The following is a 57,671-nucleotide window of genomic DNA, read 5'->3' on the forward strand; positions in this document are numbered from 1 at the left end:
GATACTTTTGTTTAGCCTGCTTATTAAAACCAAACTTATATAGTTTATCAGAATGACAGCGTGGGCATTTTATATTAGTCTTGTTCATTGTTCTTCTCTCCTTTTCTAAGGGGGTATTATTTAGTTTTGAAAACCTATTGTATTTCCTTTGGTTGAGAAGAGCAATGTTCATATAACTTAACAGATCGAATCGTAAAAAAAGGGGGAAATTATGAAAAGTTTAACCAAACAAGAATTGAGCTGGGCCTTATATGATTGGGCTAACTCGGCTTACTCAATGACTATTACTTCATCAGTCCTTCCAATGTATTTTAAATCTGTAGCTGAGGCTGGAGGAATGTCTTCTTCTAACTCAACTGCACTATGGGGATATACTATATCTTTATCTACGCTGGTTGTATCAATGCTTGCACCAATATTAGGTACTATTGCTGATTATAAAGGTAATAAGAAAAAGTTCTTTAAAACTTTCTTTAGCATTGGTGTATTAGCTACTACAATGCTTGCCTTTGTTCCAGCTAATAATCCTATTTTATTACTTATATGTTATGGATTTGCCTTAATTGGATTTTCAGGTACGAACATATTTTATGATGCCTTTTTAGTAGATGTAACTACTAAAGAAAGAATGGACAAGGTATCTTCAGCAGGTTTTGCTCTTGGATATATAGGAAGTACCATACCTTTTATAATATCTATTGCAGTAGTTTTACTTTCTCAAATGGAGATAATACCTATTTCACTACCTTTAGCTTGTAAGATAACCTTCTTAATAACAGCTGTATGGTGGCTTTTATTTACTATTCCACTATTAAAAAATGTCAATCAAGTTTATTATATAGAACCTGAAAAAGAGCCTATTAAAAAGTCTTTTGAAAGATTATTAAAAACATTAAAGGCAATAAAAAGTCATAAGAATATATTTGTATTCTTAATAGCATACTTCTTCTATATAGATGGAGTTGATACTATCATCGGAATGGCTTCATCCTATGGAACTGACCTTGGAATATCAATGGTATCATTACTTATAATACTGTTATTAACTCAATTTGTTGCCTTCCCTTTTACAATTCTATATGGAAGGTTAGCTGAAAAAATTGGAGCTAAAAAACTCCTATATGTAGGAATAATTACTTATATCATAATTTGTATTTATGGATACTTTATTACAAATGCCCTTGGTTTCTGGATACTTGCAATGGCTGTAGGATCTGCACAAGGTGGAATACAAGCAATTTCAAGATCCTTCTTTGGTAAAATGGTACCTAAAGAAAATGCAAATGAATTCTTTGGATTCTACAATATCTTTGGAAAATTTGCAGCAATAATTGGACCTTTCCTAGTTGCAGTAATTACACAAGCAACAGGAGAAACAAGAAATGGAATTCTAAGTCTTATTGTACTATTTGTAATTGGATTCTTTGCTCTTGGTAAAGTTAAGGAAGAAGCTAAGTAAAAATTATTATGTTCCAATTTGCCTTAAAATAAAATTTATGAAAATAAAAAAAGAAAGTCAATTTATTTTTCATTGACTTTCTTTTTTCAATCTTTAAGTATTTAATTATATATATGTTTCAATAAATAATCTACATCTTGAATAATTGCTTTATCTTTAGTGAAAAATATTTTTTAATTAATAAATATTTTAATCTAACTTATGATGGTTATAAGAATAAACTGTCAAACTTAAAAATAATGGTATCTGTATTATAGCTACTATAATTACCGCATATGGAACCCATATAGAAAATGAGCCAATATTTAAATAATCAAATCCTGCAAAGTCATAAAGTATACTATTTTGAAGTGCCAACCCTCCAGATGGCCAAATACTATGAACCCAGCTTCCAATTGATCCAGGTAATATGGCTGGTAAAAATATTGGAAGTATACAAGTAACTAATGTACCTGTTAAAGATGCAACCTGTGTTTTACATATTGATGATAAGAATAATACAAAACTAAGCATTGCTGATAGTAATATTCCGCTCACAATAATAAGTATCCATTGCATTTGACCTACAGTCCATGGCACTAATATATTAATTGAAAAGAGCATCTGAATAGATGTCTGTAAACTCTCCCATCCAAAAAGACTATTTGTTACTAATATCCATATCAAAGCACAAATTGTAAATGCTACTCCAGAAATCAAAAAGGCTGATAAAATTTTGGTAACAGCTAGGCTATTACGTCCATATTTTGTGCAACGCAAAATACTGTCTGCCTCTGTCTGATAATCTGAAGAAAATATTGGTGCAGCAATAATACTGCAACAAAGCATAATAATGAATAATAAAAGGGGTTGGTAGTCCATGGCATCTGCTGTAATACCTGAATAATAGTAAAATGGCTTTGGCACATTACTGAATCTTTCTATAGCATCTTTTTGTGCCATATCTGAATTCGGTTGCTCCATCTCCATCAGAGAAATTAACTTTTCCAAAGAATCTTCATAAAAGTCTTTAGCCTTATCTGGATTTAAGTCCATAATTTCAGGTTCCATGCCTGTCACAGGGTTCACATTCACCTCTAAAACACTTTTAATTAATGGCGCATAGGGCAAATATTTTTCTTTATAAACATCACTAGGTAATTCATAAATATCTTTTACCCCATTTTCTCTCAATGTTTCCTGCACTGATTCTATTGCATATTGAATTTTTTCTGGTGTAACTTCTCCAGATATTTCTTCTCTAATTTCCTTGTAACGCCTGATTGCACTAACACCTTCAAATGTTTGACCATTATTATCCGTATAGTACATAAATGTAGTTGGTATATATGCAAACAATACAGAGCATATCACTGCCCCTAGAAGTAAAATCCATGTTGCTCTAGTTTTTAGTACACGCTTCAACTCTAAACCTAAAAGACGCATTTATTCCACCTCCTTATTAGTTTCCTGTGGGAAAAGCCATAGATATAAGTCTTCCAATCGAGGTTTCACTTTGAATGATTCTGATGAAAAAGGTTTTTCTGATAAATATCGTACAGTTACTTTTCCATCATCCTCATTTCTTAAGTTTACAATCTGTAATTTCTTCTCATATTCAGGTAATTGTTCCGTAGATACTTGGCACTCCCACACTTTCCCATTCATTTCTTGTACTAATTCGTCTGTGGTTCCTGTTGCAATTATTTGTCCATTTTTCATAATGGCATTCTTTGTAGCTATATACTCTATATCCGATACAATATGTGTAGAAATCAATACAATTCTATCTTTCGCAAATTCTGAAATCATCTTACGGAAACGTACACGTTCTCCTGGATCTAACCCACTAGTAGGTTCATCTAAAATCAATACCTCTGGATCATTTAAAAGTGCCTGGGCAATTCCTACACGTCGCTTCATCCCACCTGATAATTTATTAATTTTCTTATTTCTAACATCTTCAAGGGATAAATTCTCTAAAAGCTCATTAATTTTTTTCTTTGTATCTTTTTTTGTTAGCCCCTTTAACGTAGCAACATATTCTAGATAGTCCTTCACAGTAAACTCAGGATAGAACCCAAATTCTTGTGGAAGATATCCAAAGATATCACGGTATTTTTCCCTTAAGGTAGTAATAGGAATTCCATCGTATTCTATTTTCCCATCAGATGGCTCCATAATTCCAGCAATCATTCTCATCAATGTAGTTTTACCTGCACCATTAGCACCTAACAATCCCCATACACCTGATGTAATATGAAGGCTAACATCATTCACAGCATTTTTATCTTTAAACTGCTTTGATATATTATTAATAAATAATTCCATATCTTTCCCCTTTCTAATTTATACAATCTGCAACTCTATCACAGCAGATCGTAACATTATATAACGAACCTGACTAATACAAATTCCAATCAGGATGACACAAATTCCAATCCATCCTATATTAAACATTTCTCTAAAAATCCATGGACATTCTTTCCACATTACAACTACTCCACATAAAATAGATCCTCCTAAGGTAATACAAAGAAGCTTAAATCTTTTCATTGGAATATGACCTATTAAATATAGAACTACACTGCTCATCAGAAGAAATGGAATTAACAAATACAATACTGCATTAATGATACTAATTGATGTGTATAAAATAGTTATCAAAAGCAATCCTGCTATCATAACGCCATCTCCAATTCCAATCATCAAAAGTTTTGCCAGTATCAATCTACTTGTAGAAAATCTTGTTGCCGCTTCAATTTCATTCATATTATACCTTAAGGAGCGTTCCACAAAGGGAACTGATGTCATCATAATTAATATTGCACACCCACATAATAGTATGGCTATCTGCCATCCATTGTCTAAAGATAACTCTCCATATGCATATCCAAGTATGCCTACCAATATCAATAAGGCGAATCCTTGTACCAACCAAATAGAATATGAAAGGTATTTCACTTGCCTTATAAAAAATTCCCAGAAACTAATTCTACATCCTCCCTGCATTCTTAAAAATTCTCTATTTGTGTTTTTTAATACCCTCTGTAAATGAGTTTCATCTTTTATTTTTACTTGATTCTGCATTGCTTGTTTCAATTGCTTTTCAAATTTTGTGTTCAATTCCATTTCCTCCTTTCTTATATTCTGATTTCAACTGCTTAAGAGTCCGGCGTAAGCGGGACTGTACTGTACGTAATGGCAATTCTGTAATGCTTGCAATTTCCCGTAATGAAAGACCTTGACTAAATCTCAGTATTACAATTTCTCTTAAATCATCTGATAACGCCTTTGTCATCTGACGCAATTGAATATCAGCCTCTACTTCTAAAAATCCTTGCTCTGTGTACGAAAATTCCTCCTGCTGATTCTCAATAGAAACATCTTTTAGATATTTTTTCCTATGCATGTCCACGCATGTGTTAGCTGCAATTTTATATAAAAATGCTTTAAACTGCCCTTTATGAACATAATAATCAAAATAACGGATTGCTTTCAAAAAGGTCTCTTGTGTGGCATCTTCTGCACTTTCCCTACTTTGTGCATGCCAGAGACAATAACGTAAAATATCTGAGTAATAAAATTTAACTAATTCACTCAATGCATCACTGTCACCATTTTTTATTCTTTTTAATAATTCATTTTCGCGCGTCAATTTAATTCCTCCTAAGGGCGTCCCCTATATAATATAACGATTCAAACACACAAAATGATTTTAAAAATTTAATTTTTTAAAACTTTTTTATTTTTTGCGCTTAAGTCAACAATCACACAAAAAAGCAAATAAAAAATAAAAAAATAAATACCCTTAGGATTTTTCCCGAGGGTATTTATCTTTATATTATAAATACGCTTATTATTGCTATAAAAACATATAAATATGGTTCTAGTTTAATAATCTTACTTTCAAAATCTTTAGTATCTACTACTGTTTTTCTAGTTAACTTCTTAAATACTTTACTTAAAGAATTAAATATAATCCATCCAATAATTGTACCTAAAGTATTCATTATTAAATCATTAATATCTGTTGCCCTATTCTTAGTAAAAAGTTGTCCTATTTCTATTATAAAAGAAAATATTATTCCATATGATAATGTGTTTAAGAAACTTCTGTATTTCTTCCATAAAGTAGGTAATAAAAATCCAAAAGGCATAAAGAAAATTATATTTAATATACCTGAAATATCAAATCCATCATTAAAAGGTATTAAATTTATATTAGGATTAAATATAGCTTCATTAAGTCCAGATAGTCTTCTCCATTCACTTATTGATGGGAAACCAACAACTTCTGCTAATGCAATTATTAAATAAATCATAAACATATATCCAAATATGTTATGCTGCACTCTAATTTTTTCTTCTTCCTTATAACTAATTCTCATAACAATACTTATTAATATTGTAAGTAAAACTAATGCTAATATTAAACTTATTAACTCATTCATATATTATCCCCCTGAGACTGTCACACAAACAGTCAAAATTAAGAATTAATTTTTCATTATTCATTCTTAATTTTTAATTGTGCAACCAGCACTATATAAATCTATTTAAGTATGCTTTGTAAATACATTTCTCATACATAAATGATTATATAAATAACTTCTTAATATTTGCTTAACTCCTTCTTAAAATCATCTTAAATGTAAAATTAAAGTAAATATAAAAGCAGAAATCCAAATTAATGAATTTCTGCTTTTTATATAGAATAACAGACTTATTATATAGTGAATTAAAGAGAGGTTTACCCACTAATATTAATAAGTTTATTATTCATTCCAAGTAATTTGTAAGTAAGAAATTTATATTCTACTCTATATCAATAGTTGCCCTAAATCTGAGTACGGGGACTTAAGAAGCAGCTATTAATTATAAGCACATAATTTAATTTCAAATCTTACATTTCATTACCTAGTTTTCTTTCTTCTAATTTAGCAGTTATTTTTTCTCCAACATTCTTTAATAATACTGAAATAGTTAAGAATACTACTAGTATTATTCCAAGTACTAAGAAATCTTTTCCTATTATGCTGTAGTTAATTACATCTGCTGAAGCTACTTCTCTTAATGCTTCAACAGCATAAGTAAATGGCATAAATGGATTTAACACTTTAAAGAATTTTGGCACTACTTCTAGTGGGAATGTTCCAGCACATGCTGTTAATTGAAGTATTAATAATACTATTCCTAGAAGTCTTCCTGCATCTCCAAGTAGTGAGATTAAACATTGAATAACTGCAACGAATACTAGTGATAAGAATACATTAGTTAAAATGTAAACTGCTGTATTTGTAGGTTTTAATCCTAACATTAATACTACTACACTTACTAGTAACGCTTGTAATATACCAACAAATGCATAAGAAACATATTTTCCAAAAACTTTATCTGCCTTAGATAAATTTTCTTCATCCTTTATCTTTGAAGGTATTACGAAGAACATCATAATAGCTCCAATCCATAATGAAAGAGGTATAAAGTATGGTGCAAATCCTGTTCCATAGTTAGGAACTTTGTTAATAGCATCAAAATTCATATTAACAGCATGAGAAGCGAATTCACCCATATCCTTTGCTGAATTAACTAAGCCATCTTCTAACTTAGTTGCTCCTTCATCAAGTTTAGTACTTAATTCTTTTCCTCCATCATAAAGTTTAGTAACACCGTCAGTTAATTCTGGTACTTTAGATGTTAATTCTCCAATTCCACTATTTAAAGCAGATTGTCCATTTACTAATTCATTAGAACCACTTGCTAAAGCACTTGTTCCACTTGCAAGAGTTCCTGAACCATTGTAAAGATCAGTTATTCCTGTCTTTAAAGCTGGAATATTAGAATTTAAAGCTTGTGTTCCTTGATTTAATTGTTCTGCTCCTGCATTTATCTTGTTTAGTCCAAGATTTAAATTAGCATTATTGTCTGCTACTGATTTTAATCCTAATCCAAATTCGCTAGTTGTAGGGCTAATACCTTCATATAAATTATTTAATCCATCATTTAATTGTCCTACACCCTTTTGAACTTCTGAAACTTTTCCAATTAATGAAGTTGTTCCATTAGCTAATTCTTTAGATCCAGCAGTAAATTCATTAAGCTTTCCTTTGAAATAATCATTTCCTTGTGTTAACTTTGTTACATCTTTTGCACTATCTTGAGCTTTTTGATTAACTACTTGAGTTATTTGTAATGCCTTATTGATTAATGCATTTTTTGTATTAACATCATCTGTGCTAGCTGCTTGACTTAATAAAGCCATTACATTAGCATTTGCCTTAGCTGAATCTGATACTCCTGATACTAAAGTATTAACTCCATTATAAATATCATTATACCCTGTTGATAATGCATCTGAGTTATTAGCAATTAAATTTGCTCCTTCACTTAACCTAGCAATATCTTTTTGACTATTAGCATCAGTTAATCCGCTGTTTAATAAATTAGCTCCATCTTTCAACTGTCCAACTGAAGGATAAATAACTCCAGTATAGGCATTGTATAAAGATTTACTTCCATCTGCTAATTGCTTAGAACCTGCTACTGCTGAAGAAACTCCATCTTTTAAATCTGAAGTTCCTTGTGATAAAGCACTAACTCCATCACTTAATGTTGGAACTTTTTCATATAATTGAGCTAGTCCACCATTTATAGCTTCTGCTCCTTTGTTAACTTCACTAATTCCATTGTTTAATGCAACTTGTCCATTAACTAGCTGACCTGAACCATCTGCTAATGCATTTGCACCATCTGCTAATGCTGGAACATTGTCCTTTAATGTAGATAAACCATCATAAATTTGCTTACTTCCATCAGCAGCTTGTACTAATCCATCTTTAGCTTCATATAAGCTATCAAAAGCAACTTCTATATAATTAGCTGAAACTGTTTGGTTTATATTACCTTTTAGTTCAGCTTCAACCTTTGAGTTAATTTGTGCTGCTAAGAAGTTTTTCTTATCATTTGTCACAAATTCTATCTTTGCATATTCTGGTGAACCATCTTTAGCTGATATAACTTTTTCTGAAAAATCTTCAGGAATTACAACCTTGGCATAATAATCCTTACCTTCAAGACCTTCATTTGCATCTTCTTCAGTAGTTATCTTCCAACCAATTTCATTATTGGACCTAAGCTCTTCTTCTATATCTTTCCCGTAATTAACCTCCTTTCCATCCATAACTGTGCCATTGTCCTTATTAACAACTGCAACATGGAGGCTTTCTAACCTAGAGTAAGGATCCCAAAAGGCATATAAATACAGTAATGAATATAATAGTGGTACTACGATAATTGCAACGATAGATACACGAATAAACCTGTTTTTAAGTATCCCTTTTATATCTTCTTTCGCAATCCTCAGGAAATTCATAAAATCACCTTCCATTTAATTTTTTATACTGATTAGTCAGTCAATATAATTGTTATACTACTTTTGTACTGACTAGTCAATATTTTTGTTACATTTTTTTTCATTTTAATAAAAATTTCATAAGTGGGGTTTATATAACACAGAATTACTACACTATTATGTTCTAGTCTCCGTCGCTTCTCTCCAAGTCGACTCGCCACATAATAGTGTAGTAATTCTTTAGTATCTATAAAACCTTTAGATGAGGATACTAAAGGAAAAAACTAGACAGAGTCTAGTTTTGAATTAATATATATAACTTTATAATTTTCTATACAACTTGGCTCCAAGTCGACTTGCCACATAATTATTAATTAAATTAGTAGATATATAAACTTTGTAATTAGGGATACTAAAGGAAAAAACTAGACAGAGTCTAGTTTTGAAAAGGATATATATTCTATTGTTATTCATTATCGCAATCTCGAGCTCCAAGTCTTCTTTCCTCATAAATTATGAATCAAATTAGGATTTATTATAAAACTTGTAGATGCAAACTACTAGCTATTAAAGTATAAAAAAAGAAGCCAATCTTTTATGATTGACTCCTCTATAAATTGGAATTTAGTACATCATACCAATCTATGATTAGCACATACCTTCTCATATTGCACCTGTAATTTATATATATCGCACTCACTCAAATCCCTCAATATTTGTCCCAATTCATTTAATTTATTATCATCTAGCGGTAATTCAATGTTCGTAATCATCATCTTTGTTTGAGCATCAATTGAAGAATAATTACCTACATAAGCATAGATCCCAATTTTATCCATGAGTATATGGAGATTTCCTGTACTAGGATCCCTATCAAATGTTTGCAGTGAAATTAAAAAATTCACATCATTTCTTTTTACACAAACCCATTTCCAATTACTCAGATCATATTCTTCCATCAGCCTTCCACCAGATTTATATTTCTTTACGCCAGCTCTAGCAGCTATCTTTTCAGTTTCGAAGTCATCTTGCGTACGAAAAAAACGTGAAATTTTATTTCTTTCCTCTGTTCTTGCCTCATTATACATATTTTTTATCTCTAAAAAATCCAATTTATTTCACCCCAAATTCTAATTAAAATAGTATATAACTCATAATAACTCCTATTATTATTGTAACTAAAACTGCACCAATTGCTAATAAGAATTTTTGATATGCTCTCTTCTCATATTCTTGATTTTTCAACTCTTCATTCATGTTTTTTCTTTCTAAAAAGGAAAGAATTTCTCGATAAGTTTGGATAGATAAACGCTCTATATATTAATTAATAAAAAATCCTGAAATCCTATAATTTTTATTATTCGTATTTTTTACATTAAACTCATTGATTAAATCTGCACCATAGTAATCATTAAGTTGATAAATATATATTTTATAGTCATCTAAAATTATTAACTTATCTTCATAAATATCGAAATCTTCTACTCTATGATTAAAATTTAATACTTTTTTTATAGAATCATCTTCTAAATTCAAAATATTAATGCTATTTCCAGTTCTTTGTACAGGATTAAAATTAGATATAAATAAATTATTATCTTTTATTTTCAATTGGTTAGATCCATTTGATAACTTAATATCTGTTAAAATACCTGTTTGAATATTATATTTTGATAATGAATTGATTTCACTATCTGCTGTATCAAACCAATTTGTAAAATATATATTATCATTAACTTGCAAAGAATCTGCTTGAAAACTTCTATCCTTTAGTGGCATTGTTTTTAGTATCTCCATTGAATCAATATCAATAATATACAATACACTTGAATTCTTATCAGAAATTAATTGTGAGAAAGCATATAATTGTCCATTCACTATATTTATATGTGATGGAAAAGCTGGAATAGTAATTGAATTAACTATTTCCTTACTATTTATATCATATTTATTTATTGAAGAATTACTTGTTGTAAATATATAATTTTCATATTTATCTAATGATATAATAGCTGCACTTATCTTATGTGTTGAATATTTATTATTTCCCAAATTGTACTCAACAACTTCATCATTTCCACTCTTATAAGTTCCTTGTGAATTCAAATAAATATTATCTCCATCTCTTACTGGAAATAAAAAACCACTATTTATATCTGAAACTTTCATTTTAATAATACCATTTAGTTCACCGTCAAATGAATATAAATTAACATATGAGTTCTCATTCACTGCAGAGGTTTCTATTACTCCAATTGAATACTCAATGTTATTCTTAGTAGTTAATTTATCATTATATAATTTTATTATATATAATGAAACAATGCCTAATATAACAAGTAAAGTTATTCCATGATATTTTTTCATACCCCTTTTCATAAATGTCTATCCCCTTTTATTGGCTTGCAATATAATACTCTTTCATCGTATTATATTATTTTACTTATATGTAATTATATTCTATATATCTATTTATGTAAAAGCAATTCTTTCTATTACCTATTATAGGACTTCTTTATTTTATATAAGCTTTAATTAAAAACCTAAATCTATATTCTCATAAAACTATAATTAAAAATAGTAGCCACTCATGTAATTTGAAGGCTACTATTTTATTACTAAAACATCTTATTATACTAATATAAACATATACTTTACACACTATATTTAAATATAAAAAAGAAACTCAGATCTAGCCTGAGTTTCCACCTTAATAATTTTTTTATTTTACATTGTGCAATAACACCTAAACTTTTTCCCTAACTTTAATCCCATTTTCAAAATATCTCATAAACTTTTCTACTACTTCATCGTTGCTGTATTCTTCATCATTTAAAAGTTCAAATAATGCTGAGGAGACTAATACACCAAGTAGTCCATAACTTAGTAAAACTGGATCTTCGTCTTCTATGTATCCTGCATCCATAACTGCCTTGAATTTTTTTGAGTTTTGCTCTAAAATACTCTTTATTTCTTCTCTTAGCATATTATTTCTGTCACCAATTCCCCATATTTGACTAATTATAACCTTAAATAAATCTTTATTATCATAAACATATTTAAGCTGAACCTTTGCAGATTCTTTTATTATTTCATATGGATTATCAATGCCTCTAGTTGCTTTTTCAACTTCCTCATGTATAAGGTTTATACCTTCCTTAATAATAAACATGAAAAGTTCCTCTTTACTTTTAAAATGATAATATAAGCTTCCCTTTGCAACTCCAGCTCTTGCAACTACTTCATCCATAGTAGCACCTGAATAACCACAATTAGAAAAAACTTGTATGGCTGATTCAAATATAGCCCTTTTAGTTTTATTCATTTAATCACACCTTCTTAGAAATTATCCTTACGTATTCTATCATAATAATCTATAACATTTCTATCATACTCTTCATTGAATTTTTCAGAGCCTAAAATAAAATCTGCTGTTGATTTACTCATTGCAACTGCTACATCATATAAAACAGCTATTCTAAGTAAAGCTTTAACATCTGGGTCATGAGGTTGAGATGTTAATGGATCCCAGAAGAATATCATTAAATCAATATCTCCATTTACTATTGCAGCACCAATTTGTTGGTCACCACCCATAGGTCCACTTTTAAATCCTTCTACCTTTAATCCAGTTTTTTCACTTATTAGCTTAGATGTTGTTCCAGTTCCGCATAACTTATGCTTACTTAGTATTTCTTTATTTTCTTCTGCCCAAGCAATTAATGCTTCTTTTCTATTATCGTGAGCAACAAGAGCAATTCTTTTATTTTTACCCATTTTATAACCTGCCATAAAAATTCCCCCTATATTAAAACCGTAATTTGACTAACAGTACTAATAAAATTATACATAAGTAATTTTTAATTTACAATGGCAGGCTATTAATAGTTTTATCTAATATTGTAGTATAACTACAAATAAGATAATTAAATAGATTAATTTAACTTATTTTCTATTCAATCTTATAAAAATTACAGGTAAATTAAATGAATTTTATATAAGTAAAAATGTTTTAAATATAGCATCTATATTAATACCAATATTTCTAAGTTGCCTTTATTTCTAGGAATTATATTATCCTCTGTTTTTTCTCCATTAATCAATATTCCCTTTTCTTCATTACCTTCAGCTCTTTTAATCTTAATATTATAATTTTCATCTTTATTATTTATCTTTATTTCGTATTCTTTCCATGATTCTGGGATACATGGTTTAATTTCGTATCCTTTATCCTCTAACTTTTTAAGACCTAATATGTCTTCAAGTCCAACCTTATACATCCATCCAGAAGCTCCAGTATACCAGCTCCAGCCACCTCTTCCACCATGAGGTTCTTTAATATATACATCTGCAGCCATTACATAAGGCTCAACCTTATATCTTCTTGCTTCAAGCTCAGTATTTGAATGATTTATTGGATTTATCATATTATAATACTTCCATGCCTTATCTCCTAAGTTTAACTTAGTTAATGCAAGGATTACCCAAACTGCTGCATGGGTGTATTGGCCTCCATTTTCTCTAACTCCAGCTACATAGCCCTTTATATATCCTGGTTCTAGGGATGATTTATCAAAAGGTGGTGCTAAAAGTTTTATTAATCCATGATTTTTATCTACCAAATACTTATCTACTGCTTCCATAGCCTCAATAGTTCTAGCTTCTTTTCCAGCCTTAGAAATAATAGACCAGCTTTGTGCTAAAGAATCTATCTTACATTCATCATTTTCCCTTGAGCCTAAAGGTGTACCATTATCGAAGTAAGCTCTTCTATACCATCCTCCATCCCAAGCATTTTTCTCAAGATTTTCTCTTATAAATTCTTGCATCTTTATATAATCTTCTTCCTTGCTATTATCATTTTTAAACCTGCAGATTTCCTTAAAGTTATCAAGTATCTTATATAAGAACCAGCCAACCCAAATACTTTCGCCTTCACCTTTATTTCCAACGGTACTCATACCATCATTCCAGTCACCACTACCCATTAAAGGTATATTATGTCTACCAAACTTTAAGGCAATATCTATAGCTTTTAAGCAATGCTCATAAATACTTCCACTTTTACTTGATTGATTTACTATAGTATATCTTTCATCTTCCCCTTCTCTTAAAGGTTCATCCTCTAAATAAGGTGCTTCCTCTTCTAAAATACTATAATCTCCTGTTGAATTAATATACTCAGCTGTAACATATGGAAGCCATAATAAATCATCAGAAAATCTAGTTCTAATTCCTGAATTTATAACTGGATGCCACCAATGCTGAACATCTCCTTCTAAATACTGTCTTGATGCACTTCTAAGGATTTGTTCCCTAGTTATAGATGAATCTAAAATACCTATAGACATTGAATCTTGAAGCTGATCTCTAAATCCATAAGCGCCACCACTTTGATAAAAAGCAGTTCTTGATAAATATCTACAGCTAAGGGTTTGATACATAAGCCATCCGTTTAAAAGATAATCCATTGATGCATCTGGTGTCTTAACTTGTATATTTCCTAGGAAATTTGACCAATAAGCTTTTACATTATCAAGAGCAGAATAAACATTGTCTAAGTTTCTATAATTATTTATCTTTTCTTCTATTAATGATTCTTCCTCTTCTTCTCCTAGTAAAATAATTATTTCTCTTTCTTCATTAGCTTTCAAAGCAATATTTAACTGAGAAGCTAAACATGGATCGTAAATACTTCCAGAAATGTTATTTAAAGAATTCATTGATAATGCCTTAGGCTTCCCTAAATCACTATTAGCTCCTATAAAGCTTTTTCTATCACCTGTAAAACTTTGATGGCTTTCACCTTCATTCCTATTATCCACTATAGAAAGATATGCTTTTTGCTTTCCAAAGTACTTGGAATAAGGATTTTCTCCATAAATATAATTATCTTTTATTGAAGTAGTAATATACTTTGCACTTCCATAGTTATATACACCAAGAACTAATTGAGCATAGTAGAATAAGGATAAATCTCTATCCATATCTGAAAGATTTTTAATCTTTACCTTACATAACTTAACCTTCTCATCTTTTGGACAAAATACTTGCATTTCCCCCTTAATATTGTAAGCACTATGAGTAAAGGTAGAATAACCAAAGCTATGCTTAATAGTATATTCTCCACCATCTCTTATAGGCATTGGAGTAATTGTAAAGTATGTTCCAGACTTATTATCTCTAATATATAAGGCTTCCCCTGTAGGATCACTTACCCAGTCATTGCTCCAAGGTGTAATTTTATTTTCTCTACTATTTCCATACCAAGTATAGCTTGAGCCTACTTCAGAGACATGGAATCCAAAATCTTTATTTGAAATTACATTTATCCATGGAGCAGGTGTACTTTCATAATCTTTAAGTTTTATAACATAACTCTTATCATTCTTATCAAAACCACCATAACCATTGAAGAAATCTAAGTCTTCATTAGAATTATATTCTTTGTTCTCAACATTTTTAAGATTTTCTGAAATAATGCTATTTTTAATATCATCATCAGAAACACTTGCACTTCCATCTATTGAAACTTCATTATTATTATCAGTGCTATTATTAGAATCTACATTAATACCTACATTATTATTTAAAGCCATGTTAACATTGTTATTATTTGAAGACTCATTTATATCCATCTCATTTAAAATCATATTGTCATTTTTAGTATTCTTTAAAGTCTCATGATTATCTGCATGATTAATATTATTTGAATCCTCATTGATATTTTCTTCATGTAAAATATCTGTATTGTGCTTATGATTAATATGACTTCTTATATAATCAGCTTCGTTAATATTAACCTTAATTCTATTCATATAAGAATCATCTTTATAGCTAGACTTATTATAGTCATAACTTACAGCCTCAACTAATTGCTTAGATAAAGTACCTTCTTTAGCATTAATATAAATCTTTGAAATTCCAATAATAAAGTTTCTAATATTTTCATCCATAGTAGCCTTATTATGAATAAAGATTCCACCAGCCTTATTTAGGTTTTCTCTTTCTAGAGAATTTTTAACTGTTGAAATTATATCTTTTTGTAGTGGCTCTTCATAGGATACTTCTTCTTCATTGTAAATTATAAGGTCAGTTTTAATTCCCTTACTTCTAAAATAGTAATGCATATTAATAACTTGCCTTAATAAGTCTATATCCTCTTCACCATAAATAACTAAAAGTATAATTGGTAAATCTCCTGAAATACCATAAGACCAAAGGTTTTCTTGATTCATACTTATATTTTTAATATAATCTTCTCTATTTTTTCTACCACTATGAAGATATAAGATATATGATGCTAAGCTTTGGTACATATTTGCTTGAGCTGATCTTATTCCAATATGTTTAAGCTCTAATTGATTAGAATAATTATAAGCATCTTCAGTTTTTTCAATTACTGATACTTCCTTATACTTATAAGCTAGATTTAGAATTTCTTCTTTACTTTCAGCTACACCAGTTAAATAATAAATTACCTTTTCTTCTAAAGGCTTTAAAGTAACTCTGCTTCTTATACTCATAATTGGATCTAAAACTGTTCCAACTGTATTTTGAAGTGGTGCATCATTATCCATAACCTCTGGATCTTTTAAAGTTCTATTTCTACCTATAAAGTTAAGTCTTGATGTTTCGTAAGTTAAGTCACCATCTAATTCACTATTAGTAGCAACGCTATGGAAGATATAGTGAGTAACTGCTCCAGCTGCTCTAGGTCTTCTATTTCCAATTAAAGCTTTAGCATCTTCATTATATTCTGTACTTATAAATAGGTTTGAAAAACTTGGATGAACTGCATCTCCTTCAAAGGATTGCAATGTTACTTCAAGATAGCTTGTTATTTCTAATGTCCTTTGATTTTCTCCATTGTTTTTTAATATTAACTTTCTTACTTCTACATTATCTTCAGTTGCAATACTAACCTCATATCTAGTAGAAATATTGCCATCTTTTCTTTCAAATCTTGCCTTATCTAAAGTAAATTCAATAGCTACATCATCACCATAATCCTTGCATGGCTCGAAGCTCGCACTCCAGAAATCATTGCTATTTAAGTTCTTTATATAGAAGAACATTCCACTAGAATCTGCTGTAGAATCTCCCTTCCATCTATAAACTGTCATATCATCTTTTTTAGAGTAACCACTACCATTGTTTGCAATCATAGTTGAGTAGGTTCCATTTGATAATAACAAGACCTCTGGATTTTCTGTAGGAATATCAGTATATATTCTAGGAATAAACTCTTCCTTTTCTAATGGTTTCCTTGTAACTTTCTTAATATCTATATCCCTATCAAAGACTATATTTTCAGGAACTCTTTCCTTTAATAATATTTCAACAGCCTTTATCTCAGGTATATTATGAAATCTTTCTTGAAGAATATTATTATTTAAAGCATTATCTAAAGCTAAAAGTGACATTCCTAAATGGTGGACCATATAACACCTTACTTCTTTAGGTCCTTTTTCTGAATCACTATAATCTATAGCTTCTATAAAACCATATTTACCATAAGCCTTGTTTTCATAAATTCTCTTTAAATTATTAATTGAATCCTTTATAGCATAAGGTATAGTCATAATTGAGGAATAAGGTGATATAACTAATTCATCTTCTAACCCTCTCTTAAGTCCAACACCTGGAACTCCAAAAGCCTTGTATTGATAATTTTGGTTTATATCAAAAACATAATAAGCTGACTCTGAAATTCCCCAAGGAGTATTTTTTCTGCCTCCATAAGTTTTTTGAGCCTTAACTACTGAAGAATACGTTAAAGACCAAATAGTATTATCAAAGGATTTTAATACTTGGAAAGGCATAAAGTACTCAAACATAGTTCCACTCCAAGAAACTAATGTCTTTTCTCCAAAAGCCTTAGTCATATTTCTACTTAAGTTATACCAATGTTCCTTTGGAACTTCTCCTCTTGCAATAGCTAAAAGTGAAGATATTCTTGCTTCAGATGCCATTAAATCGTAATAAGAATTTCCAAGAGAATCTTCTTCAGCATTATATCCTATAGCAAATAATCCTCTTTCTTTACTAAATAAGAAGTCAAATTTCATATCCTCCATAATAGATGATATTTCTGAAGCTAAAATAGTAATTCTTTCATCAAATTCCTTTAGCTTAATAATTTTCTTATTTAATATTTCTTTAAATTCATCTCCTGAGGAAAGACTAATCTCTTCTAATCTATCTATTAAATCTTCTAAGGTAAAATCCTTATCCTCATTTAATTTATCTAAAACTAATTTTTCTACTCCACTAAAGATAAAATCATAGAAGTCTATTTTTCTTTCTGATTCAATCATTAACTTTTCAAGCCAATATTTCTCTTCACTTTCTTTATTATCTTCTTCTATTTTATCTATTCTTTCTTTGGCTCCTTCATATTCCCTATTAAGTATTTCTCTATAATCAACTAAATTAATTTCCTCTGGAATACTATCATAGAAATCCATATTAAAATCTTCTCTAGCTATAAAGAATGTGTCTCTTAAAGAATGAATTTCCTTATCTCTAATTATAGGTTTTTTTCTTAATGTCAACAGTTCTTCCTTAATTATCCACAGGTACCCTAGTAGATTTCCACTATCAACTGTGGATACATATCTTGGCCATAGAGCTTCTTTTGTCTTTGTATTATACCAATTTAAATAATGTCCCCTATATTTTTCAAGACCTCTCATTCCATCTAAAATAAGCTCAAGTCTATATATAAATTCACCAATAGACAAGTATCCTAAATCATAGGCAGTTAAGTTACTAATTAACCCCATACCAATATTAGTAGGAGATGTCCTATGAGCCACTCCTTTATAAGGCTTTTCTTGATAATTATCTGGGGCTAAATAATTATTTTCTTCATTAACAAAGTCCTCATAATAAGCCCAAATCCTTCTACTTATCTTGCTTAAGAACTTCTTATCATCTATATCTAAAGCTTCCTTTTCAATTATTTCTTCCTTAGATATCTTACATGCAATAATAGGAGCTAAAATCCACAATATTGCTATTGGAATAGTTGTAACTATTACTTCTAAGGAATTGGTAAGACTTAATAATAGAACAATAACTCCAAAACCACCAGATATCCACATTTTATTGTAGTACCATATATAATTATCCTTTACTGAAGAATCAACATTTTCAGCAGTTCTCCATTGCAGTAGTTTTTTCTTAGATATTGTTAACCTATAAATAGTTCTTGCTATCGCATCTATCATTAAATATGCTTGATATGGTATAAAGCTTAGTATAAGAAGTATTTGCCTTAAGTTCTTAAAGGTTCCCATTAGCTTCTTTTTAGGTGTTACAACAAAGTCTGTAACTGTAAACATTAAAGGTATTATTAAAGCTAAAAATAGCAATATAGATACCTGAACAGCACCTTTTAATACTGTTAAAGTAAATATAAAGCCTATTAGTAAGCTTGGAGCAAGTAAACTTCTTCTTAAGTTATCAATTATCTTCCATTTAGATATTAAGGATAACTTATCTGAAAATACAAAACTAGCAATTTGCCAATCTCCTCTAACCCATCTATGTAATCTTAAAGCGCTAGAAAGATAACTTGAAGGATAACTATCTACTACTTCTACATCTGTAAGCAGTGCACATCTTGTTAAAACTCCTTCAATTAAATCATGAGATAAAACCTTATTTTCCTTTATTTCCTCTTTTAGAATATTATAAAAACTATTTATTTCTATAATCCCTTTTCCAGTGAAGCTTCCCTCTGAAAATAGGTCTTGGTATGTATCTGATGAAGCTGTTGAGTAGGCATCTACCCCTGCATCTCCAGCAAAAACCGTAGAAAAATAAGTTCTATGCTTATCTTCCAAATTAACACTAACCTTTGGCTGCATTATACTATAGCCTCTAACTACTCTTCCATCTTCAACCTTAGGTCTATTTAATACATGACTCATAGCTGAAATTAACTTTTTAGCACTACCAATAGGTAAGAAGGTATCACTATCTAAGGTTATTAAGTACTTTATATCTTCTAAAGCCTTAATATCATCACTTATAATGTTATAGCTAGTTTCTTTATCCCCTCTTAATAGAGCCATAAACTCCATAAGTTTTCCTCTTTTTCTTTCATAGCCCATAAAAATTTCATCTTTTTGATTATAAAGTCTTTGTCTATTGAAGAAATAGAATCTAGGGGTTTCTTTATCCGCATATTTTAAATTTAATTCATTAACTAAATTTAATGCCTCTTCATTTATTAACTTATCATCATTTTCTTCTTGATTCTTACTGTCATATAAATCTCCAAGTAAAGCAAAAAATATATTTTTATCCCTATTAGCTAAATAATATACTTCTAGCCTTTTTAATAACTTTATAACATCTTGAGGACTAGATAAAATTGCTGGTATTACAACAATAGTTTTATCTTCATAAGGAACTCCTTTTGAATAATCCATTTTGGGAATAAAGCTTACTTCTGTAATCTTTGCTATAAACCAATTATAAAGTGATATTACAACTTCACTTGATGGTATTAGCATTAAAATAAAGGCAAGAATATATTGCATACTATTAAAATCAAGAGGTACTAAATATGTAATAAGAAGAATTAATAAATCTAACAATACTGTTCCTAGTAAAATCGCTAGTACATATGATGTTTCTGATAAACTCTTCTTTAAATTTTTATTTATTTCTTTACTATTTGAAAGTCCTAATCTCTTTAGTACATCATGAATTCCAGAGTCGACAATATAATATCCTATATGCCTTTTATATAAATCCTTATTTTCAATATATAAACTACTTAACTCTAAAGCAGTCTTTGCTATCTCAATTTCATTTATATTAGTTTTTCTAGATAATTCTTCTAGCTTATGTCTATAATAATCCTTGGTTTCAAAGTCCATATTACTATAAACACCTGATGGATCTTGAATTAATATCTTTTCCACTTCAGAAGTTTCTGCAAAGAATTTCTTCCAATTTATAGAATCCATAACTCTTAAAGAATTAATATTAGCTCCTATAGAAGTAGCAATTGTCCCCTCTTTTATATGATCCTTTATTATTTCCTTTTCAAAATTACTATTTTCTTTTCCTCTTAATCTATCTAATACAAACTTATAAATTCTTTCATCCTCTACAGAGTTATCTCTTAATATACTAAATAACTTATCTATAAATTCAGGTGAAAACATTCCATCGTGAAGGCTTTCATCATCTCCCATATAATCTGATTCAACATACTTTTCTTCTAGATAGTTATCCTCATGGTTTGCATGTATTTTCTCTTCACTTCTCTTTATAGGATATTTTTCTTCTAGTTTAGATAAAAGTTCTTCTATCTTATCCTTTTCATAATAATCTATTACTAAATTTGCAAGATCTTTTGCTCCTAATCTTTGCTTTTGAAGTACTACCATCTTATGAACTATGTTTGCAAGATTTAAAATTAGAGAAATTCTAATCATAAGTGGAAATGCCCAAAGCTCACCAATATTAAAATCTTCATCTTGATTATTTATAAACTTTATAGCTTCTTCTAAAGTAATTACATTCGAATTTATTTCTATATATTCCTTAGCTAATAAATATATCCTAGGGTACTTAACACCTTCTAAATCAATGCTTGGAAGGTTATTAAAATAATTAATTGGTAAATTATTTTTAATAGTCTTATATTCCTTCTCTATAAGATAAATATTATCAAGAAGCCATTCTGCTGAAGGTATAACCTCTTCTCCCTGCTTAACTAATTTATTCAAATATTTATGATTATGAAGAATCCCCTTAAAGGCTTCATTCAGCTCTATAAGAACAGTTCTTCTGCCGTTTCTTAATGCTTCATCCTTCACAAATAATTCCCCTTTCTGTAACTCATTTATAATTTATATCCAATATCCTTTCTACTTAACCTAATAAATATTTAAGTATTTTACCCATTAGATAAACTTATTATTTGCAGAAATATGAAAAATTACTCATTTGTTTAAAATCACAAATGAGTAATTAATTTAAAGTTTGTGCTACAGGCCTACTGAAGGAAGAAATTCAGACAAACTGATTTTCAATAATAATTAATGTAGTCCCTAAAATATTATTAATTTCTGAATTACTAGCAAATATAAATAAAATATGTGAAATAAGCATTCTTAGGGTAATGAAACAAATTTAATTCAATTTAATTTATTACCTATCATAATTATTAATTACTCTAAAAATTAATACTAATTATTCGATAATATATATATATGTTTAAATAAAAATTCACATCTTTTAGTCTTATAGAATTTTAAGTGAAAAATAGTTTAAAAGTAAATTACATCGATTGAAATCATATATATTTTTTAATTTTTATATAAGTTGAGTTTATACTCTGCTAATAAATATAGTCTACGTATAAATATAACTTAATAAAATGTAAAAACTTTATTACAACTTATATATATTAATTTTTAGGAGGTATTTATTATGTATAAAATCTTACATATAGAAAATAGCAATTTTTTACATAGCATAGTAAAAGAAGTTGTCACTAAAAAGGGCTTTGAATATATCTCTTGTGATACTTATACAGAAGCTTTGATTATCCTTGATGAAATTGAGATTGATTTAATACTAACAGCTACTAATATAATAGGAATGAATATCAATGATTTTATAGAAGAAGTTAAACTTAAAAATGAAACTTTACCAATATGTATAGTTTCTTCTAATGATAACTCAAAAATATTGTTTGATGCAGGTGCTAATAACTATATCTCTAAAACTGACTTAATTTCTGAACTAGAATCATATATTGATAATACATTTATATTCGAAAAAAATAATATTACATTTAATGATAAAAAAATTGCTATTATTGATGATAATGTTTTATCTATACTACAAATTAAAGATATTTTGCAAAAGTATAATTCAAAAAATATTTATTCATTTAAAAGTGGTATTGAACTATTTAAATCAAATAAGATATTTGATATCTATTTAGTAGACATCATTTTAAAGGATGAATCTGGCCTTAATATAATAAAAAAAATAAGAAACTTAAATCCAAGTTCAATAATTATTGGAATTACAGCTTTATCTAATGAAAACACACTATCTGAAGTCTTAGATTATGGAGCTGATGATATTGTAAATAAGCCAGTTAATGAGAAACTACTAATATCAAAAATAAAAGCTCGACTAAGATAAGACTTAAAATGCACAGGAGTATATAACATATTATGCTCATCCTCCGTCGCACTCTCCAAGTCAGCTTACGCACAATATGTTATATACTCCTTGAATCATTTTGTCTTGTAAATGTATTGGTACTAAAGGATGAAATTCAGACGAACTGAATTTCAACATAATTATTGTGTGCCGTTTATGATAAATCCTTCATTTGGTTGATTTAAATGATGAACTACTTAAAAAGATAAATATAATATGTGAAATAAGCCTATAGCTAGAACTTCTTTTGCAGCTATTAGCTTATGGAGCGTATTATATTTATCTTTTCTGTTATATTCGCATATTACTTTTTTATTTCTATATATTGACATCGCAAGTACCTTGTAATACAATATACTTAAGTACTTTGTATTGCATAGTAGCTAAAAGGAGGGAGAATATGATTCCATCACAAATGCTTAAAGGAACTCTTGAAGGATGTATCCTTGGAGTAATAAAACAAAAAGAAACTTATGGTTATGAGATTTCACAGAAATTAACTGAATATGGCTTTGGGAAAATTGCAGAAGGAACTATATATCCTCTGCTATTAAGATTAGAGAAAAATGGATTTATCTCCGCAACTTATCATAAATCAGAACAAGGTCCAAAAAGAAAATATTATAATCTTACTGAATTAGGTGAGTATGAATATGTGAATTTTATAGAAAGTTATGTTGAACTAACTAATGCAGTTAATTCATTATTAGAGGATATATAAGGGGGTCAATATGAATAAGAAAACTAAACTTTTACTAAAGGAAAATAATAAGTTAGAAAAGACATTAACTAAAGAAAGCATTAATGTACTAACTGATATTGTAGTTTATTTAAGAGGTAGTAATATTTCTGAGTATCATCAAGAAGAAGTACGACATGATATTATTGAAATGGTGGCTGAAGGGGAAGGTCGTAATGAAGATGTAAGTGTTGTTATAGGAAATGATTATAAAGCCTTTTGTGATGAAATAATAAGTGCTATTCCACCAAGATCAACTAAAGAAAGAATAATAACTTCAATTGCTAATTCTCTTACCTACTTCGTAACACTTTCAGTGATTTGGTTATTTTCATCAATAATCTTTGCATTAATTAGTAAGAATTCCCTAACTCTCCTACCAGTTACATCAGGTTTTATTATAAATACAGTTTTAATTATTTCTATTGCAGTACTATTTGTTAATTTTATATGCAAAACTTCTTTTAATGAAAATATAGCAAGTAGTAAGATAAAAAACTTCCTGATAGCTTGGGTTGTTTTATTTATAATTTTCGGTTCAGTATTTCTAATACAATATTTCCTTAAAACTGTAGTATTTAATATTCCACTTTATCTAGCTATCATAATAATACTTCTATCTTTTGTTTCATCTAAGGTTCTTGAAGAAGTATTTCTTTAAATAGACTAGTGGCCATATTTGAGTTTACTTACTACTCGGCTTTACTCCAAGTCATAACAAACTCAAATATGGCCACCAGAAAACTAAAAAATTAAATTTTTAGTTATATAGATAGCAAAATAGAGTTGCCACAAAGACAACTCCATTAAAACTCTTTAACTCTAAAAACCCCATTTTGAGTTTTTCCTCAATTCTTCATTCTTAATTATTCCTAAAGTTTCATATAATCATATTTTTTATCTTTAACTTTAAAATCTTCTACTGCTTTTCTAGTTGCTCTAAGCTTATCTTCAACTTCTTTTAAGTTTGTTCTAGCCATACCTAAAAATAACATATCTATTATTGCTAGCTGAGATATTCTAGAACTCATAGCTCCTTCTCTTAAAGATTTTTCTACAAAAGGAACTCTTAATACTATATCTGATGAATTTGCTAAAGTATTATCTATACTAGCCTTAGTTATAGAAATAACTTTAACCCCTTCCTTTCTTGCATTTTCAACACACTTCAAAACTTCCTTTGTTTCTCCTGAATAGGAAATAGCTACAGCTACATCACCCTTTTCCATAAGTGCTGATGATGTTAATTGAAGGTGAGTATCATTATGGGCTATGCATCTTTTATTTATTCTGCTTAACTTATAGTAAAAATCCATACCAACTAAACTAGAAACGCCAACGCTATATATATAAATATTCTTAGCTTCATTTAATGCTTCTATTGCTTTTTCTAATTCTTCTTCTTTTAAAACTCCTATAGTCTGATTCATTATTGCATCTATAGAACTTTTAACTCCTCTTATTATATTAGTTGTAGATAAATCACTATGAAGATATTCAAACTCCTCATTATCCTCATCACTTTGAAGATTTAAAGATAATTGAAGCTTCATTTCATTTAATGAATCAAATCCAATCTTCTTAGAAAATCTAACTACAGTTGGAGCAGAAGTATTAGTTGCATCTCCAATTTCTTTAGCAGATATACCTATAATGCTCTTTTTATTACTTAACAAATATTCTGCAATTAATTTTTCACTTTCAGTAAAACTATCAAAATTTTGTTTAATATACTGTAATACATTCATATTTACACCCACCATCTTTTGCCTTATCTGGCAATATTAAAGTGAAACTTTTTTCCACCTCTAATATATTTTAATAAATAAAAATCCTTTTGTAAAATAGAAGCTACAACATTTGTTCTGCTATCAGCCGCATTATTAACTTTTAATATTTGAAGTTCTCCCATATATCTTAAATAATCCTTATTATCTATAGTAATATCCCCTATTTTCTTATCTACAGTATTGAAAGGTTCTATTATATCTCCATTTAATATTAATCTACTTTCACTTGCTCTTATTGCATCTCTTGCTTCATCTGTTCTAGCAGAATATACTTCATCTAATAATCTTAATATAACTTTATCTTCAGTCTTCGCTTCTATATTAAGCTCAATAACTTCTGGATTTAAAGAAGCTAAATCTTCTAATTCCTTTAAGCTTGGTAGTGAATCCCCTATAAATACTGATTCATTTCCTAATGCAAATAAATGATTAGTAGCCTCTCTTACTTCTAAGCCTCTATGATCTTCAAGCGTTGGAAGACCATCCTTAAGAGGACTTCTTTTTCTATTATTAGATTGAACAAAAGCACAAGCCTTAATTCCTCTAATCTTCAATAAAGCATTTTTTTCAATCATGCATTCCTCAGAAATAGCTGTACCAATTCTAGGGTAGAAATTATGAAGAGCATCTATATTTTCATAATCAGGTGAAAAACTATCTAGACTATTAAAAAACTCTTCTGTAATAGTAGAAGCGTTTAATTGAATCTTAATTCCATAAGTATTTTTACTCATCTTAGCAATTTCTTCTTCAGTATAACCAAAGTCAATTCTAATAGTCTTAACTCCCATATTATGAAGACCTTCTAAGTCCATATTATCTAAATCTAAAAACTTAAAAGTATTAGGAGAAATATCGCTTATTATATCCATATCATATTTCTTAGCTAAATCAAAGAACTCCCTAACTTCTACCTTAAGCACATCATAATTAGCCTCAGGAATATGTAAAGAAGTAAAAATTCTAGTAAAACCTAACCTATGTGCATCCTTTAATAATTGAATATTTTCTTCCTTTGTATTATCTAAACCAAAATAAACCGAAAAACCAAACATAATTACACCTCTTTTTATTGTATTAAAAATTATATATAAATACCTCTTTGCTCCGTCGTAAACTCCAAGTCGCCAGAGGCATTTATATATAATTTTTTCTAATGATAAAGTTGTTTCTTCTACAAACTACTGAAGGTAGAAATTCAAACGAGTTGAATTTCATTTTAATTTTTTTGTATTTCAACTATTATATATCATTAATCTTTGTTCCGTCGCAAGCTCCAAGTCACCGAAACTACTTATATATAATTTTTCCCTAAAGATAGAGTTGTTCTTCTTCAACACACTAAAGGTAGAAATTCAAACGAGTTGAATTTCATTTTAATTTTTTTGTATTTCAATTATTATATATCATTAATCTTTGTTCCGTCGCAAGCTCCAAGTCACCGAAACTACTTATATATAATTTTTCCCTAAAGATAGAGTTGTTCTTCTTTAAACCACTAAAGGTAAAAATTCAACGAGTTGAATTTCCTCCATCATTTTTTCATTCTTTAATTTTTATTAAAGAAAAATGTAGCTATAGGTAATTACCCATTACTTATAGTAAATTATAGTAACTTAGGCTTACATCATAACTACACTTTCTATCTTAATATAAAAATTCCAATTAAAAGGGGAAGGAATTTTCAATTGACAGTTTACAATTGTTGATGAAACTCAGGACCAGCCTGAGTTTCTTAAATTAAAGCTATTTATTTTCAGAAATTCAGCCATCTGAATTTCAACCTTAATTTTTCATTATTAATTTTTCATTCTTAATTATTCCACTGGGTCTTCGAATCCAAGCATTTCAGTGAATAAATATCCTGCTACGTATGATACTAAAACACCAATTAAGAATACTAATATCTTTCCATCTGCTATTAATAATGCTAGTGGTAATCCTGAAACTCCCATAGCTACTGCTCCAACTTTAAAGAATGCCATAACAGCTCCACCAACACCTGCTCCTAAACAAGCTCCAAGGAAAGGTTTACCTAAAGGTAATGTTATACCGTAAATTAGAGGTTCTCCAATTCCTAAGAATCCTGGTACTAGTCCGTTCTTAGCTGTTTTCTTTAATCTTTCATTCTTAGTTCTTCTAAGTACTGCAATAGTTGCTCCAACTTGAGCCATACCTGCTGTTGCTAGTATTGGAAGTAATACTGTATATCCTACATTTGCAATTAAGTCTGCATGTATTGGAGTTAATGCTTGGTGCATTCCAGTCATAACTAATGGTAGGAATAGAGCACCTGAAATAGTTCCTGAAAGAACTGAAATAATCATATTATCTGAAGCTATAGTTTGAGCTACAATTAATCCAATTGAATCTGATATAAATCCACCAACTGGTTGAAGTACAAATAATGCTGCTAAAACTGATATAGTTAAAGTTACTAATGGAGTAACAAATAAATCTAATACATCTGGCACAAATTTTCTACATGCCTTTTCAATATAAACTGATAAAACTACTACTAAAATAACTGAAATAATTCCGCCACGTCCTGGAGTTAATGCTTTACCGAAAATAGTAATGTTAGCTAATGCTGATGATGATAAGATTCCACCTAGAACCCCACCCATCATAGGCATTTCAGAACCAAATTCTTTAGCTGCATTTACACCAACTAATATTGAAAGAATTGAGAATACACCGTTACCTATAAGACCTATAATTTGTGCTGCTGTAGTTGTTTTGTAAGCATCACCAAATTGAACTCCACAAATATTATTAACTGCAAGTACTAATCCACATGCAACGAATAATGGAATTAATGGAATAAATACATTTCCTAATTTCTTTAATATATTTTTAAACTTAGTATCATTTTTTGCTTTTAATTTTTCTTTAGTTGCTTTAACAGCATCTTCACCAATAAGTACTTTTTTACCAACTAACTTACTAACTTCTGCTGTAACTTTATTTACTTTTCCGGGTCCATATATTACTTGAAGTTGTCCTTCTGCATTTACTACTCCTAGAGCACCTTCTGATTTCTTAATAGCCTCAATATCAGCCTTAGAATAATCAACAAGCTCCATTCTACAACGAGTCATGCAGTTAGCAACAGATTTTATATTATCCTTTCCACCAACTAATTCAACTAAGTTTTTAGCAATTTCTAAATTTGTCATAGCCTATTCCTCCATTTAATTTAGATTTAATTAAATATTTTTTAGCGCTTCCGCTATATAGCCCTTGCTATTTTCAAGAACTTTTCTAGCTTCTTCTTGTTCTAACTTTGAAAGAATCATAAATATTGAAAGTTTAACATCTGAATTTGTTTCTTCTAAATACTTCCCTGCTTCTTCTCTAGTTACTCCTGTTGCTTCGCAAACTATTCTCTTTGCTCTCTCAACAAGCTTTTCATTTGTTGCTCTTACATCAACCATTAAGTTTCCATATACCTTACCAAGCTTAATCATAGTTCCTGTTGATAACATATTTAAAACTAATTTTTGTGCAGTACCTGATTTTAATCTAGTAGAACCTGTTACAACTTCTGCTCCAACAACTGGTGCTATTGAAATTTTTGCCGTCTTTGAAACTTCTGAATCAGCGTTACAAGTAATAGATATAGTCATTGCTCCAATTTCATTTGCATATTCTAATCCACCTATTACATATGGTGTTCTTCCTGAAGCTGCTAGTCCAACAATAACATCATTTTCAGTTATATTCTTATTCTTTAAATCAGTAACAGCTAATTCTTTTGAATCTTCTGCTCCTTCTTTTGCTCTAAATATAGCTTCCTTACCGCCAGCAATTACACCTTGTACTAACTCTTCTGAAACTCCATAAGTTGGTGGACATTCTGAAGCATCTAAGATACCTAATCTTCCTGATGTTCCAGCACCAATGTATATTAGTCTTCCCCCCTTATGTAATCTTATAACAATTTCATCTATTGCTTCTGCAATTCTAGGTAATTCTGCTTCTACTGCTACTGCTACTTTTTTATCTTCATCATTTATCATTTTTACCATTTCTAATGTAGAAACCTTATCTATATTTAATGTGTTTTGATTTCTACTTTCAGTCGTTAACTTTTCTAAATCTATTTTCTTCATATAATACCTCCGAATTTAGTAAGCATGTAAACCGTTTACTACGATATTATAATAGCATATGTGAAATGATATTTCAATACCTTTCTTTAATAAAATTAATAGTATTTCATAATTTATGATTTTTTTTGACTTAACATTTCATATTTAGAGGTAATCATATTAATTGAAACGATTTATATACTATTTTATATGTTTTCCAATTTCAATATGTGAAATAAAATTTCACATATTATAAATCGATATAACCAATTGAAATAATTAAAAAAGATTAATGCTCCATTTACTAAAACATTAATCCTTTTAACTTCCTTAACTGCATTATTTAAGTTATGCAGTATTAAAATTTCTTTCATATATTGATTTTACAATATTCTAATATTACTATTTATTATGCATCTAATTAATTCTTTATTATGCATTCTCCAACTTAATTAAAATTACATATTTTCTATTTCATCATTAAATCTATCAATCAAACACTCTAAAAATGTAGCATATCTTTCACCTAGTACTCCATTTATTCTATCCCATGAAACTACCTTTTCAGTATCTACATCTATACAATATAGCCATTCATCACAACTTTCTACTACTATTAAATTATTTGGTAATCCATGATTTCTATATTCTAATGTTTTATCCTTAAAGACTGCTTTATTCATTTTTGATATACCTAGAATTTCTACTCCACCAATTCCTCCTTGCCCATAGTTTTTAGAAACCATCTATAATCGTTAGGTATATTAACTCCTAACTCCGTTATAGTACTTTCAATAATATCATCACTAGAAATTTTCCCCGTAAAAATCGCATCTTCTGAATACTCTTCTATTAATTTTTGTATCTCTTCCTTCATTATTTAAACCTCCATATATAATCTATTAATACCAATTATCTTTGTACATTTTATTTAAAGATAATTATATTTTTCAAGAAAACCTCTGGAACTAATCCAGAGGCTTTCAAATTGTAATATTATTAAATTATTCTATTAGTAACTTTTCTATAAATTCGCTAAATGAATTTGAAACAGAAAACATCCCTTCTCCATACTGATCTAATGCTAATTCATATGACCATATTATTACCTTAAGTAAGTTTTCTCTATCAGTTTCATAATATAAACATATATAATCTTCGTCCTCTGTTGTTGCTATTGGAATAACACCTTCTAACATTATATTTCTATATTCATTATATATTTGAATTATACTATCTTCTATCTCTTCGTCTAAACTCAGAAAATTTTTTATTACTTTATTTTCTTCTTCATCTAATAATATAATTTTTTTACCATTTATAGCATCTATATTATTTATGAAATCTATATACTCCTTAGGAAATTTTATATTTAATCTCTTTTCAATATCTAACATTAATTACCTCCTGTATATAATTGAAATTGTGAATTTCTATTAGTTTTTCCCGCTTTTGGACTTAAATTTATAAATACTCTATGTTGTCCTGTTGTTGTATCTGGAGTACTTATATTAAAATCATATTCTTTAACATACTTTATTACATTCTGTTCATCATTATATACAATAGAATCTGGATGTAACATAGTATCTTCTCTCAACTTTAAAATATCTATATCTTTTCCGAATTGAGTTTTCTTCTTTGTCGATATAACTTCAGGATTATATACATGTTTTTCGGCATGTATACTTATAGTATCTACTTTATCCATTCCTCCATTATATTTATAAAATTCCTCTGGTATAGAATTAGGATTACTTACCCCCTTGGGGCAGAGTCTATCTTTTCTATAAACCTAGTATTTTCAATACTTTACACTGTTTTTTAACTACATTTACTCACTTATCATTTTTTTCTGTTATACAGTGATTTTTAACATTAATTTCCTTTAATTTGCTAACTTTATTTTATAATGCAATTTCTCATATATCTACACTAGGCATTATATATTCAATTTTATCATTGCAAGAAAAAAGATTAATGCTCTATTTACTAAAACATTAACCTTTTAAAACCTTTTACTGCATTATTTAGATTATGCAGTAACTAATCCTTATATTTTATTTGTATTGCTATACTATATTAACTTTAATTATTATGAATTTAGTTATTATTTAATTTTATATCTAGTTTTATACTAATTGCTTATTTAATTTTTCTGCTTTATGCAACTCTCCTAGTAATGGATTATTATAATCATTATAGCTGTCCATATAAGCTCTTACCCCACCAATTATATTAATTTGATTTATATCTTTGTCATTTTTTAGAATATCTAATGCATTTATATATCTTTTGTATATCAGTTGCATTATACCACTATTAATTTCATCCTCATATTCCATTTCAAGTTTCTTTATCACAATTTCTATTTGTTCTAATAACGCTCTTTTTATATCCACTTCATTTTCCTCCTATCTACTTGGTACTTCTCTTATTTCTTTTATCCATTCTGATGACCATCCTTGTGGTAATAAAATTTGGTCACCATCACCTCCAAGTAATGCTCCAGTTTTAGTGTATTGTTTCTCAACTCTACCAATATTTATTGTTGTACCTTTAGGTACTTCTATAACTGCTTCATATTGTCTTGAATTTTTCCATTCTGGAACTAATGCAGTATTAATCTTTGCATTAATTCTATTTCCTGCTGGTGTAGTAGTTACGAAAGAACCATCAACTTTTGCTCCACCACCATAAGTTCTATAAAAAGTAATATTCTGCTCTGTTACAACTGTCCTATAATTTCCATCAGTAAATGACTCACCTATCCATTCTGGTAAATCTACCTTATCAATTACTTTTACCTTATCATCAATTATTGTTGAATATTTTCCATAGTCAGTAGCTTTACTAACCCCCTCAATAGGTTGAGAACAGCTCTTCATATTAGCCATATTATGTACTAATACTTGCTCTTCACCTACAAAGTAGTTATGATTTTCATCTATACTTAAATTATAGACATAACTTGGATAGTTATTCTTCTCTACATGTACTTCGTCAACTTCTAAGTATTCATTATTTTCACTATATAAATAGTCGCCTTTATCAATATTTACTGCTGCCGTCCACCATTTATCTTTTACTTTAAACAAATGGCCTGTCGTTGTTTTTATTATATCATTTCCAATCTTTATAATACAAATTTCACTACTACTTCTTATAAATACTTCTTTCACTTCTTTATATTCTTCTTGTCCATTTTCTTCATTTACAGTTAATACTTTCTCTCCAGCTTTTATATCTCTTATAAATGTAAGTCCACATTCTGTTTTTACTTTCGTTTCTCCTAAAAAGCATCCTGCCATAATGACTTCTCTGCTATCTGAATGTATATCCGTTTTATTTATATCAAATTCAAAATCATATCCTTTTTTATTCTTTATATAGTGCTTTCCATTTCCCATATCCATGGTTGTATCTAGCATTTTCTTTGCTGCATCTGGATCTTTTATAGCTTTTTCAGTAAATTCTTTGCCAGCCTTTTTACTTGCTTTTTGAGCTCCTTCTTTAGCAATTGCTCCACCTATATCTACAACTTCATCACCATACTTTAATAAGGCTGCCGCTTCGTCTGTATATTTTAAGAATTTAAAGGAATCCCCTACTAGTGGTATTATTGCAATTAGGGAAATTCCTACTGCAAGCCAGTCTCCCCTAAAGGCTGATATTACTGCATTTACTAAATCTGCTATATCTCCTACTACTGGAATAAACCCAACTATATCTAAAGCTCCTTGAACGAAATTTAATAATGTGTCGTACCACTCTGTAGTCTCTATTCCATTTGTATTGCAGTATTCTTTAACATCATTCTTAAACTTCTTTGCTAAGCTTTCATCTACCTCTTCTATATTTTCTATAAAAGATTTAAAGTTATTTATAAAATCTTGAAGTTTATCATAATCCCCATTTACCTCTCTTAATGCAGAGTTTATCCGATCGCTACCATTGCTAACACTCCCACCTTCTATAAGTGGGAGCTAAGCACTGCTACACGCCTGGATTAGTTCTTCTAATCTTCAGATGGAGTAGGGTATTCCTATTAAGAAAACTCCACCTGAAGATAAGAATCACTTTATATCACTAAGCATATTACTATTTCTACTATAATATCTGTTTAAAGAGCCAAGCTTCCTTTTTAAGCCCTCTAGGTCCTCTATCTCTCCATCAAGCTCCCTTAAGATTGGCATAAGATTATTTCTAATAAAGTACTTTGCAACTTCTGTATCCACCATTAATCTCTTACCTATTTCTCTAACCTCCTTATAAATTCAATTTTCACCCCTTTATCTTATATCTCACATTAACTTTCATTTTATATATACATTTTAACATAGTATTTACTTATTTTCCCATATAATTACTGAAAATTACTTCAATATATTTTCACAAAAAATAAACCCAGGTTTATCTGAGTAAAGAATTAGAACTTCTCTTTGAATCCATTTCTCTTATGGCCATCTATTTATATTTACTAAATATAGATATAAGATGCATGTATTTCATAAAATGCGTAGCATTTTATGAATGAAAGAATGAAAAAATTAAAAAATGAAAGAATACCTAAAAAAATCCTTACAGATTTTTCGAAGGAAATCTTTAAAACAAAAGAGGTTTTGCATTGCAAAACCTCTTCCTTCATTTTTTCATTCTTTCATTCTCTTAATTTTTTCATTTTAAAATGCTGCGCATTTTAAATCTTATGCGTTAAAGAATTCAGTAAATAACTTCACGCTATAAACATTATCTATTACAGTTGCAAGTTCTCTAATTGAGTGCATTGATAATAACGGTGCACCCATATCCATAACTGGAATAGTTAATAATGAAGATGTTATTGGACCTATAGTTGTTCCACCTCTAACATCTGATCTATTAAAGAACTTTTGATATGGAACATTTGCAGCACTGCAAAGCCCTTCAAATATTGCAGCATTGTAGCTATCTGTGCTATAGCTTCCAGATGCAGCTGTTTTTAAAACTGGTCCATTTCCTAGAACTGGTCTATTAGTTGGATCATGTTTTTCTTCAGCATTTGGATGAACTGCATGAGCTAAGTCTGCTGATATCATAATTGAATTAGCTAAAGCTCTATGTAATTCTTCTCTATTTTTTCCTAAAGCTAATGCTATTCTTTCTAATATATTTAATAGAAGTGCTGAATTTGCTCCTTGAGGAGTTAAGCTTCCTATTTCTTCATTATCCATACAAACCATAACCTTAGTTGACTTGTTAGATTTACTATCAATTAAAGCTTTTATCCCAGCATAAACCATCCACATATCGTCTAGTCTTCCAGCTGATATAAATTCTTCATTAATTCCAGTTAATGATCCTTTTTCTATTTCATATAATCCTAAATCAAAACCTAAGATGCTCTCTGCATCTACATTTAATTCTTTAGCTATAGCATTTACTAAATAATTGTTTTTCTCAAACTTTTCATTTATTAATGATAATAAAGGTAAAGTATCTTTTTGCTTATTAACTGCAAAACCTTCATTTACAGATCTATTCATATGAATTGCAACACTTGGGATAATTAATAAAGGCTTATTAATATTTACAAGTTTTACTTCTGGTTTTAAAGGTGATTTTCCCCTTAAAGAAACCTTACCAGCTATACCTAATGGCCTATCAAACCAAGTATATAAAATAGGTCCACCATAAACTTCAGTGTTAAGTTTTAAGTACTTTCCTTCAGAAACCATTTCAGGATTTGCTTTAATTCTAAATCCAGGTGAATCTGTATGTGCTCCTATAAGCTTAAATCCATCTTCTTCCAACTCTCCGTTACCTACAGTGAACGCTATAAGAGCTGAGTCATTTTTTATAACATAATACTTACCATCTTTTTGTAAGTTCCACTTATCATTTTCTTTTACTTCAGTAAATCCATTTAAATCTAATCTTTCTTTTACAGTCTTTACAGAATGATATGCTGTTGGACTATTGTATAAGAAATCAATTAAATCTAAAGCTAATTCTTTTTCCATCGTTTTCCTCCTAAAAATAAAAATATTAATAAATATATTATACCATAACAAGTATAATATATTGGCACAATTAACAAATAGCGAATAAAATTTAATAATTTATAATTAAACTTTTAATCTACTTAACTTAACTAAAATAATGCTCTTTCACTAGAAATCTAGTATAATTGATATTAATATATTTTTGTCTCATAATAATATTAACCATATAAATTATTAATTGAAACTATGATTTATTGTATAATATGTTTATGTGTAAAAGATTTATATTTTATAGATGTTTATGTAATAATTTTTGAAATACTAAAATAGATAGGAGTGATTGAATGATTTCAAAATTTCTAGTTAATACTTTTGTGAAAAATAATGAGAACATTAAAGATCCTAAGGTTCGTAGTGCTTATGGAAACTTAGGTGGAGTAGTTGGAATTGTAATTAATTTTATATTATTTTTAATTAAATTCTTTGTAGGGATGTTTGTTGGATCTATAGCTATATCTGCAGATGCATTCAATAATTTATCCGATGCTGGATCCTCAGTTATTACAATAATAGGATTTAAAATGGCTAATAAACCAGCCGATGCTGAACATCCTTTTGGACATGGTAGAATTGAATATTTATCTGCACTTATAGTTGCATTTTTAGTAATGCTAGTTGGAGTTCAATTTATTAAGTCCTCTGTTGAGAGAATCTTAAATCCAACGGTGGTAACTTTTGAATTAGTTCCTTTTATACTTTTACTAATATCAATAGGTTTTAAAGTTTGGTTATCTACTTTTAATAAATATATCGGAAATAAAATAAATTCATCAGCATTAAAGGCTGCTGCAGCAGATTCTTTAGGGGATGTATTTACTTCAAGTACAGTTGTAATAGCTTTTCTAGCTTCTAAGTTTACAACTCTACCACTAGATGGATATATTGGTGTTTTTGTAGCTCTTGCAATACTTTATGCAGGTTTTGGTTTAGTAAAGGAAACACTCAATCCACTGTTAGGAGAAGCTCCAGATCCTGAACTTGTAAATGATATATGTGAAAAGGTACTTTCTTATCCACTTATTTCAGGAGTTCATGATTTAATAGTTCATAACTATGGACCAGGAAGAATTATTGCTTCATTACATGCTGAAATACCTTCTGATATAGATATAATGGAAATTCATAATACAATAGATATCGCAGAAAGAGAAGTTTCTAGAGATTTAAACATACATTTAGTAATTCATATGGACCCAATTTGCGTTATAACAGATGAAATAAAAGAAACTTGGGACTATGTAGAAACAGTATTAAGAAGATATCCTGAAATTAAGTCAATGCATGATTTTAGAATAGTTGGTGAAGGAGATATTAAAAACTTAATTTTTGATATAGTAGTGTCACCATCTTCTTCAAAAAATGCTAAAAAACAAGATAAGATGCTTGAAGATATCAAAAACTCAATTAGAGCAGAGCATCCACAATATAACTGCGTTATAACTTTAGATTATGACTACATGTAAAATACAAAAACGAACTATTTATTCCCAATTAAAAAAGGGCTGTTTTTTATAACAGTCCTTTTTTAATTTATCTTTTTTTCTTTATAATCTAACTACATAGACTATCTTTTAATTTTAACTCTACCTATGAATTACTAAATTAATCTACACCTAATAATTCTCTTATTTGAGTTTTATATACATCGGCCTTAGCCCCATAAATAATTTGTACACCATCGTTAACTTTAACTAATCCACTAGCTCCAAGTTTTTTCCACAATGCACTATCTCCAACTATTTCTTTATCCTTAACTTTAACTCTTAAACGAGTAAAACATGCATCAACATTAATTATATTATCTTTTCCGCCTAATCCGTCTATTATACAATCAACTATTTCATCTTTACTTACTGCTACTTCAGTATTTGTTCCATCACTTACTTCATCATCTTCTCTACCTGGAGTTTTATAATTAAATTTTAGTATCATAAATTTAAATGTGAAATAGTATAAAAAGAAGAAAATCACCCCTAAAATAGGAACCCAAATCCAATTTGATCCCTTATCTGATTGCATAACCCCATTAAATATTGTACTTAAGAATGGTCCACCAAATGCTGCTGTACCTGGAATATTTACTTCTAATAAGTAAGTTAATAAATATGCTACCCCTGAGAATATTGAATGTACTACAAATAGCATTGGTGCCACAAATAAGAAAGCATATTCAATTGGTTCTGTAATCCCTGTGAAGAATGCTGGAATTGCAGCTGCAAGTATTAATCCCTTAACAAACTTTTTCTTTTCTGGCTTTGCTGTTTTATACATTGCAAGGCCACCACCAACTAATCCAAAGGAAGAAATTATTATCTTACCATTCATTAAGAATCTACTAATATCAATATTAAACATTTCAGTTGGTGAAGCTAATTGAGCTTGATAAATATTCACGGCTCCTTCTACAACGTTTCCATCGATGACCATAGATCCCCCTAAATTAGTAAAGAAGAATGGTAAATAAGTAAAGTGATGTAATCCAAATGGTAATAAAGCACGTTCTGTTAAACCATATATTACACTTCCAAATGCACCTGTTGCATTTATTATTTCACTTAATGAAGTTAATGCTCCTTGAATAAATGGCCATATACCTGACATTATAAATCCTAATATTATTGAGCATAATAATGAGATCATTGGAACAAACTTTGTACCACTAAATATTCCTAATACTGGTGGTAGTGAAATATTATAATATTTATTATGTAAGAAAGCCACCATAAAACCAACTATTATACCGCCAAATACTCCAACATCTAATGATGGAATACCCATTACCATTGATTGTCCAGTTGCCATATTGCTTGGATCTAATTTTCCTAAGTGTATAAGTAATGTACTCATAACATTATGCATAGTAACAAATGAAATAACTGCTGCTAATGCGGCTATCCCCTTTTCCTTTTTTGCATATCCAATTGCAATTGATATAGCAAATATTATTGGTAAAAAACCAAATACAGAATTACCTGCTGACTTACATAAATTTAAAAATAACTTTACGTAATCATTTTCAAGAAATGGCATCATTTGCACTACACTTTTACTTGTAAATGCAGCTCCAATACCCAATAAAATCCCTGCTATAGGTAGTAACATAACTGGAGTCATTAAAACTTTTCCTAATTGCTGAAAAGCAGTGAAATATTTTGAGTTTTTCATATTATCTTTCTCCTTCATAGTCATAGCTTTTTAATAGTAACCATAGATTTTTAACTAACTTTAGAAATTTTACTTAAAGTTTAAGTCATAAGAATTGTATTAAACCTATATTATTAATACTAACTAAATAGTTGTATTAATTAGCATATTCAGTTTAACACAATTCCTAAATCATTCTAATAATTTAATTCTTCATTCAAATTATTTAAATTCTGGCCAATATTCCTTATTAGCATCAATTAATTCATCTAAAACTTTTCTTGCTTTATGAGCATCAACAATTGTTCTATTTAACGTTAATGCTTGTAAAGCTTTTTCATATGATCCTTCATAATAAGCATCTACAGTAAGTTTTTCATATGCTAATTGAGCTTCCATTAATCCCTTATAGAATGTACCAATCTTACCAACTCCAAGAGGTCTAGGTCCATTAGCTGTTAATACTGCAGCAACCTCTACCATTGCATCATCTTGAATATTAGCTATTGTTCCGTTATTTTCTACTATTACAATGAATATTTTACCTTGATTATATGCTATTGATTCTGCCACTTGAATCATAAATTCACTATGTGCATCATTATGAACCATATGACATTCTTTTGTTGTTCCAGCTTCAACAATCCTTCTACATTCTTCAAATACACGTTTTTCTCTTCCATCCATAACTTCATTAGCTCTTGTATATTCAGGGTTTAACTTCTTAACCTTATAGTCAGGATATAAATAATATTGAAGGTATGTATTTGGTAAATAATCTGTGAAATCATCACACATATCTTTAACCATTCCATAAGTATCTAACCATGACTGATCTCTTTGCTCTGCATCTACTGGTAAGAATCCTCTTTCCTTTATTAATGCTTTAAGTTCTGGAACTAAATCTTTACCTTCTGAATCATATAAATTAGTAAACCATCCAAAGTGATTTAATCCAAAGTAAACTGGCTCAAAATCCTTTGAATCTCTTCCTAATATTCTTCCATATGATCTTAAAAGATTTACTGGTTGATCACATATGTTTAATATCTTTTTATCCTCTGGAAATTCTCTTCTTAATGCTTCTGCAACTATTGCTGCTGGATTAGTATAATTTAATATCCAAGCATCCTTTGAATATGTTCTTATATCATTAATAGTTTTTATCATATCTCTAATAGATCTTAATCCGTAAGCAAATCCACCTGCTCCACAAGTTTCTTGTCCAATTAATCCCATGCTTAGAGGAATTTTTTCATCCTTTTCCCTCATTTCGTATCCACCAGTTCTCATTTGCATAAATACAAAATCAACATCATTATAAGCTTCCTCAACCTTAGTTGTATATGTAAAATCTAACTCTGGATACTCTTCGCTAAATAATACTTTTGCAAACTCTCCTATAACAGCTTGTCTTTCTTCATTTATATCAAATAAAACTAATTTATTTACAGGGAATCTTTCCTTTAGCTTACATAATGTTTGTAATAGACCTGGTGTCCAAGTACTTCCCCCACCAACTAATGTTACATTAAACTTTTTCATATATATCGCTCCTTTAAATTAAATATTTCTATTTTTATTGTTTCGAATTCCTGCTACATGTATTATTATAATAATATAAAATAGTTTGTGAATATGTTTACAGGCTTTATCAATTTTATTCATAAGTTGAAAGTTTTTCATAACCTGAAACTTTTTTCACATTGACAGTAATACTAGCTTTGGAGGCTTTATAATGGATTTTTATAATATGATAACTGATAATACAGAAAAACTTAATAAGACTGATTTGACAATTTTAGATTTTTGTTTAAAGAATCCTAAATTAATTAAAAATATTAAAATTAATGATTTAGCAGATAAGCTCTTCACTTCGCCAGCATCAATTGTTAGATTCACCAAGAAACTTGGATTTGCTGGATTTGCAGAATTTAAAGCTTCTCTTTCACTAAACATAAAAAACACTGATGATAGGTTTAACAACAATCTTACATCAGACTCTCCAAACCTTTTTAATGACATAAATAAGTCTATTGAACTTGTGAATGAGAATATTATTGAAGAAATTATAGATATATTACATAAATCTAATAGAATAGAATTTTTTGGTGAGGGCTCCTCAAGACTTGTTTGTTCTGAAGTAGCAAAAAAATTTAGAACAATTGGAAAAATAGCTTTTAACTATGATGATAGCAGCATGATGTATATAGCAGCTGCTTCAGCTACTGAGAATGATACTATTTTTGCTGTATCCCTTTCTGGTGAAACTAAACAGGTTATTAAAGCTTTAAGTATAGCAAAAACTAATGGTGCTAAAATTATCTCCTTAACAGATATCAGCAACAACTCTCAAAGTAAAATTGCTGATAAATCACTTTTTATAACATCAACTTCCTTTAATAAAAATGATATTAGCATTCGCTCAAGAATTCAAGCACTTATATTAGCTGAATATGTATTTTATAGATATTTAGAAAAATATCTATAAACTTTAATTATAATACCATCTTATTTCTTATAAGATTTTCTCTCCCCAAGAAGTCAGATAACAATTTATAATTAATCTTATTTATTTTTAAAACTCCATTAGGAGTTTTTTTCATTATTACAATCATCTCTCTACTTGCTACTTTTCCATAAATTTTTATCTTTTAACTTTTATCTTTTACCTCTTACATTTTACCGTTTATCTTTTATCGCTTAATAAATTTTCTAAAAACCTAGCATTAATATTATTTCCTGATTCAGTATAAGCAAGTAAGCATGCTCCAATATCTGGTGATAATATTGGTTCTACTAATTCAACATTATATCCTTTTAACATATTATTTAATGGATTAAGTATTAAATCTCCACTTTTAAATACTCCACCTGAATATGAGACTCTAACCAGATCATTACTATAATTTTTTAATAAGGCTTTAATCATTTCTACAAGTTCAACAGCTGCTTCGTTAAATATAGCTATAGCTCCTTCATCTCCTAGTTTAGCTGCTTCTGAAGATATCTTAGCAAGCTTCGCTATTTCCATTCTATCTCCTTTTATCTTATCATTTACATATGAAATTATTTCAGCATCCCTAGTTAAACCTAAATTAGTTTTTATCATCTCATATAATGGTCCCTTTTCTATACGTCCATCGCTTTCTTTACTAAATAACTCTATAGTTTTCTTTCCTATCCAGTATGCAGAAGCTTCATCCCCCACAGAGTATCCCCAGCCTCCACACCTTATTATTTCATTATTTCTCAAAGCTAATGCTATAGAGCCTGTTCCAGCTACAATATTAATTCCATCTTCTCCTGCTAAGGCACCAGCTATTGCAACCCTTACATCACTGCTTAAATTATACTTAACTCCACTAAAAACTTTATCTACTACTTCCAATATTCCTTCAGCAATTTCTTTTACAATTCCATATCCAGCAAGTCCTAAATGCACCCTTTCAATATCCTTTTTAAATATATTACTATTATTTATTGTTTCCTCTAATCCTTCTTTAAGAAGCTTTTCCAAGTTCCCAAATCCTATTTGAGTAGGGTGCGAAGACCCTTTAATAACTTTATTTATAACTTTTCCTGTCTCATTAATTAAGGTAAAACAAGTTTTAGTTCCACCACCATCAACACCTAAAAAGTACATAGATACCTCCCTATTTAGCCAAGTTAAAATTAAATTTTTGCCATGGTCTAATATAATCTAATATAAATATTTCCTCTTCCCTAATATGACCTACAACATTTGATTTTCCACTATTTCTCATATCACTTAATGCAATTTGTAGTTCTCCAGCATAATGGCCATATTCGCTACTTTCAATTACTACATCCCCTCTTTTTATTATTTCAGGAGCATTAAATAATTTAAAATTATGACCCTTATACTTAACTCTACTTTGAGTAGATCTAATTAAATTGTCTGAGAAATCTCCTCTATTAAAGTGTTTTTCTTCAAATAATATATTTTTCTCTATTTCAGGAACTCCATCTGCAAGATGTAAATCAAATGTTACCATATCCTTTCTCATCGAGCCTAAACTTTTCATTTCATCTTCACTTGGATAACAATTAGAAATTATAATATCATTTATATTTCCTAATGATATAAGATGCTTTGCTTGTACTTCTATTGGTAAGTTTCTATGAATCTCTAAAGTTGATAATCCATCTGTTACCGGCCAAGGTCCGAAAGTACTTTCATTTTGACTAGTTATAAAAGCAGCTGTTCTAAGTCCAAATTTATTAAATCTCTCTGTACACTTCATAAAATGATTAAAATTTAATCCGCTATATCTATGTGGATAGAAATTGTGACAAGCTATAAGATTATCTTTATTTGGCATATAATCTATTATTGTATCTATATAATTAGTATTATTACTCATATTAATTTCAATCTTTAATTCCTCATCATTATAAGTCATTAAAGACTCCTCTGATCCTGTAAAGCCCATATCTAACCTTAAACCATCTGCTCCAATTTCCTTGAAAAAGCTTAAATCCTTATAACTAATACCTAATTCATTGAAAACTCTAGGACTTACATCAACTATGATTTCAAAGTCTCTTTCTTTAGCATAGTCATTTATATTCTTAAACTTATTTTTTATATTTTCTCTAGTATCATTCACAGAAAGTAAGCATGAAAATATTCTACTAAAGCCATACTTACTTGCCATATCTATATAATTAAAAATTAATTCTTCAGTTGTCTTTTCTGGATATATTGATATCCCTAGTTTCCCCATAAAATTCACCTCATATTTTAAATGGGGCTGTTTGTGCGACAGCCCCTTTAAATTTTCTTATTATAGATTTTTGCTTCCAATTTCCACTAAATTTTCAGTTAAAGTTTCGCCTTGCTCTTCTCTTAATAGCTTTTTATCATACATCTTAACAAACGGATAGTATATTGCTACTGATATTAATATACAAATTATATTTAATACTGCTGCCTTCCAATCTCCACCTGTTGCCATATAAGCTCCTATTGGTCCTGGTAATGTCCAAGGTGCTGTTACTATAACTCTCGATACTAATCCCATTGATGTAACAATCCAAGCTAGAGTTCCCGTTACTAATGGAGTAATTATAAATGGAATAATTAATGTTGGGTTTAATACTACTGGAGCACCAAATATAATTGGTTCATTAATATTAAATATCCCTGGTACTAAAGCAACTCTTCCTAATTGTTTACCATAGCTAGATTTAGCGAATAATGCTAAGGATATAACTAAACCTATGGTAGCTCCTGATCCCCCAATCCAAATAAACCATTGGAAGAAAGGTTCTGCCGCTATTGCTTTTAAAGGTTCTCCTGCAGCTGCAGCAGTTGAGTTTTGCTCTAATAATACTAACCATAATGGTCTTGCTATAGATCCAACTATTGATACTCCATGAATACCAAAGGACCAGAAGAAGGTTACTAAAATTATCAGTATCCAAACACTAGGTAATGTATCTGTAGCGGATACTAATGGTGTTACTAATTTACCTACAAATCCATGCCAGTCAAATTTTAAATAGTATGTTATTGAACCTATTAATAAAACTATAATTGCAGCAGGTGTTAATGCTTCAAAACTTCTTGCAACTGATGCCGGAACTTGTTCAGGCATTGAAATCTTAAACCCACTCTTATTAGTAAATCTAAATATTTCAACTGCTAGTATTGATACTATAATACCAACGAACATTCCACCACCACCCATATTTCCCATAGGCATTTGGAATCCTTGAGGTATACCCTCATACCATTTTAATAAATCTGGACTTCCCTTTACTATTTCTAATAATTCTGGTGTTAATGCTGAGATACTCTTTGGAACAAGAGTTAAGAAAAAAGCTGCCGCTGATAATGTTCCACCGGTAACTCCATCTAACTTATAGGATCTAGCCAAACTATAACCTATCCCCCAACAAGCATAAATAGTCATAATGTACATTGTCATTCTAAATGGTAATACAATTGTATTTGCATTAGCTTTTAGAGTTTTATAAATCCCCCAACTTTCTGGTACTGGTGGATTTGCAATAATTAAGAAAATTGATCCAACAATAATTAATGGTAATGTAGCTATAATACCGTCACGCACAGCACGTAAATGTCGTTGCTCTGCAAGCTTTGCCATAGGTGTAGATAATTTTTTGTCTAAGAAATCAGCAAAACTATTCATAATAAAATTCCTCCTTTAAATAATATTAAAATAAATTATAATTATATAGAAACTTACATAAGCTTATTTACTTTCTGCAAGTTCTTTAACTTGTTTAAATAGCTTTGATCCTCCTAAAGGACTATAAGCTCTAGGCTCTATTAAAGCACATGGGACATTAGCCGCATCTGCATATTCCTTTAAATAATCAAAACGATGTCTAACTTGTGGTGCTACCATTGCTACGTCATAACCTTCTTTAACTTCTTCTTCAAACTCTTGTGTACTTACAGCATTAACTTCCATTTCTACGCCTTGCTTTTCAGCTTCCTTTTTTAAAGCGTTTACAGCTATAGCACTAGACATTCCTTGAGAACAAACAAATAATACTTTCATACTAATCCCTCCAAAAATTTAATATCTTTAATATAATTTAATATAAACGTTTACTTTAGAATCAAATAAAAAAATTTAGATATCTCCATAAATAGGACATTATTCCAAATGAAACTCCAAAAAATAAATAGCTTAACCAAAAGCCTTTACATATTCCCTTTTTACTTTCAATAAAATATCTTGCATAAGCTATTGCCAAACTCGTTATAAAAGTATTTCCAATCATGATACTGAAATTATAACTTACTCCAAATATACTTAAGAAGGCTGGGAAAATAATAGTTCCTGTTACAGCCCCAAATATAATTATTAAAGCACTTTTATATCCAAAAGTCGGTATATTATAGTCTGTCCTTTTCGCTTGTAACTCACTTACTGGAGAAGCTTTTCTCATAAACTTAACACCTCCTTTAATTAATTTAATTATCTTTCTGCTAGCTTCTTATGAAGCTTTATAATATGTTCTATTAAAGTCTTTGCTTCAATAGCTGTCATTAAATGATCTTGAGCATGTACAAATAGTACTGATACTTCTGTTTTTTCTCCTCTTGCTTCTGCTTGAATTATACTTGTTTGTATCTTATGAGCTTCTTTCAGACACTCATCTGCTTCTTTTAATAATTCCTCAGCCTTTTCAAAATCTCCATTTTCAGCTGACTCTAAAGCTTCATATGCTAATCCCTTTGCGGTTCCACCTTGACTTATTATTTCAAAGATTATTACTTCCATATTATCTACCATAGTTTTTACCTCCTAATATCTTTATAAATAAATATTTCCAAAATTATTTTATATTTCTATTATATACACATTATTTTTTTATTTCAATATTTTTAAAATATTTTGAAATTTCGTTTTATAAAGCCTGTTTTTTTATTATTTCCATATTTTTACGATGATTATTCTATAATATTTAATATAAAAGTTATCAATTATGTAAAATAATGATATTTTATTAATTATCCAAAAAAGTTTTTATACAATCCTTTTAGAAAATTATAGTTATATTAGACTCTTGTAAATAAATTTAATTCATTTATCTTTCTTTTGTATTAACTTAGTGTCATCTAGTAATTTTTACAAAATAAAAAATAAGCAACCTATTAGTGGCCATCAATCAAAATTGAAGGTCATAATAAGATGCTTATTTTCTTATGTAGTATATTCTTCTATTTAACTTTCCTCGTCCGCTCTATATTCTAAAATATCACCAGGCTGACAATCTAAAGCCTTACAAATAGCTTCTAATGTAGAAAATCTAACTGCCTTTGCTTTTCCATTTTTTAATATAGAAAGATTAGCCATTGTTATACCAACTCTTTCAGAAAGTTCTGTTACACTCATTTTTCTTTTTGCTAACATTACATCAACATTCACTATAATCGCCATATCACTTCACCTCAGATCGTTAAATCATTTTCTGATTTTATATCAATAGCTTCTTTTAGTAGCTTTTGGAGAAGGGCAGCAAATACCGAAATAACAGCTGCAGCAAAAATAAATGCCAATCCAATAATTATCATACCTGGCGCATCATCCTTTTCAGCAATTATATACATAACTGGAGTCATTAATACATAAACACCACTTATTACAATTGCACAGTATTTTATATTCTTCAAAGCTATTACAGATAATTCAGAGAAAGCTTTGTTTTTATCAATATAACCTAAAAGCTTTAACGCTTGATACAATATAGTAAAAAATGCTATAGCTGTTATATATAAGCCCAATAAAATAGGATATTTAAGATAAGCAGAACCTAAATAAAGCTCTACTGCTTTACTTGATAGCGCAGGTAGAACAAATATACATAAAGCAACAATTGGACTACCTATAAGAAATACAGCTATCTTTAAAAATAGTGTTGATCCTTTGTTCATAATAAACACCTCTTTAATTTATTATCTCTATAATTCTAACACATCTTTTATTGTTAAACAATAAATCATTATTGACTTATGTAAGTATACTAAGATTCCAGTTTTATAAATATAAAAGGTGCTGCCACACAATGAAAATAAAACTAAAAGAAGCTATAAAGGTAAATAAATTTAAATTTATCTACTGTTTATAGCTCCTTTTTATTATAGAATATTGTCTATTTTAGAATAATAAAATGATATTTTAAAATTTTTCTTTACTAATTTTATTTACTATTTTCCACTTTATTAGACTTTTTTACTATAATTGATTTTCCAATATATATCATAAGGAGTGATGCAACAACTAATAATACTGATTTATTTACAGCACTACCTGTTTGAGGTAACTTATCTGAGTTGTTACTATTGTTATCCTCTGGATTATTTATGTCATTATCCCCCTCATTTCCACTATTGTTTCCACTATTGTTGCCATTATCATTACCATTTTCATTGCCATTATTGTTATTATTGTTATTATTGTTATTATTGTTCTCTTCATCATTTTCTATTATATTAACTTTTATTATCTTAGTAGTATTACCACCATTACTATCAGAAACACTATACTTAACCAAATATTCTCCAACTTTGCTAGTATCTACAGTATTTTCTACAACTTCTATAGATTCTGTTAAATCTCCATCTTCTTCATCATAAGCTGTTACATCTTTTAATGGATCAAAGCTTTCATTTAATTTCAATGTCTTATCATTTGCAGTTATAGTAGGAAGCTCATTAATAGTTGATGCTGATACATATATTCTATATTTTTCTACTTCAGACTTGAATTCACCAGATTCTTTATCTACTATTGCAAATAACTCTTCTAATGTATATTTACCTTCTCTTACATAGCTATTTCCTGTTAACTTGTCTATAAAATTAGTACTTAAATATTGGAACTTATCTGGATACATATCTCTAATTGTATATAACATAGCATAACCTGTTTTAACTGCGTTAAAGCTATCCCTATCTGTTACATATACTTGAACTCCACCACAAACTTGATTTTTCCCTGTTGGATAATTGGCAGTATCTGATGCTGAATATTTTGAGAACTGTGGTGTAAATGAAGCTGCTCTAAATTTTACTCCTGGTAATTCTAAAGAATTTAATTCATTAGCTAAATCTATAGGATTTATCCATGGTGCTCCTATTAATTCAAATGGTCTTGTTGTTCCTCTTCCTTCTGATACATTTGTACCTTCAAAGACACAAGTTCCTGTATATACTATTGCTGTATCTAAAGTTGGCATATTTGGTGAAGGCATTACCCATGTATCTAAACCTGTTTCATCATAATACATATCTTGTGACCATCCACTCATTTTAACTACTTTTAAATCACAATTAATATTAAACTTATCATTAATATATTGTGCATATTCTCCAACAGTCAATCCATATCTTTGAACTATAGGATACATTCCTACAAAGGAGCTAAACTCAGGATCAAGCAAGTTTCCTTGAACTTCACTTGATATAGGATTAGGTCTATCAAATACAACAAATGTTTTATTATTTTCTGCACATGCTTCCATTGCATAAGCTAAAGTATTTATATATGTGTAGAATCTAGCTCCTACATCTTGCATATCATATGCTAGTATATCAACATTTTCTAACATTTCTGGAGTTGGTTTCTTAGTTGATCCATATAAACTATGAACTGGAAGTCCAGTGATATTATCTACTTCATTACCAACACTATCTCCAGCTTGTGCATATCCTCTAATTCCATGTTCTGCTGCAAATAAAGTTGTTAGATTAGTTTTTTCATATAATACGTCTATAGAGCTCTTAAAATTACTATCCATTCCAGATGGATTTGTTATTAGCCCTACTCTCTTATCTTTAAATATCTCTAAATTTTCTTCTATATTATCTATACCAAGTTTAATATTTCTAATATTTTCACCATTATTATTTGATTCTTGGTAAATATAATACTTTTCTGTTTTCGCCTTAAAGTCACTAGATTCTTTATCTACTATTGCAAATAATTCTTCTAATGTATATTTACCTTCTCTTACATAACTATTACCTGTTATTTTATCTATAAAATTAGTGCTAAGGTATTGGAATTTATCTGGATACATATCTCTAATTGTATATAGCATTGCATATCCAGTTTTAACAGCATTAAATTCATCTCTATTAGTTACATATACTTGCACACCACCACAAACTTGGTTTTTACCAGTTGGATAGTTTGTAGTATCTGATGCTGAGTATTTTGAAAATGATGGTGTAAATGATGCAGGTCTAAACTTTACACCTGGTAATCCTAAAGAGTTTAATTTATTACTAAGATCCATAGGTTCAATCCAAGGAGCACCAATTAATTCAAAAGGTCTAGTAGTTCCTCTTCCTTCTGATACATTTGTTCCTTCAAAAACACAAGTACCGGTATAAACTATTGAAGTAGTTAGTGTAGGCATATTAGGAGATGGCATCACCCAGGTATTTAATCCTGTTTCATCGTAATACATATCACGGGTCCATCCCTCCATTTCAATAACTTCTAGCTTACAATTTATATTAAATTCTTCATTTATAAATTTAGCATATTCACCTACTGTCATTCCATACCTTTGAACTATAGGATACATACCAACAAAAGAACTAAATTCAGGATCAAGTAAATTCCCTTGTACATCTCCACCTATTGGGTTAGGTCTATCAAATACAACAAATGTTTTATCATTTTCAGCACACGCTTCCATCGCATAAGCTAAAGTATTTATATATGTATAAAATCTAGCTCCCACATCTTGCATATCATAAGCTAGTATATCAACATTTTCGAGCATTTCTGGTGTTGGTTTTTTAGTTGATCCATAAAGACTATGAACTGGAAGTCCAGTAACCTCATCAACTTCATTTCCTACATTATCTCCCGCCTGTGCATTACCTCTAATTCCATGTTCTGCTGCAAATAAAGTTGTTAAATTAGTTTTTTCATATAATACATCTATAGAGCTTTTAAAATTACTATCCACACCAGATGGATTAGTTATTAATCCTACTTTTTTTCCTTCAAATATAGTTAAATTTTTATCTAAATTGTCTATACCTAATTTTACTTGTGCATTGCTGCTTGCACTTACAGTTTTTATATCTTTAGCCTGAAAAAATATTGAAGAAATCAAAAATCCACATGTAATTATCCCTATCTTTCTTTTCAATCTTAAATTCATAGTTACCCCCTATAATAATAATTTTTTTCATTAATAACAATAATATTTTTTCATTTAAAAATTAAAACTTAGTATATACAAACTTATCCTATACTTTTAATGACTTAGTTTACATTTTAACAACGACAATTTATACATATTGGTAACTTTTATTTTTCCTCCCTTCACATATAAATATTTAAGTTTAGTACACACTAATATTATTCATAGAATTATGGTTACGTTTACACAAATATTGTATCATACTAGAAATTCCATTTCAATATATTGCTTAATTTATGTTATTTTATTTCATGCCTTGACCAGTTTTTCTTATATTAATAATTTATTAGTTTCATATAAATTATTGATCCTTTTAATAATAAAAAACTATATAAATTTATAATTAATTAAATAAAGGAAATAATACTTATGAGGTGAAACAAATGAAAAAAAGATTTACTATTTTATTATCTGCAATAGCTATATTTACTATGATCTTTACAACTAATACATATGCTTATACAAATGCAACTATCCCTCCAACTGATTCAGTATATAAAGAAGGTATTTACAGGCTTGATCCTAATGATACAGGTTCTTATAATTTACAATTTAAATTTTTAAATCCCGAGAAGAACTCTGCAATTATTATTTTAGATGAGAATGCTGACATAGTTTATAAAAATATAAACTGTAACAGAAAATGTAATGCTGGCACTATTACAAATAAAAATACTATAATCTTAATCTCAGATGGAGAAACTGCTTTATATTTTAGTAAAATACCTTAATTAAAAAAGTGGGATGTCGCATAATGAAAAATTAAGAATGAATAATAAAAATTTAATAAAAAAACTCCCGAAGGAATTTTCAGAAGTTAATTTTACTAATTCTGTAAGAATTACATGAATAATTCTTCATTTTAATTCTTAATTGGGGTTGTTTATACGGCAGCCCCTTTTTTAATTTAAATCGTATAATAATCTATATTATAATACGATTTAAATTTAAAATTATTAATCGTGTATTTTTAAAGAATTTGACTTTTTAATACTATACTTAATTGTATATATAATAAAATCAATTATAGTAGCTGGAAAAATAAAAGTAATTAAGTGTGCAATATACATGAAAATATTAGGTCCATCATTCCATGCAATACTCCTAAATGGTTCTGTATAAACAGCAAAATTTAATATAGGGTTTAATCCAATTAACAATATATTTTTATAATCATTACCTGTTATATTGATTATAATTACTGCTATACTTGCAATAAAAAACCAGAATGTAAAACTTCTAAATATTTTCTTCATGAATCTGTCTCCTCCTTACATTAAAGATATCCCTTTTCTTCATTAGCTGGCACCTTATTTTCAATCTTTAAATCAATATCACCATCAGTTAATAAGTCAAAATTCTTAAAATAAAACATGAAATTTCTTCTCCCATATATCCATGAAAATTCATTTATGAATCCCAATATAATTTACAATATAATTTATATAACATATTAAGTTTTAATCTGCATCTACCCACAAATGATATTTTCCACAATTTAGACACTTAAAAAGATATCCAGCCATTGATCCAGCTTTTACAAGATACTCCCTTACTTCATCGTATCCACCAAGCTTATCATATTCAGCAAATACTTCATCCGCAATACCAAACTCTTCTAACTCCTTTGTACCAATATCTCCAATATAGGCACAAAAATCATTACAACAAGCTAGCCAATATTCACCTTGCCAACTAACATACCCTGGGGTTTTCTTAAACAGTTCATCTATCTTATCAGTATCATTAACTTTATCAATTTCTGCATCTTGAATAAAATCTCCATTATACTTTTCTGATGCTAATCCACTAGCAACACTGCTGGGACATATACAATTAACATCTTCTGATGTATACATATTTTCCAAAAAAAATTCTGTTTCATTTTCACAACACTGACAAACTACATATTCTCCATTTTTACTTCTAGAAAAAACCTCTTGTTCCCAAACATTCGGATGATATTTAAATTGAATTTTACTCAAGTCACGTTTCCCCCTACACTTTTAATACACTAAATAAAAGTCCAAAAGCAATTAATACTATCATTATAATAGAAATTCCTCTTCCTATTTTAGCACCAATATTATCTTTGTACTTATATCCTAGAATTACTGATGGAATAAAAAATATAAGAGAATAATAAATAGTGTAATGAGTCCCTGAATTCCCTTTAGACCACGATCTTAACCCTATATTATTTAATATGATATCTCCATAGTTCTTATCTCCAAAAGTAAAAACAAATATAATCCCTACACCTGCTAATAATAAAGTAATTAATCCTAAGGCTAATTTTTTATTAGTCTCTTTCTCCATAAATCCTCCAACTAAACTTTAAACAAATTTTTCCAATACCAATCTATTACTCAATATCTAAATGCTTTAATGTACTTTTATCTTTAATATCTCCAGAAAAACCTGACATAGTAACCTTACCTTTTTCAATTTTATAAGAATAGTCCACTCCTGGTTCATCCTTGTACACTATACTTATATTCCATCCACCCTCTAACTTTATCCGATCGCTACCATTGCTAATACTCCCATCTTCTTAAAGTGGGAGCTAAGCACTGCTACGCGCCTGGATTAGTTCTTCTAAGCTTCAGATGGAGTAAGGTATTAATGTATTCCTTTTAAGAAAACTCCATCTGAAGCTAAGAATCACTTTATTGCGCCAACTAAAGAATGGCTTACATCTAATTTAGTAAGATCTTCTCTAGAGTATCCCTTTTCTTCAATATAACTTACCATCTGTTTTTCTAATTTCTTAGTCTTAAGTGATATATAGGCAAAGCTAGAAATAAATAATACTACGACTATACTTAGTATTATTAAAACCTTCTTTTTCATTTTATAATCTCCTCCTATAAACTCACCCTTTATAATTAAATTATACCCTTAAAATCCATAAATTTACATTCACTTTGCGATATATAATAAATTATTAATAATCTTTTGTACTTACTAATAAAATAATTTATAATAAAAAATCTTCTACCATAAGAATGATAGAAGATTTTTTATTGTATTTAAAGTTTTATTATTTTTTCTTATTTGTCATTGTATAATCAAAATTTTGTCTCAATACATTATTATATATTAAGTCAATTATAAAGGTTTGCTGAACTTCTAAATTTAGACTTCCAGTAGGCGTTTGCTTTTCTTTATTCATATAACTTAGTACATAATCGCTATTTCTTCCTAATTTAGATATAAAGTTACTAGTTAATGAAATTATAATTACTCCATTTGCTTTTGCAGCTTCTATAGCTGAATTTATTTCAACATTATTTCCAGTACTTGATATAACAAATATTATATCTCCTTCCTTCATTAAAGGTGCCATTACTGAAAAATTATAACTATCTCGATAAAAATTACATTCAATTCCACATCTCATAAACTTATAATAGCTAGTTTCTGCAATAAGACCTGAATGTCCAACTCCAACAAAATATACTTTATTACTATTTATTATCTTTTCTGTTATTTCATCTATTTGATTGTAATCTAAACTTTTAACACAGTTATCTAACAAATTTATGTTAGTTTCATATAACCCTCTAGCTATTGACTCAACTCCATCTTGTTCTAAAATTCCATCTTCCACTAATAAACCATCATTAGAAGAGTTATTTTTAAACTCTTGAGCCATAGTCATCTTAAACTCTAGGAAGCTTCTAAAGCCTAATTTCCTACAGAATCTAGTAACTGTCGCTTCTCCAACACCACAACCGTTTGCTATTTCTGTCACAGTCATATAGATGCTATTATTCATATATTCTTCTATATAATCACATATTTTGTTTTCAGACTTTGTTAACTCACTCCTATCCTTAACTAATGAAACACTCATAATATCCCCTGTGCTAATCCTTTCATTATTTATTGAGGAAATTATAAACAGCTCCTATCATTCCAGCAGTGTTCTCAAGCTCTGCTAATCTTATTTCAAGTCTATCATATATATAAGGAATCACTTTTTTTTCAGTACTTTCCTTAAATTTAGGTAATAGATAGTCTTTTTGCTTAGTTATTCCACCACCTAATACAATGACTTCTGGATTAATTATATATGCTATTATAGATATTGTAGTAGATATTTTATCTATCATATTATCTATTTCCTCAATTGATATTTTATCACCCTTTTTAGCTAAGTCAAATATAATCTTTCCATTTATATCATTTATATCTATTTCTTTTCTTTTTGCTACTCTTGAAACTATACCACTAGTAGAACCTAAATCATCTAATTTTCCATTTCCTATATTTAAATATCCTATCTCTCCTGTGCTAAAAGTGTTTCCCTTAAGGATTTTCCCATTTATTATTACAGCACCACCAACTCCAGTGCCAATAGTTATACAAAAAACATTGTTTTTACCTCTAGCTGCTCCTCTCCATAATTCTCCAAGGGCAGCACAATTCACATCATTTTCAACTGTAGTTCTTAAGTCAAACTCTTTTTCTATTACCTCTTTAATCCTAAATCCTTTATATCCTTTTATTGTTCCATTTGCCTCAGCAATAACTCCATTTTCAGAATCTACAATTCCAGCAGTACTTATTGCAACTCCTAAAATCTCTTCACTTTCTTTTACCTTTTTTATTTTTTCTTTAATCTTATATAAAATATTTTCTGCACCTAATTCTGCTTCAGTATCCATTTCACTTTTCCATAGTACATTTCCATCAGTAGTAACAATTCCATATTTAATAGATGTACCACCAATATCAAAACTTAAAACTTTCTCCATACTCTATTCCTCACCTTCACTATATAATTTCAAGATTAATTCCAATCTCAAACATTCTATTCCATGGTGAAAAGACTTGAAGATTTTTTATTTCTATATCTTTAAAGGATTTTAAAATTTCCTCTTTGTACATTTTCATTAGTTCCTTTTCAATTATCTTTGAAACTTCGTCTTTCTTATCTTTTAAATCAAAATAATTTAAATCTAAAGATGGTAGAATATTCTCATTAATTTTTTTTCTAACTTTAGCTTGATAAAATCCATCTTCTAAAATATGATAAATCAAATTCTTTTTAATATTCTTTTCTTCTACCTCTCCTGAAGTTGCTAAAACGCCTTGAGCTATAGTAGTTCCAAGGGTATTGCAATTTGTATTCCACCCCTTATATGATACTAATTTATCTAATACTTCATAGTCATCTAAAAGATTTATTAGTTCCAATTCTCCTCCATTTGAAAATGATGAATCTGAAATAATTACTTTTTTTCCTTCCTTAATAAATAAATCTATTTTTTCAACAAAAGCTAGTAAATTTCTAAAACTTGTATATGTTATATCCTTATCTTCTTGATCAAAAGCCTCCTCCATAACTTTGCCAGGTGAATTTATAGCAAGTATTAAATCCGCTTCTTCAGGATTATCTACTAATATACTATTGGTTACCATTATGTGAGACTTTAAACTTTCATACATAGGTCTATCCTCGTATAAAGGGATTATTTCTGGTCCAAATAAAGATGAATAAAAAGGATATATCTTAGTTTTCTTATCTTCTATATCATTAATAACTCTCGCAAGTAAAGATGCTCCAACCTCATCAGCTCCAGGATACATATGCACTTTTCTTTGCAGTCTCTTATCTCTTCTTTGAATAGATATAACTCTTTGATCTATTGCTGTATATCCATATTCAGCTGAATCATCTTGAGGAATGCTTAAAAAATCTATTAAATTTTCCTCAACCAAACTTAGTATCTTAGAATTAAAATCTATATTATACTTTCTTCTTCCCTCATAATCTGATATAAATCTATTTGGTATAAACTCTTCTAATTCATTTAGTTTCTGTTCTTCTTCTTTATCTAAAGTAACCCTATTTCTCTTATCTAGTAAATACGCTCTTTTAAATATAGATTCACCATACTCTTCGTAATAATCTGGTTCTTCATCTGAACTATTGTATTTTGGAGTTCTCATAATTAGATTTGATGCATAAAGTTTTATTTTATTATTTAAACTTTTAATTTTCTTTATATTATTTATCATAGTTTCTTTATGCTTTTCATCAAAGTGATGTAATCTAGAAGGAAGTAATCCTCCATAGCACATCATTTCTATAGATATTATTGCTGCATCAGCTTCTTTTATATTTTCAAGTAAAAACTCCCAAAGTTTATTTATATTTGCACTTTCCTTTTTTCTACCTAATATTTCTAATGGTGGTGTTATTAAATTTATATCTTTTCTAACTTCACTTATATATTTAGGATATAAGTAATTGCATGGTCTTTCATCTAAAGGTATGTATATTATATTCTTCATAAACTCCTCCAAATATAGTGGAAGCTGTCATATAGACAGCTCACTTAATAATTATTAATTTATTTCATCTAGCTAACTTCTTTATCTTTTAAAACTTCAGTAAACTTCTTAGTAATTAATTGAGGTCTAGTTATTGCAGAACCAACCACTACTGAATAAGCCCCTCTATTATAAGCTTCTAGCATAAGTTCTGGTGTATCTAATCTACCTTCACCAATAACTGGTATATCAACATTTTTTATCAAATCACTTATTAAATTAAAGTCTGGCTCCTTACTTTGTGGAGAGTATTTTGTATATCCAGATAAAGTAGTGCTTATACAGTCAGCACCTAATTTATAAGCATTTATACCTTCTTCTAATGTAGATATATCTGCCATGATTAGCTTTCCTTTACTATGTATATAGTCATATAGTTCTTTAAGAGTCTCTTTTGGTCTTTCTCTTAGAGTTGAATCTAATGCAATCATTTCGCAGTTAGATTCTAATAGTTCATCTACTTCCTTCTTTGTAGCAGTTATATATACTTCACTATTTTCATAATTTCTTTTAACAAGACCTATAACAGGTAAATCAGTAACCTTCTTTATTTCTATAATGTCATCTTTGCTTTGGGCTCTAATTGCAACTGCTCCCCCTTCTTTTGCTGCCTTTGCCATTCTCCCCATAATAAAAGAACTATGTAGCGGTTCATCTTCTAAAGCTTGACAAGATACTATAACTTTTCCTTTAATTACATCTAACATAACTTTCTCCTCCTATATTTAAATACTATAATTTTAATAATATTGTACTTATTTTTTTCCCATCTATATTTATAGAAA

50 protein-coding genes and 2 pseudogenes (1 of these 52 running past the window's edge) are annotated in these 57,671 nt (G+C 28.9%); 7 read left to right on the forward strand and 45 right to left on the reverse strand.

Annotated features, from left to right (window positions below):
* Positions 1–172, reverse strand: a 172-nt coding sequence (locus tag GPX08_RS16110) for a hypothetical protein (protein ID WP_156625184.1), incomplete at its 3' end; no start/stop codon positions are given.
* Positions 173–211: 39 nt separating this feature from the next.
* Between GPX08_RS16110 and GPX08_RS16115 the strand changes: the two genes are divergently transcribed.
* Complete coding sequence (locus tag GPX08_RS16115) at positions 212–1,459, forward strand: MFS transporter (RefSeq protein ID WP_156627834.1); 1,248 nt, start codon at positions 212–214, stop codon at positions 1,457–1,459.
* 189 nt (positions 1,460–1,648) lie between these two features.
* Here GPX08_RS16115 and GPX08_RS16120 read toward each other — a convergent pair whose 3' ends face one another.
* From GPX08_RS16120 to GPX08_RS16170, 11 genes and pseudogenes are all read right to left on the reverse strand, one after another.
* Positions 1,649–2,863 (reverse strand): ABC transporter permease, encoded by a 1,215-nt coding sequence (locus GPX08_RS16120; protein WP_156627835.1) that lies wholly within the window; start codon positions 2,861–2,863, stop codon positions 1,649–1,651.
* A 21-nt stretch (positions 2,864–2,884) separates the two neighbouring features.
* Complete coding sequence (locus tag GPX08_RS16125; protein ID WP_156627836.1) at positions 2,885–3,769, reverse strand: ATP-binding cassette domain-containing protein; 885 nt, start codon at positions 3,767–3,769, stop codon at positions 2,885–2,887.
* Between the two features lie 18 nt (positions 3,770–3,787).
* Entirely contained in the window at positions 3,788–4,564 is a 777-nt protein-coding gene (locus tag GPX08_RS16130) for a hypothetical protein (protein WP_156627837.1), read from the reverse strand.
* A complete protein-coding gene (locus tag GPX08_RS16135) occupies positions 4,548–5,096 on the reverse strand; it encodes a sigma-70 family RNA polymerase sigma factor (protein ID WP_156627838.1) in 549 nt (182 codons plus the stop codon). Before GPX08_RS16135 ends, GPX08_RS16130 begins: the two co-directional genes overlap by 17 nt.
* A gap of 181 nt (positions 5,097–5,277) precedes the next feature.
* Positions 5,278–5,892, reverse strand: coding sequence for a VanZ family protein (locus GPX08_RS16140; protein ID WP_156627839.1), 615 nt, complete (start codon positions 5,890–5,892; stop codon positions 5,278–5,280).
* A 452-nt stretch (positions 5,893–6,344) separates the two neighbouring features.
* Positions 6,345–8,828: an ABC transporter permease gene (locus tag GPX08_RS16145; RefSeq protein WP_156627840.1), complete on the reverse strand. Its 2,484-nt coding sequence runs from the start codon at positions 8,826–8,828 to the stop codon at positions 6,345–6,347.
* A gap of 686 nt (positions 8,829–9,514) precedes the next feature.
* Positions 9,515–9,751 (reverse strand): annotated as a pseudogene (locus tag GPX08_RS16150) (hypothetical protein); the annotation flags it as partial.
* A gap of 361 nt (positions 9,752–10,112) precedes the next feature.
* Positions 10,113–11,171, reverse strand: a complete 1,059-nt coding sequence (locus GPX08_RS16155; RefSeq protein WP_156627841.1) for a hypothetical protein — start codon at positions 11,169–11,171, stop codon at positions 10,113–10,115.
* A gap of 367 nt (positions 11,172–11,538) precedes the next feature.
* A complete protein-coding gene (locus GPX08_RS16160; protein WP_156627842.1) occupies positions 11,539–12,117 on the reverse strand; it encodes a TetR family transcriptional regulator in 579 nt (192 codons plus the stop codon).
* A gap of 14 nt (positions 12,118–12,131) precedes the next feature.
* On the reverse strand, positions 12,132–12,584 hold the full coding sequence (locus tag GPX08_RS16165; RefSeq protein ID WP_156627843.1) for a methylglyoxal synthase: 453 nt from the start codon (positions 12,582–12,584) through the stop codon (positions 12,132–12,134).
* A gap of 233 nt (positions 12,585–12,817) precedes the next feature.
* Positions 12,818–21,637 (reverse strand): glycosyl transferase, encoded by an 8,820-nt coding sequence (locus GPX08_RS16170; RefSeq protein ID WP_156627844.1) that lies wholly within the window; start codon positions 21,635–21,637, stop codon positions 12,818–12,820.
* 616 nt (positions 21,638–22,253) lie between these two features.
* On the opposite strand from GPX08_RS16170, the gene GPX08_RS16175 reads away from it, so the two are divergent.
* From GPX08_RS16175 to GPX08_RS16185, 3 genes are all read left to right on the forward strand, one after another.
* Positions 22,254–22,979, forward strand: a complete 726-nt coding sequence (locus tag GPX08_RS16175) for a response regulator (protein ID WP_156627845.1) — start codon at positions 22,254–22,256, stop codon at positions 22,977–22,979.
* Between the two features lie 421 nt (positions 22,980–23,400).
* Positions 23,401–23,721 (forward strand): PadR family transcriptional regulator, encoded by a 321-nt coding sequence (locus GPX08_RS16180; RefSeq protein WP_156627846.1) that lies wholly within the window; start codon positions 23,401–23,403, stop codon positions 23,719–23,721.
* Positions 23,722–23,731: 10 nt separating this feature from the next.
* The gene (locus GPX08_RS16185) at positions 23,732–24,400 is read left to right on the forward strand and encodes a hypothetical protein (RefSeq protein ID WP_156627847.1); all 669 of its coding nucleotides are present in this window, start codon (positions 23,732–23,734) and stop codon (positions 24,398–24,400) included.
* A 211-nt stretch (positions 24,401–24,611) separates the two neighbouring features.
* Here the strand turns inward: GPX08_RS16185 and GPX08_RS16190 are convergent, their stop codons facing one another.
* The 12 genes from GPX08_RS16190 to GPX08_RS16245 form a co-directional block, all read right to left on the reverse strand.
* Positions 24,612–25,487 carry an SIS domain-containing protein gene (locus tag GPX08_RS16190; RefSeq protein ID WP_156627848.1) on the reverse strand — a complete coding sequence of 292 codons (876 nt, stop codon included), beginning with the start codon at positions 25,485–25,487 and terminating at the stop codon, positions 24,612–24,614.
* Between the two features lie 23 nt (positions 25,488–25,510).
* Positions 25,511–26,587, reverse strand: a complete 1,077-nt coding sequence (locus GPX08_RS16195) for a DUF871 family protein (protein WP_156627849.1) — start codon at positions 26,585–26,587, stop codon at positions 25,511–25,513.
* 759 nt (positions 26,588–27,346) lie between these two features.
* Positions 27,347–28,708 (reverse strand): PTS sugar transporter subunit IIC, encoded by a 1,362-nt coding sequence (locus GPX08_RS16200; RefSeq protein WP_156627850.1) that lies wholly within the window; start codon positions 28,706–28,708, stop codon positions 27,347–27,349.
* 30 nt (positions 28,709–28,738) lie between these two features.
* Positions 28,739–29,644 (reverse strand): N-acetylmuramic acid 6-phosphate etherase, encoded by a 906-nt coding sequence (murQ, locus tag GPX08_RS16205; protein WP_156627851.1) that lies wholly within the window; start codon positions 29,642–29,644, stop codon positions 28,739–28,741.
* A 437-nt stretch (positions 29,645–30,081) separates the two neighbouring features.
* Positions 30,082–30,369 carry a hypothetical protein gene (locus tag GPX08_RS16210; protein ID WP_156627852.1) on the reverse strand — a complete coding sequence of 96 codons (288 nt, stop codon included), beginning with the start codon at positions 30,367–30,369 and terminating at the stop codon, positions 30,082–30,084.
* Complete coding sequence (locus tag GPX08_RS16215) at positions 30,327–30,500, reverse strand: hypothetical protein (RefSeq protein ID WP_156627853.1); 174 nt, start codon at positions 30,498–30,500, stop codon at positions 30,327–30,329. Before GPX08_RS16215 ends, GPX08_RS16210 begins: the two co-directional genes overlap by 43 nt.
* Positions 30,501–30,627: 127 nt before the next feature.
* Positions 30,628–31,020, reverse strand: a complete 393-nt coding sequence (locus GPX08_RS16220) for a hypothetical protein (RefSeq protein WP_156627854.1) — start codon at positions 31,018–31,020, stop codon at positions 30,628–30,630.
* Positions 31,020–31,334, reverse strand: coding sequence for a hypothetical protein (locus GPX08_RS16225; RefSeq protein ID WP_156627855.1), 315 nt, complete (start codon positions 31,332–31,334; stop codon positions 31,020–31,022). The genes GPX08_RS16220 and GPX08_RS16225 overlap by 1 nt, the downstream gene beginning before the upstream one ends.
* A 421-nt stretch (positions 31,335–31,755) precedes the next feature.
* A complete protein-coding gene (locus GPX08_RS16230) occupies positions 31,756–32,025 on the reverse strand; it encodes a hypothetical protein (RefSeq protein WP_156627856.1) in 270 nt (89 codons plus the stop codon).
* 12 nt (positions 32,026–32,037) lie between these two features.
* A complete protein-coding gene (locus GPX08_RS16235; RefSeq protein WP_156627857.1) occupies positions 32,038–33,054 on the reverse strand; it encodes a hypothetical protein in 1,017 nt (338 codons plus the stop codon).
* 645 nt (positions 33,055–33,699) lie between these two features.
* Positions 33,700–33,864, reverse strand: coding sequence for a hypothetical protein (locus tag GPX08_RS16240; RefSeq protein WP_156627858.1), 165 nt, complete (start codon positions 33,862–33,864; stop codon positions 33,700–33,702).
* A 465-nt stretch (positions 33,865–34,329) separates the two neighbouring features.
* Positions 34,330–35,625: a M18 family aminopeptidase gene (locus tag GPX08_RS16245; protein ID WP_156627859.1), complete on the reverse strand. Its 1,296-nt coding sequence runs from the start codon at positions 35,623–35,625 to the stop codon at positions 34,330–34,332.
* 326 nt (positions 35,626–35,951) lie between these two features.
* On the opposite strand from GPX08_RS16245, the gene GPX08_RS16250 reads away from it, so the two are divergent.
* On the forward strand, positions 35,952–37,130 hold the full coding sequence (locus GPX08_RS16250; RefSeq protein ID WP_156627860.1) for a cation diffusion facilitator family transporter: 1,179 nt from the start codon (positions 35,952–35,954) through the stop codon (positions 37,128–37,130).
* A 139-nt stretch (positions 37,131–37,269) separates the two neighbouring features.
* Here the strand turns inward: GPX08_RS16250 and GPX08_RS16255 are convergent, their stop codons facing one another.
* Together GPX08_RS16255 and GPX08_RS16260 are read right to left on the reverse strand one after the other, a co-directional pair.
* On the reverse strand, positions 37,270–38,832 hold the full coding sequence (locus tag GPX08_RS16255; RefSeq protein WP_156627861.1) for a PTS glucose transporter subunit IIB: 1,563 nt from the start codon (positions 38,830–38,832) through the stop codon (positions 37,270–37,272).
* Between the two features lie 201 nt (positions 38,833–39,033).
* Complete coding sequence (locus GPX08_RS16260; RefSeq protein WP_156627862.1) at positions 39,034–40,356, reverse strand: 6-phospho-alpha-glucosidase; 1,323 nt, start codon at positions 40,354–40,356, stop codon at positions 39,034–39,036.
* Between the two features lie 193 nt (positions 40,357–40,549).
* Between GPX08_RS16260 and GPX08_RS16265 the strand changes: the two genes are divergently transcribed.
* On the forward strand, positions 40,550–41,302 hold the full coding sequence (locus tag GPX08_RS16265) for an SIS domain-containing protein (RefSeq protein ID WP_156627863.1): 753 nt from the start codon (positions 40,550–40,552) through the stop codon (positions 41,300–41,302).
* Between the two features lie 198 nt (positions 41,303–41,500).
* Here GPX08_RS16265 and GPX08_RS16270 read toward each other — a convergent pair whose 3' ends face one another.
* From GPX08_RS16270 to GPX08_RS16310, 9 genes are all read right to left on the reverse strand, one after another.
* On the reverse strand, positions 41,501–42,457 hold the full coding sequence (locus GPX08_RS16270) for an acyl-CoA reductase (RefSeq protein WP_156627864.1): 957 nt from the start codon (positions 42,455–42,457) through the stop codon (positions 41,501–41,503).
* A 10-nt stretch (positions 42,458–42,467) separates the two neighbouring features.
* Complete coding sequence (locus tag GPX08_RS16275) at positions 42,468–43,562, reverse strand: DUF871 family protein (RefSeq protein ID WP_156627865.1); 1,095 nt, start codon at positions 43,560–43,562, stop codon at positions 42,468–42,470.
* A 60-nt stretch (positions 43,563–43,622) separates the two neighbouring features.
* On the reverse strand, positions 43,623–44,993 hold the full coding sequence (locus GPX08_RS16280; RefSeq protein WP_156627866.1) for a PTS sugar transporter subunit IIC: 1,371 nt from the start codon (positions 44,991–44,993) through the stop codon (positions 43,623–43,625).
* A gap of 63 nt (positions 44,994–45,056) precedes the next feature.
* Positions 45,057–45,368, reverse strand: coding sequence for a PTS sugar transporter subunit IIB (locus GPX08_RS16285; protein ID WP_156627867.1), 312 nt, complete (start codon positions 45,366–45,368; stop codon positions 45,057–45,059).
* Between the two features lie 61 nt (positions 45,369–45,429).
* Positions 45,430–45,762 (reverse strand): hypothetical protein, encoded by a 333-nt coding sequence (locus tag GPX08_RS16290; protein WP_156627868.1) that lies wholly within the window; start codon positions 45,760–45,762, stop codon positions 45,430–45,432.
* Positions 45,763–45,791: 29 nt separating this feature from the next.
* A complete protein-coding gene (locus GPX08_RS16295) occupies positions 45,792–46,109 on the reverse strand; it encodes a PTS lactose/cellobiose transporter subunit IIA (protein ID WP_156627869.1) in 318 nt (105 codons plus the stop codon).
* Positions 46,110–46,541: 432 nt separating this feature from the next.
* Complete coding sequence (locus tag GPX08_RS16300) at positions 46,542–46,757, reverse strand: helix-turn-helix domain-containing protein (RefSeq protein ID WP_156627870.1); 216 nt, start codon at positions 46,755–46,757, stop codon at positions 46,542–46,544.
* Between the two features lie 11 nt (positions 46,758–46,768).
* Entirely contained in the window at positions 46,769–47,251 is a 483-nt protein-coding gene (locus tag GPX08_RS16305) for a DUF2975 domain-containing protein (protein WP_156627871.1), read from the reverse strand.
* A 266-nt stretch (positions 47,252–47,517) separates the two neighbouring features.
* Entirely contained in the window at positions 47,518–50,499 is a 2,982-nt protein-coding gene (locus GPX08_RS16310; protein WP_156627872.1) for a DUF1343 domain-containing protein, read from the reverse strand.
* A 425-nt stretch (positions 50,500–50,924) separates the two neighbouring features.
* Here GPX08_RS16310 and GPX08_RS16315 point away from each other — a divergent pair, with 425 nt between their 5' ends.
* The gene (locus GPX08_RS16315) at positions 50,925–51,272 is read left to right on the forward strand and encodes a hypothetical protein (protein ID WP_156627873.1); all 348 of its coding nucleotides are present in this window, start codon (positions 50,925–50,927) and stop codon (positions 51,270–51,272) included.
* Positions 51,273–51,497: 225 nt separating this feature from the next.
* On the opposite strand, the gene GPX08_RS16320 is transcribed toward GPX08_RS16315, so the two are convergent.
* The 10 genes and pseudogenes from GPX08_RS16320 to GPX08_RS16365 all read right to left on the reverse strand — a co-directional run.
* Complete coding sequence (locus tag GPX08_RS16320) at positions 51,498–51,797, reverse strand: hypothetical protein (protein ID WP_156627874.1); 300 nt, start codon at positions 51,795–51,797, stop codon at positions 51,498–51,500.
* 23 nt (positions 51,798–51,820) lie between these two features.
* Positions 51,821–51,916, reverse strand: a pseudogene (locus GPX08_RS16325) (tagatose-bisphosphate aldolase); the annotation flags it as partial.
* Positions 51,917–52,001: 85 nt separating this feature from the next.
* The gene (locus tag GPX08_RS16330) at positions 52,002–52,526 is read right to left on the reverse strand and encodes a hypothetical protein (protein WP_156627875.1); all 525 of its coding nucleotides are present in this window, start codon (positions 52,524–52,526) and stop codon (positions 52,002–52,004) included.
* A gap of 13 nt (positions 52,527–52,539) precedes the next feature.
* Positions 52,540–52,860 carry a hypothetical protein gene (locus GPX08_RS16335; RefSeq protein ID WP_156627876.1) on the reverse strand — a complete coding sequence of 107 codons (321 nt, stop codon included), beginning with the start codon at positions 52,858–52,860 and terminating at the stop codon, positions 52,540–52,542.
* Between the two features lie 345 nt (positions 52,861–53,205).
* Entirely contained in the window at positions 53,206–53,394 is a 189-nt protein-coding gene (locus GPX08_RS16340; protein ID WP_156627877.1) for a hypothetical protein, read from the reverse strand.
* Between the two features lie 190 nt (positions 53,395–53,584).
* Positions 53,585–54,400 carry an SIS domain-containing protein gene (locus tag GPX08_RS16345; protein WP_156627878.1) on the reverse strand — a complete coding sequence of 272 codons (816 nt, stop codon included), beginning with the start codon at positions 54,398–54,400 and terminating at the stop codon, positions 53,585–53,587.
* 25 nt (positions 54,401–54,425) lie between these two features.
* Positions 54,426–55,304 carry an ROK family protein gene (locus GPX08_RS16350; RefSeq protein WP_156627879.1) on the reverse strand — a complete coding sequence of 293 codons (879 nt, stop codon included), beginning with the start codon at positions 55,302–55,304 and terminating at the stop codon, positions 54,426–54,428.
* A gap of 19 nt (positions 55,305–55,323) precedes the next feature.
* Positions 55,324–56,847 (reverse strand): DUF4127 family protein, encoded by a 1,524-nt coding sequence (locus GPX08_RS16355; protein WP_156627880.1) that lies wholly within the window; start codon positions 56,845–56,847, stop codon positions 55,324–55,326.
* 68 nt (positions 56,848–56,915) lie between these two features.
* Complete coding sequence (locus GPX08_RS16360; RefSeq protein WP_156627881.1) at positions 56,916–57,593, reverse strand: putative N-acetylmannosamine-6-phosphate 2-epimerase; 678 nt, start codon at positions 57,591–57,593, stop codon at positions 56,916–56,918.
* Positions 57,594–57,618: 25 nt separating this feature from the next.
* Positions 57,619–57,671, reverse strand: partial view of a hypothetical protein gene (locus GPX08_RS16365; protein ID WP_156627882.1) — the end only. The gene runs 2,503 nt beyond the window's last position; only the last 53 of its 2,556 coding nucleotides appear in the window; the start codon falls outside the window, past its right edge; its stop codon occupies positions 57,619–57,621.

Origin of the sequence: Clostridium tertium, assembly GCF_902652255.1 — a bacterium.
GTDB lineage: Bacteria > Bacillota > Clostridia > Clostridiales > Clostridiaceae > Clostridium > Clostridium tertium_A.

Coding starts and splice junctions, on each gene's coding strand:
- GPX08_RS16155 (WP_156627841.1), bottom strand. CDS start 11,171: ATGAAAAGGGGTATGAAAAAATATCATGGAATAACTTTACTTGTTATA.
- GPX08_RS16290 (WP_156627868.1), bottom strand. CDS start 45,762: ATGAGAAAAGCTTCTCCAGTAAGTGAGTTACAAGCGAAAAGGACAGAC.
- murQ (WP_156627851.1), bottom strand. CDS start 29,644: ATGAAGAAAATAGATTTAGAAAAGTTAACGACTGAAAGTAGAAATCAA.
- GPX08_RS16190 (WP_156627848.1), bottom strand. CDS start 25,487: ATGAATGTATTACAGTATATTAAACAAAATTTTGATAGTTTTACTGAA.
- GPX08_RS16280 (WP_156627866.1), bottom strand. CDS start 44,993: ATGAATAGTTTTGCTGATTTCTTAGACAAAAAATTATCTACACCTATG.
- GPX08_RS16260 (WP_156627862.1), bottom strand. CDS start 40,356: ATGAAAAAGTTTAATGTAACATTAGTTGGTGGGGGAAGTACTTGGACA.
- GPX08_RS16140 (WP_156627839.1), bottom strand. CDS start 5,892: ATGAATGAGTTAATAAGTTTAATATTAGCATTAGTTTTACTTACAATA.
- GPX08_RS16285 (WP_156627867.1), bottom strand. CDS start 45,368: ATGAAAGTATTATTTGTTTGTTCTCAAGGAATGTCTAGTGCTATAGCT.
- GPX08_RS16220 (WP_156627854.1), bottom strand. CDS start 31,020: ATGTTAGATATTGAAAAGAGATTAAATATAAAATTTCCTAAGGAGTAT.
- GPX08_RS16355 (WP_156627880.1), bottom strand. CDS start 56,847: ATGAAGAATATAATATACATACCTTTAGATGAAAGACCATGCAATTAC.
- GPX08_RS16160 (WP_156627842.1), bottom strand. CDS start 12,117: ATGAATAAAACTAAAAGGGCTATATTTGAATCAGCCATACAAGTTTTT.
- GPX08_RS16175 (WP_156627845.1), top strand. CDS start 22,254: ATGTATAAAATCTTACATATAGAAAATAGCAATTTTTTACATAGCATA.
- GPX08_RS16210 (WP_156627852.1), bottom strand. CDS start 30,369: ATGGTTTCTAAAAACTATGGGCAAGGAGGAATTGGTGGAGTAGAAATT.
- GPX08_RS16270 (WP_156627864.1), bottom strand. CDS start 42,457: ATGTACTTTTTAGGTGTTGATGGTGGTGGAACTAAAACTTGTTTTACC.
- GPX08_RS16335 (WP_156627876.1), bottom strand. CDS start 52,860: ATGGAGAAAGAGACTAATAAAAAATTAGCCTTAGGATTAATTACTTTA.
- GPX08_RS16165 (WP_156627843.1), bottom strand. CDS start 12,584: ATGGCAGGTTATAAAATGGGTAAAAATAAAAGAATTGCTCTTGTTGCT.
- GPX08_RS16300 (WP_156627870.1), bottom strand. CDS start 46,757: ATGGCGATTATAGTGAATGTTGATGTAATGTTAGCAAAAAGAAAAATG.
- GPX08_RS16235 (WP_156627857.1), bottom strand. CDS start 33,054: ATGCTAGATACAACCATGGATATGGGAAATGGAAAGCACTATATAAAG.
- GPX08_RS16215 (WP_156627853.1), bottom strand. CDS start 30,500: ATGAAGGAAGAGATACAAAAATTAATAGAAGAGTATTCAGAAGATGCG.
- GPX08_RS16185 (WP_156627847.1), top strand. CDS start 23,732: ATGAATAAGAAAACTAAACTTTTACTAAAGGAAAATAATAAGTTAGAA.
- GPX08_RS16320 (WP_156627874.1), bottom strand. CDS start 51,797: ATGAAGAAAATATTTAGAAGTTTTACATTCTGGTTTTTTATTGCAAGT.
- GPX08_RS16305 (WP_156627871.1), bottom strand. CDS start 47,251: ATGAACAAAGGATCAACACTATTTTTAAAGATAGCTGTATTTCTTATA.
- GPX08_RS16295 (WP_156627869.1), bottom strand. CDS start 46,109: ATGGTAGATAATATGGAAGTAATAATCTTTGAAATAATAAGTCAAGGT.
- GPX08_RS16200 (WP_156627850.1), bottom strand. CDS start 28,708: ATGACAAATTTAGAAATTGCTAAAAACTTAGTTGAATTAGTTGGTGGA.
- GPX08_RS16145 (WP_156627840.1), bottom strand. CDS start 8,828: ATGGAAGGTGATTTTATGAATTTCCTGAGGATTGCGAAAGAAGATATA.
- GPX08_RS16225 (WP_156627855.1), bottom strand. CDS start 31,334: ATGGATAAAGTAGATACTATAAGTATACATGCCGAAAAACATGTATAT.
- GPX08_RS16245 (WP_156627859.1), bottom strand. CDS start 35,625: ATGGAAAAAGAATTAGCTTTAGATTTAATTGATTTCTTATACAATAGT.
- GPX08_RS16360 (WP_156627881.1), bottom strand. CDS start 57,593: ATGTTAGATGTAATTAAAGGAAAAGTTATAGTATCTTGTCAAGCTTTA.
- GPX08_RS16345 (WP_156627878.1), bottom strand. CDS start 54,400: ATGAGTGTTTCATTAGTTAAGGATAGGAGTGAGTTAACAAAGTCTGAA.
- GPX08_RS16125 (WP_156627836.1), bottom strand. CDS start 3,769: ATGGAATTATTTATTAATAATATATCAAAGCAGTTTAAAGATAAAAAT.
- GPX08_RS16115 (WP_156627834.1), top strand. CDS start 212: ATGAAAAGTTTAACCAAACAAGAATTGAGCTGGGCCTTATATGATTGG.
- GPX08_RS16265 (WP_156627863.1), top strand. CDS start 40,550: ATGGATTTTTATAATATGATAACTGATAATACAGAAAAACTTAATAAG.
- GPX08_RS16255 (WP_156627861.1), bottom strand. CDS start 38,832: ATGAAAAACTCAAAATATTTCACTGCTTTTCAGCAATTAGGAAAAGTT.
- GPX08_RS16250 (WP_156627860.1), top strand. CDS start 35,952: ATGATTTCAAAATTTCTAGTTAATACTTTTGTGAAAAATAATGAGAAC.
- GPX08_RS16340 (WP_156627877.1), bottom strand. CDS start 53,394: ATGAAAAAGAAGGTTTTAATAATACTAAGTATAGTCGTAGTATTATTT.
- GPX08_RS16180 (WP_156627846.1), top strand. CDS start 23,401: ATGATTCCATCACAAATGCTTAAAGGAACTCTTGAAGGATGTATCCTT.
- GPX08_RS16350 (WP_156627879.1), bottom strand. CDS start 55,304: ATGGAGAAAGTTTTAAGTTTTGATATTGGTGGTACATCTATTAAATAT.
- GPX08_RS16275 (WP_156627865.1), bottom strand. CDS start 43,562: ATGGGGAAACTAGGGATATCAATATATCCAGAAAAGACAACTGAAGAA.
- GPX08_RS16315 (WP_156627873.1), top strand. CDS start 50,925: ATGAAAAAAAGATTTACTATTTTATTATCTGCAATAGCTATATTTACT.
- GPX08_RS16310 (WP_156627872.1), bottom strand. CDS start 50,499: ATGAATTTAAGATTGAAAAGAAAGATAGGGATAATTACATGTGGATTT.
- GPX08_RS16240 (WP_156627858.1), bottom strand. CDS start 33,864: ATGGTGGATACAGAAGTTGCAAAGTACTTTATTAGAAATAATCTTATG.